46 protein-coding genes, 1 pseudogene and 1 riboswitch (2 of these 48 only partly in view) are annotated in these 57,671 nt (G+C 54.8%); of the genes and pseudogenes, 13 read left to right on the top strand and 34 right to left on the bottom strand.

Features of this window, described 5'->3' with window-relative positions; all coding sequences use genetic code 11:
* The 8 genes from KTE_RS05285 to KTE_RS05250 form a co-directional block, all read right to left on the bottom strand.
* Positions 1 to 583, bottom strand: the beginning of a protein-coding gene (locus KTE_RS05285) for a S9 family peptidase (RefSeq protein ID WP_201379274.1). Its footprint begins 1,469 nt before the window's first position; 583 of the gene's 2,052 nt are visible here — the first part of the coding sequence; its start codon is at positions 581 to 583; its stop codon lies beyond the left edge, outside the window.
* Positions 584 to 849: 266 nt separating this feature from the next.
* Positions 850 to 1,680: a hypothetical protein gene (locus KTE_RS05280; RefSeq protein ID WP_201379271.1), complete on the bottom strand. Its 831-nt coding sequence runs from the start codon at positions 1,678 to 1,680 to the stop codon at positions 850 to 852.
* 461 nt (positions 1,681 to 2,141) lie between these two features.
* Positions 2,142 to 7,241: a hypothetical protein gene (locus KTE_RS05275; protein ID WP_201379269.1), complete on the bottom strand. Its 5,100-nt coding sequence runs from the start codon at positions 7,239 to 7,241 to the stop codon at positions 2,142 to 2,144.
* Positions 7,242 to 7,359: 118 nt separating this feature from the next.
* Entirely contained in the window at positions 7,360 to 8,541 is a 1,182-nt protein-coding gene (locus tag KTE_RS05270; protein WP_374226799.1) for a hypothetical protein, read from the bottom strand.
* 252 nt (positions 8,542 to 8,793) lie between these two features.
* Positions 8,794 to 9,339, bottom strand: coding sequence for an acyl-CoA thioesterase (locus KTE_RS05265; protein ID WP_201379265.1), 546 nt, complete (start codon positions 9,337 to 9,339; stop codon positions 8,794 to 8,796).
* Between the two features lie 166 nt (positions 9,340 to 9,505).
* Positions 9,506 to 11,353, bottom strand: a complete 1,848-nt coding sequence (gene typA, locus KTE_RS05260; RefSeq protein WP_201386981.1) for a translational GTPase TypA — start codon at positions 11,351 to 11,353, stop codon at positions 9,506 to 9,508.
* A gap of 274 nt (positions 11,354 to 11,627) precedes the next feature.
* Entirely contained in the window at positions 11,628 to 13,514 is a 1,887-nt protein-coding gene (locus tag KTE_RS05255; protein WP_201379263.1) for a glycoside hydrolase family 15 protein, read from the bottom strand.
* Positions 13,515 to 13,688: 174 nt separating this feature from the next.
* Positions 13,689 to 14,114 (bottom strand): hypothetical protein, encoded by a 426-nt coding sequence (locus tag KTE_RS05250; protein ID WP_201379261.1) that lies wholly within the window; start codon positions 14,112 to 14,114, stop codon positions 13,689 to 13,691.
* 423 nt (positions 14,115 to 14,537) lie between these two features.
* Between KTE_RS05250 and KTE_RS05245 the strand changes: the two genes are divergently transcribed.
* Positions 14,538 to 15,710, top strand: a complete 1,173-nt coding sequence (locus KTE_RS05245; RefSeq protein ID WP_201379259.1) for a DUF1786 domain-containing protein — start codon at positions 14,538 to 14,540, stop codon at positions 15,708 to 15,710.
* Between the two features lie 160 nt (positions 15,711 to 15,870).
* On the opposite strand, the gene KTE_RS05240 is transcribed toward KTE_RS05245, so the two are convergent.
* A complete protein-coding gene (locus KTE_RS05240; RefSeq protein WP_007905702.1) occupies positions 15,871 to 16,347 on the bottom strand; it encodes a helix-turn-helix domain-containing protein in 477 nt (158 codons plus the stop codon).
* Positions 16,348 to 16,560: 213 nt separating this feature from the next.
* Positions 16,561 to 16,884, bottom strand: coding sequence for an SCP2 sterol-binding domain-containing protein (locus KTE_RS05235; protein WP_201379257.1), 324 nt, complete (start codon positions 16,882 to 16,884; stop codon positions 16,561 to 16,563).
* Between the two features lie 224 nt (positions 16,885 to 17,108).
* On the opposite strand from KTE_RS05235, the gene KTE_RS05230 reads away from it, so the two are divergent.
* On the top strand, positions 17,109 to 17,609 hold the full coding sequence (locus tag KTE_RS05230) for a 6-pyruvoyl tetrahydropterin synthase family protein (RefSeq protein WP_201379255.1): 501 nt from the start codon (positions 17,109 to 17,111) through the stop codon (positions 17,607 to 17,609).
* 62 nt (positions 17,610 to 17,671) lie between these two features.
* Here KTE_RS05230 and KTE_RS05225 read toward each other — a convergent pair whose 3' ends face one another.
* From KTE_RS05225 to KTE_RS05170, 12 genes are all read right to left on the bottom strand, one after another.
* Positions 17,672 to 18,841 carry an alanine--glyoxylate aminotransferase family protein gene (locus tag KTE_RS05225; protein ID WP_201379253.1) on the bottom strand — a complete coding sequence of 390 codons (1,170 nt, stop codon included), beginning with the start codon at positions 18,839 to 18,841 and terminating at the stop codon, positions 17,672 to 17,674.
* Positions 18,842 to 18,889: 48 nt separating this feature from the next.
* Positions 18,890 to 18,983, bottom strand: a riboswitch (ZMP/ZTP riboswitch).
* A 120-nt stretch (positions 18,984 to 19,103) separates the two neighbouring features.
* The gene (aroF, locus tag KTE_RS05220) at positions 19,104 to 20,183 is read right to left on the bottom strand and encodes a 3-deoxy-7-phosphoheptulonate synthase (protein ID WP_201379251.1); all 1,080 of its coding nucleotides are present in this window, start codon (positions 20,181 to 20,183) and stop codon (positions 19,104 to 19,106) included.
* A 273-nt stretch (positions 20,184 to 20,456) separates the two neighbouring features.
* Positions 20,457 to 20,828, bottom strand: a complete 372-nt coding sequence (aroH, locus tag KTE_RS05215) for a chorismate mutase (protein ID WP_201379249.1) — start codon at positions 20,826 to 20,828, stop codon at positions 20,457 to 20,459.
* A gap of 254 nt (positions 20,829 to 21,082) precedes the next feature.
* Entirely contained in the window at positions 21,083 to 21,934 is an 852-nt protein-coding gene (gene trpA, locus KTE_RS05210; RefSeq protein WP_201379247.1) for a tryptophan synthase subunit alpha, read from the bottom strand.
* Positions 21,935 to 21,937: 3 nt separating this feature from the next.
* On the bottom strand, positions 21,938 to 22,669 hold the full coding sequence (locus KTE_RS05205) for a B3/4 domain-containing protein (RefSeq protein ID WP_201379245.1): 732 nt from the start codon (positions 22,667 to 22,669) through the stop codon (positions 21,938 to 21,940).
* Between the two features lie 22 nt (positions 22,670 to 22,691).
* The gene (gene trpB, locus KTE_RS05200; RefSeq protein WP_201379243.1) at positions 22,692 to 23,930 is read right to left on the bottom strand and encodes a tryptophan synthase subunit beta; all 1,239 of its coding nucleotides are present in this window, start codon (positions 23,928 to 23,930) and stop codon (positions 22,692 to 22,694) included.
* 132 nt (positions 23,931 to 24,062) lie between these two features.
* On the bottom strand, positions 24,063 to 25,496 hold the full coding sequence (gene trpCF, locus KTE_RS05195; RefSeq protein ID WP_201379242.1) for a bifunctional indole-3-glycerol-phosphate synthase TrpC/phosphoribosylanthranilate isomerase TrpF: 1,434 nt from the start codon (positions 25,494 to 25,496) through the stop codon (positions 24,063 to 24,065).
* A 4-nt stretch (positions 25,497 to 25,500) separates the two neighbouring features.
* Complete coding sequence (gene trpD / locus KTE_RS05190; protein ID WP_201379241.1) at positions 25,501 to 26,544, bottom strand: anthranilate phosphoribosyltransferase; 1,044 nt, start codon at positions 26,542 to 26,544, stop codon at positions 25,501 to 25,503.
* Positions 26,545 to 26,595: 51 nt separating this feature from the next.
* Positions 26,596 to 27,159: an aminodeoxychorismate/anthranilate synthase component II gene (locus tag KTE_RS05185; protein WP_201371701.1), complete on the bottom strand. Its 564-nt coding sequence runs from the start codon at positions 27,157 to 27,159 to the stop codon at positions 26,596 to 26,598.
* 1 nt (position 27,160) lies between these two features.
* Positions 27,161 to 28,771 (bottom strand): anthranilate synthase component I, encoded by a 1,611-nt coding sequence (gene trpE / locus KTE_RS05180; protein WP_201379240.1) that lies wholly within the window; start codon positions 28,769 to 28,771, stop codon positions 27,161 to 27,163.
* A gap of 71 nt (positions 28,772 to 28,842) precedes the next feature.
* Positions 28,843 to 29,880: a tryptophan--tRNA ligase gene (gene trpS / locus KTE_RS05175; RefSeq protein ID WP_201386979.1), complete on the bottom strand. Its 1,038-nt coding sequence runs from the start codon at positions 29,878 to 29,880 to the stop codon at positions 28,843 to 28,845.
* Between the two features lie 575 nt (positions 29,881 to 30,455).
* A complete protein-coding gene (locus KTE_RS05170; RefSeq protein ID WP_201379239.1) occupies positions 30,456 to 31,199 on the bottom strand; it encodes a LysM peptidoglycan-binding domain-containing protein in 744 nt (247 codons plus the stop codon).
* 289 nt (positions 31,200 to 31,488) lie between these two features.
* On the opposite strand from KTE_RS05170, the gene KTE_RS05165 reads away from it, so the two are divergent.
* The 3 genes from KTE_RS05165 to KTE_RS05155 all read left to right on the top strand — a co-directional run bounded on the left by KTE_RS05165 (position 31,489) and on the right by KTE_RS05155 (position 34,724).
* Positions 31,489 to 32,208, top strand: a complete 720-nt coding sequence (locus KTE_RS05165; protein ID WP_201371704.1) for a metal-dependent transcriptional regulator — start codon at positions 31,489 to 31,491, stop codon at positions 32,206 to 32,208.
* 432 nt (positions 32,209 to 32,640) lie between these two features.
* Complete coding sequence (locus KTE_RS05160) at positions 32,641 to 34,200, top strand: O-antigen ligase (RefSeq protein WP_201379232.1); 1,560 nt, start codon at positions 32,641 to 32,643, stop codon at positions 34,198 to 34,200.
* A 209-nt stretch (positions 34,201 to 34,409) separates the two neighbouring features.
* Positions 34,410 to 34,724, top strand: a complete 315-nt coding sequence (locus KTE_RS05155; protein WP_201379231.1) for a DUF3307 domain-containing protein — start codon at positions 34,410 to 34,412, stop codon at positions 34,722 to 34,724.
* Positions 34,725 to 34,826: 102 nt separating this feature from the next.
* On the opposite strand, the gene KTE_RS49230 is transcribed toward KTE_RS05155, so the two are convergent.
* Entirely contained in the window at positions 34,827 to 35,651 is an 825-nt protein-coding gene (locus KTE_RS49230) for a PadR family transcriptional regulator (protein ID WP_201379230.1), read from the bottom strand.
* Between the two features lie 562 nt (positions 35,652 to 36,213).
* Here KTE_RS49230 and KTE_RS05145 point away from each other — a divergent pair.
* On the top strand, positions 36,214 to 36,753 hold the full coding sequence (locus KTE_RS05145) for a DinB family protein (protein WP_201379229.1): 540 nt from the start codon (positions 36,214 to 36,216) through the stop codon (positions 36,751 to 36,753).
* Positions 36,754 to 37,390: 637 nt separating this feature from the next.
* On the opposite strand, the gene KTE_RS05140 is transcribed toward KTE_RS05145, so the two are convergent.
* Positions 37,391 to 37,738, bottom strand: coding sequence for a hypothetical protein (locus KTE_RS05140; RefSeq protein ID WP_201379228.1), 348 nt, complete (start codon positions 37,736 to 37,738; stop codon positions 37,391 to 37,393).
* A 93-nt stretch (positions 37,739 to 37,831) separates the two neighbouring features.
* On the opposite strand from KTE_RS05140, the gene KTE_RS05135 reads away from it, so the two are divergent.
* Entirely contained in the window at positions 37,832 to 38,317 is a 486-nt protein-coding gene (locus KTE_RS05135; RefSeq protein WP_201379226.1) for a MerR family transcriptional regulator, read from the top strand.
* A gap of 346 nt (positions 38,318 to 38,663) precedes the next feature.
* Here KTE_RS05135 and KTE_RS05130 read toward each other — a convergent pair whose 3' ends face one another.
* Positions 38,664 to 40,004 carry an ISKra4 family transposase gene (locus KTE_RS05130; protein WP_201378069.1) on the bottom strand — a complete coding sequence of 447 codons (1,341 nt, stop codon included), beginning with the start codon at positions 40,002 to 40,004 and terminating at the stop codon, positions 38,664 to 38,666.
* 240 nt (positions 40,005 to 40,244) lie between these two features.
* Here KTE_RS05130 and KTE_RS05125 point away from each other — a divergent pair, with 240 nt between their 5' ends.
* Positions 40,245 to 40,661 (top strand): cupin domain-containing protein, encoded by a 417-nt coding sequence (locus tag KTE_RS05125; protein ID WP_201379225.1) that lies wholly within the window; start codon positions 40,245 to 40,247, stop codon positions 40,659 to 40,661.
* A gap of 183 nt (positions 40,662 to 40,844) precedes the next feature.
* Here the strand turns inward: KTE_RS05125 and KTE_RS05120 are convergent, their stop codons facing one another.
* Positions 40,845 to 41,558 carry a TetR/AcrR family transcriptional regulator gene (locus KTE_RS05120; RefSeq protein ID WP_201379224.1) on the bottom strand — a complete coding sequence of 238 codons (714 nt, stop codon included), beginning with the start codon at positions 41,556 to 41,558 and terminating at the stop codon, positions 40,845 to 40,847.
* A 270-nt stretch (positions 41,559 to 41,828) separates the two neighbouring features.
* On the opposite strand from KTE_RS05120, the gene KTE_RS05115 reads away from it, so the two are divergent.
* Positions 41,829 to 42,815 carry an alpha/beta hydrolase gene (locus KTE_RS05115; protein ID WP_201386977.1) on the top strand — a complete coding sequence of 329 codons (987 nt, stop codon included), beginning with the start codon at positions 41,829 to 41,831 and terminating at the stop codon, positions 42,813 to 42,815.
* A 232-nt stretch (positions 42,816 to 43,047) separates the two neighbouring features.
* Positions 43,048 to 44,319 carry a serine/threonine-protein kinase gene (locus tag KTE_RS05110; protein WP_201379223.1) on the top strand — a complete coding sequence of 424 codons (1,272 nt, stop codon included), beginning with the start codon at positions 43,048 to 43,050 and terminating at the stop codon, positions 44,317 to 44,319.
* A 359-nt stretch (positions 44,320 to 44,678) separates the two neighbouring features.
* Here KTE_RS05110 and KTE_RS05105 read toward each other — a convergent pair whose 3' ends face one another.
* The 4 genes and pseudogenes from KTE_RS05105 to KTE_RS05090 form a co-directional block, all read right to left on the bottom strand.
* Positions 44,679 to 45,092, bottom strand: coding sequence for a gluconate 2-dehydrogenase subunit 3 family protein (locus KTE_RS05105; RefSeq protein ID WP_201379222.1), 414 nt, complete (start codon positions 45,090 to 45,092; stop codon positions 44,679 to 44,681).
* A gap of 213 nt (positions 45,093 to 45,305) precedes the next feature.
* Positions 45,306 to 46,781 carry a serine hydrolase gene (locus KTE_RS05100; protein WP_201379221.1) on the bottom strand — a complete coding sequence of 492 codons (1,476 nt, stop codon included), beginning with the start codon at positions 46,779 to 46,781 and terminating at the stop codon, positions 45,306 to 45,308.
* 78 nt (positions 46,782 to 46,859) lie between these two features.
* Positions 46,860 to 47,723, bottom strand: a complete 864-nt coding sequence (gene purU / locus KTE_RS05095) for a formyltetrahydrofolate deformylase (RefSeq protein WP_201379219.1) — start codon at positions 47,721 to 47,723, stop codon at positions 46,860 to 46,862.
* Between the two features lie 332 nt (positions 47,724 to 48,055).
* Positions 48,056 to 49,323, bottom strand: a pseudogene (locus KTE_RS05090) (RNA-guided endonuclease InsQ/TnpB family protein).
* 176 nt (positions 49,324 to 49,499) lie between these two features.
* Here KTE_RS05090 and KTE_RS05085 point away from each other — a divergent pair.
* Together KTE_RS05085 and KTE_RS05080 are read left to right on the top strand one after the other, a co-directional pair.
* Positions 49,500 to 49,898, top strand: a complete 399-nt coding sequence (locus KTE_RS05085; RefSeq protein ID WP_236600288.1) for a helix-turn-helix transcriptional regulator — start codon at positions 49,500 to 49,502, stop codon at positions 49,896 to 49,898.
* A 316-nt stretch (positions 49,899 to 50,214) separates the two neighbouring features.
* Positions 50,215 to 51,294: an L-threonylcarbamoyladenylate synthase gene (locus KTE_RS05080; protein WP_201379215.1), complete on the top strand. Its 1,080-nt coding sequence runs from the start codon at positions 50,215 to 50,217 to the stop codon at positions 51,292 to 51,294.
* 20 nt (positions 51,295 to 51,314) lie between these two features.
* Here KTE_RS05080 and KTE_RS05075 read toward each other — a convergent pair whose 3' ends face one another.
* The 4 genes from KTE_RS05075 to KTE_RS05060 form a co-directional block, all read right to left on the bottom strand.
* Positions 51,315 to 52,928, bottom strand: coding sequence for a helix-turn-helix domain-containing protein (locus KTE_RS05075; RefSeq protein WP_201379213.1), 1,614 nt, complete (start codon positions 52,926 to 52,928; stop codon positions 51,315 to 51,317).
* A gap of 92 nt (positions 52,929 to 53,020) precedes the next feature.
* Complete coding sequence (locus tag KTE_RS05070; protein ID WP_201379211.1) at positions 53,021 to 53,839, bottom strand: tetratricopeptide repeat protein; 819 nt, start codon at positions 53,837 to 53,839, stop codon at positions 53,021 to 53,023.
* 43 nt (positions 53,840 to 53,882) lie between these two features.
* Positions 53,883 to 55,391 (bottom strand): MiaB/RimO family radical SAM methylthiotransferase, encoded by a 1,509-nt coding sequence (locus KTE_RS05065; RefSeq protein WP_201379210.1) that lies wholly within the window; start codon positions 55,389 to 55,391, stop codon positions 53,883 to 53,885.
* A gap of 228 nt (positions 55,392 to 55,619) precedes the next feature.
* Entirely contained in the window at positions 55,620 to 56,981 is a 1,362-nt protein-coding gene (locus tag KTE_RS05060) for a phenylacetate--CoA ligase family protein (protein WP_201379208.1), read from the bottom strand.
* A gap of 368 nt (positions 56,982 to 57,349) precedes the next feature.
* Between KTE_RS05060 and KTE_RS05055 the strand changes: the two genes are divergently transcribed.
* Positions 57,350 to 57,671, top strand: the start of a protein-coding gene (locus tag KTE_RS05055; RefSeq protein ID WP_201379206.1) for an HAD family phosphatase. 335 nt of this gene lie beyond the right edge of the window; the window shows 322 of its 657 coding nt (coding positions 1-322); the start codon lies at positions 57,350 to 57,352; the stop codon falls past the right edge of the window.

Raw genomic sequence — 57,671 nt, 5'->3', positions numbered from 1 at the left:
CTCCGCCCTCGCGTGGGATCAGGAAGAGATGCGCGCGGCGCTCATAAATAAAGCCAACGCCATCCAGGCGATACCAGAGCTGGTCTATCACATGCACTTTGGGCAGAGCCTTGCCGTCTTCCGTCTCCTCCTCATCAGCAGGCCCGACCTGTGCGCTGAAGAGCAAGTGCTGGCCATCGGGTGACCAGGCGGGGGATGAGGCGCCATGCTCCATGAAGGTAAGCTGGCGTGCCTCGCCGCCATCGGTGGGCATGATCCAGATCTGGGGCTTATCCTTACCAAGCTTCTTCTGCTCTTTCTTCTCCGTCGTGGGAGGCTGATCGCTGCTCTCACGCTTGGCGACAAAGGCCAGCCAGCGCCCATCGGGCGACCAGGTTGGTGCACTGGTCAACTCGGTCTCCTGGGTAAAGCGGCGCGCCTCTCCACCCTCGGTGGGACTGATCCAGATGCTGGAACGATAGGCATGCTTCTTGTCGTCGATGCGCGTCACGACATAGGCGACCTGTTTGCCATCTGGGGAGATGCGCGGCCTATCGATAAACTGCATACGATAGAGGTCTTCAATGGTGATGTTCCGTGCCATAGCTTCTGCCTTTCCGGTAGCAATACATTAACCATTTTCAAGGGTAATGGTGCGCAGTAGTACTCCCACGCGTTGTGACTGGACTGTTAGTTCTAGTGTAGCATGTGCCGGTCCCTTGATAGTTCATTTCAGTGCACAGCCTAAAAAGCCTCTGTAGATATATTGATGTATGAGAATGTTTTTTTGATAGTGGATAGGGGTGATGCGTCCAGGGGACGCACCTGCTGTACGTTTTGAGGTGTGTACAGCAGGTGCGTGAAACTACCTCAAGCCTTGGGGCGGCGGCGGCCTCGGCGCTCACGCTCCATAGCGAAATCGAGCGTTTCGTGTAGGCGTTCAAAATCGTCTACATCGAGCTGAAGCTCTACCGCGGGCAGATCGTCAGGGCGTGCGCGCCCCTCTTCAAAGAGCTGAAGCACCATTACCAGTTCAACCTCGATGTCGATGACACCGCTGCTGGTATCGATTTCAAGCTCTTCCTCATCGTCATCATCGTCATCATCACTGTCTTCGCTGGTGTGAGGGCGAGGAATGAACTCAATGTTGGTGCGTGCACACTTGAAGCGTCCCGTTAACTTGAGCGCGTCAGTAGAAATCTCTTCGGCCAGTTCGCGTACAACTTCCATCATCTGGCTAAAGGCGTCTTGCAGTTGTTCTAACGCGTCATCATCATCCCCGAGAGCATCTATCTCTTGCGAGAGATCTCCGCTGGTCTGGTTGCCGGGGATGCCTGCTTCTGGTAAGCGCTGGCGTGCAAGCTCATTGAGTTGTTTGAGTGCCTGGGCGAAGGCGGGGGAGAATGTAGAACCATCTTTTTCGCTGGTCTTTGTTTCTCCTTCGTGAGCCACACCCACCTCCTGGCCCTCGCCTTCCTCATGCTCCGTCTCCTCCTCACTTTCCAGGCCTACGGCTGCCTCGACCATGAGAATTTGTTGGTGCAGTTGTTCGGCCACCTCGCGAGGAAAGTAGGCTAAGATTCTTGCCTGTCTTGACGCTGCGAGTAACTCAAATTGGGGCCAGTCCCGGTAACGTTCGCGGCCCCGCAAGTATCTCACTTCCACTAATCCCAAGGTGTCCAACCGCAACGATAGATCCATGTCTTCCTCCTCGATAGCAGAATGAACCCGGCTGCATCTTCCATATGTTCCGCCGTTCCTGGCTCTTTGCACGTATTGCTTCTGCTCGTGTATTTTTTAGGCAAGAGAGTACATACCCCTGTTCTCTGGGGTATATGTATTGGTAAGAAATAGGTTTGTAAATAGCCGTCCTCGCCAACTCACCCTGGCGCTATTTCCCTTACTTGGCACCAACAAACTCTCCAGGTTGTGATTCTTCTATCCTGTCCCATCATATCACAACAGGCGCGAAATAATACAACTAGCAGTACATATTTTGCCTTTTTTTAGTACTGAATCGGATTATTCACAAATTCTAAAGCTATTTTCGCTTTTGAAAAATTTATAACTTACCCAGGCGATAATTATTGGCGCAGACATGGTATGTGGTGGGGAGAAATGCGCCGCATTTCTCCCCACCACATACCATGTCTATCTTTTGTTTACTGCCACTGCGTCCAGGCGGAGCGCAAGCGGTGGCGGGTCAGGCTTAAGGCCGTTGCCAGGATTAACAAGCTGAGTCCCATAATGGCCAGGGCGAGCGAGGATGGCAGGCCGAGTGAGGGCAGGAAGAGCGCGTGCATAGCCGCGATTACTACCAGGCCCGCTCCACTGAGCACAAACACGCGGATATGGGTTCCGATACCCACCAGCAGTAGCACCAGAGCCTCTCCTCCCAGGAGCAGCGTGGGCGCCAGCTCCGACCCTTGGAAGCTGAGCCAGAGCGTGGGGAGGAGCAGGAGGGCCGTGCCAGCCAGCGCACACAACTGCGCGCCCGCTCGCTGTTGTGGCAGACCTTCATCCCGTTGCAAGAATGCTGCGATCAGAATAAGAGCTGTCGCTGGTGGTAGGGTGAGCACATCAAACTGCGTTTGCTGAAGCGCCAGCAATTCCCACGATAGAGCCAGGCTACCAAGTAGACAAGAGCTGTAGTAAGCCCAGCGTTGCCAGTTTGTCCTCCTTTGCGTATAGCCACAGGTCGCGATGAGTATAGACAGGACCAGGAGCGTGAAGGCGCCGGTGTGGGCCAGAACTGGTATGCTGCTGCTTAACCCTCCCTGCATAATCACGCTGCCAACCACCAGGACTTGCCCCATGAGACTGACGATTGTGGCAAGCCCAGATGTGGGGAGCCAATGCGTGCGTGGGCGTAGCCTGTGCCAGAGCCATTGTGAGGCAAAGATGAGCATATTGAGAGCGCTATACGCTAGCGCAGCCTGCCAATTTGTGAAGGGTAGAGTGGAGATGGTCCATAGGGACAGGGCGCTGGAGAGAAGCACAAGTTCTGGCATGCGTTCCACCAGCATCACAACGAGGCTCAAGGCGAGCAGTGTCACCAGCATGCCTGAGGGAAGACCCACATAGTGATGTTGCGTAATCTGCATCTGCCAGCCAAACATAAGCAGCACCCCAAGTAGGCTGGCGAGGTACCAGGAGGCATTCCAGGGCAAGACCAGAAACTGGGTCTCCCTCTCTTGCTTCTTGCCTCCTCTGGCAAAGAACGCTACCAGGCGTCCCACGAGCAATCCCACACATCCCAGGCCCAGGGTAAGAACGAATAGGTATGTGCTTTGCTGCTGCACCTGCTGTGCCGAGCATGCCTGGGCGACGGGATCGCATGTGAGTACCCTGGTTGCCAGGAGCAGGCCCCAGGCCGCAAAAGCAAACACCAGTGCCTGCCAGCGTGTCGGCGCCTTGCGCTCATTAAGCAGGACACCATAGGTGACGAGCGCGTACACGATGAGGATATCTGGCACGGCGGCATAGAAAGGAAAGTTGACGTTTGAGAGCGAGCCATAGATTCCTGTCAACAGGGCTGAAGCCAGGGCAGTGGCATAGAGTGGCAAGCTATAGTTGTGCCACCAGTCACGCTTCTCGTCTCTTTCCCCACCGCGAAAGAAGGCTATATACTTGCTGACGCTTCCTAGCAGGGCAAAGGTTAGCGCGATCAGCACAGGACGATAGAGATCACCCAGCGCGCCCGCGTAATATACCGACCAGGTCGTGTACACAGGTGCCAGCCATGTAAAGAATGGATCTTCGCTTACCAGTCCACCGACGTAGAAGAGTTGCGCGCAGAGCAAGAGAACCCAGCTCGCGCTTGCCATTTCACCATAGATGGCGCCCTGCACGCCCAGCGCGATAGTAGCAACATTCGCGCAAACTGTGAGCGCCAGCGCCTGGCGTGGCCCACGCCACAAGCGGATACCGAGCGCGAGGAGAATACTGGTGGGCGCAAGCGAGGTGAGAATGGCAAAGGTATTGATGGGGAGACAGAAGGCCCAGATTGTGCATATGCCAGCGAGCCAGGTAACCTCATGCTCCTTGCTGAGCAGACCCGCGATATAGTAGAGTGCGGCACAGAGCAGGAGCAGCCAGAAGGTTGCGAGCAGAGTAGTAGAATTCCCACTCATTGTTCCCATCAGCCCTATATCGAACGTTGCCAGGACAGCTATCACGAACATTGGCAGGGCCTGCGCTCTTCCCATGAGAAGATGTATTCCCAGTGCCAGTAGTATGCCGAGTGGCGCGATCCAGACGATCATGTTAAAGGTATTGGCGGGAAGGAAGAGGCTCCACGCCGCGAAAAGCACCGCGAGCCAGGTAACCTCATGCTCCTTGCTGAGCAGACCTGCGCTATAGAAGAAGGTCGCGCAGAGCAGGAGTAGCCAGAAGGTCGCGTGTAATGTCGCCTGGTTGCCGCTGCAGGTTCCCAGTACTCCTAGCGTGATGGTCGCTATCAGCGCGGTTATGCCCAGGGCAATACTATAGGTGCGCCCAAGCCAGAGGTGCGCGCCCAGCATAAGCAGAATGCTGATCGGCGCTATCCATGTCAGCAAGGAGAAGTTTGCAAACGAGCACGCGATAAGCAGGACTAAGGTAGCTGGTGTGAGGCCAGTCACGGCTGGCTCCTGGCTGATAAGGCCTGCTACATAGTAGAGTGAGGCACACAGGAGCAGAACCCAGGTGGCGAGCGTCACTTCATGATGAACACTTCCACTAATGCCAACCATCAGTGTCGCCAGAAGGGCGCTTATTGCCAGTGGCGTACTCCAAACTCTCCCAAAGCGCATGCGAGCACCGAGCGCGACGAGAATGCTCGTTGGAGCAAGCCACGCCAGGAACAAGAAACTATTACTGGGCAGGCAGATGGCTAAGCCCGCAAAGAGCGCGGAAACAATCAGCCATAAGGGCCTGCGTGCCAGGATCGCACCGATATACCAGGCCGCGGCCAGGAGTGCCAGTTCCAGGAGAATAGGTACCGCGATAGGCTGCAGGTTCTCGGCGAGCACGCCCGTTGTTGCCCCAGAGAGCGTCTGTAAACCTTCCATGCTCGCATAGAGGAGGCCATACAGCAACCCCTGGAAGAGGGCAGGCCATTCCCAGGTGATGCGCTGGTATCTTGTCTCGACTCTACGAGGCCAGCGTTGCGCAAACTGGCGCGAGATCCCCGCTGCGAGCACAGGTAGGACCAGGCAGAGGCTAAAGAAGAACGGAATGTAGTCAAAGAGCGGTCCTATTGCCAGGATGCCCAATACCATTGACAGTGCCAGAAGGCCAGGACGCCGCTGCGCGATAGCAAGCCCATAGCTGATCACTTCGAATCCCAGTAGCAGGCTGAGCTGAATGGCTGTCGTTTGCGAGAGGGCGAAAAACAACGTCAGGCCCATGCCAGTGAGGGCGACAAGCTCAATGGGGTTGCTCCATGCCTGGCTATATTTCGCGCGTGCCTGAAAGCCCAGGGCGGTAAGCAGCAGCGTGACGCTCAGGAATAGCCAGGTGGGATGAAGCGAGCTGAGCAGCAGAGTCTCTCCGCAGAGCCAGTAGAGTAAGAACCCGCAGAGAAGGAGAAGCCAGCACCAGCGTGCCTGAGCAGGAGCCAGTTGACGCTGCAACTTGGTATGCAATTGGACGCTACTGAGCGTGAGGAGTAAACCAAGGATGCAAACCACCAGGGTCGCGAAGCTATCTATCATAGCCGTGGGAGTGTGAAGAGGCAACCAGTCGTTATGAGTAAAGGTCTTAAGGAACACACGTAGGGGCATGCTTGCTTCACCGACCAGGGGAGAAAGCGCTATCAGTGTCAAGCCTATGCCTTCCAGTTGTTTCTCCAGACCCTGCGTTCTGAACTGGCGCATGAGCGAAGGCGCGAAGCGCAGCAGTATGTGATAGTAGGCGGCCACGCTAATAAGTACGACAGCGTAGCCAGCCGGGCGTAGTGAGCAGGCAAAGGCGATGGTGAGCGCCAGGACGATAAACAGGTAGCACGTTCCCGTGACCCAATATGTTTTGCGTGTTCGCCAGGCCATACCCGCGCACCAACCTAAAAGCAACGCGATCTGTCCACAGAGCGCAATCTTCTCCTTCAGGTTGGAGACGCCGGGCAGAATGGTGTATTCAGATGAGAGCGCTATCGCTATAGTCAAAAGGGCTCCCAGCGCGCAGATGCCTACCCAGAGGTACATGCAGACGCGTAGTGGGTCGTGCAAGACCGCCAGCCTTCCATCAAAGATGCTTGCGCTATTCTTATCGGGGGGAAGACAGAGCATCGCTCCAAGTGCTAACAGCATTGGCCCACAAAAGAGCCAGGGCAAGGCCAGGTGAAAGGCGTTGAGGGTCGCGACATCAGCTATGCTCAGCGCCGCCAGCGAGAGGTAGCTAAAGATGCTAAAGCGCTGATAGACCGCGAGCGATCCGTACGCTATTGCCGCATATGCCGTAACTATGGCTACCAGTGCCGCGGGTGAAAATGTCACCAGGCTTCCAGACGCCAGGCGGTACGCAGAGAAGCTGACCAGGGGAATAAGCAAGGCAAAGATGGCGGTGTAGATAATCGAGACGACCCGAAAACTATCGAACCTGCGTGTTACAATCCCGGTGGCGCCAAAGACCATATGCACCAGGAGCATTACAATAAATGATTTCAACAGATCCGGAGTTGTAGCGATAAAGTTGAGCGACCCCGTGAGTAGAAGAAACGCACCCAGCGAAGCCACAATATTGATAGTCTGGTCCTCAAAGAAGGTCCGCAACGAGAACATCTGGCGTGGAGATCGTGCCACGACCTGAGGCTCTGGGTTGGCCTCCTCCGGCTGACTTGTTTTTGCTGTCACAGACACGACTGGACCTATTGGGCTTTGTGCTGGCCCAGGCTGGACGACTCGTGTTGGCTCTACTGATGGCATACCATTGTGTATATGATCTACAGGTGCGCTGATAGGACGTGTAGGCACCTGCTTTTCACTCACGACAGATGCGCTCATAGCTGGCGCGGGCGGAGTCAACGGCATTGGTGCTGGTATCTCCAGGCGTATCTGCTGAAGCGTATTAAGTCGAGCCTGGTGTTGCACGATCAGTTGCCCTACGGTGATGTTCCTATGCTGGTAGGTGGCAACCCGCACCAGGTCCTGAATCGATCTTCTAAGAAAGCTCTTCTCTTTCTCTAGCTCGACTGGATACTGGCAACGAGGGCATTCCTCTCCCGGAGGGCTGCCATAGATGGGTAGCTTGCAGCCAGCACACCACTGTGCAATAGTAGGCATATCTCCCTCTCTTTTGCTATGTCTCCCTCTTTACAAGAAAAACCATAGCCTTGATATCGAAAAAACAAGATCAATGAGTACATGATTACATTAAGAAGCATTGTACGTTCAGTAAACGCTACTGCTGAGTGTCATTTGTCCCATTTTCCGTACCTGGGGCTGGATAGTATGCCTGAAGTCTGGATAGTGCCTCTTCAAAGCGCGTCTGCACATCTTTTTCCCGATGCGTAATCTTCTCAGCTTCATACAATGTGCGCCCAAAGCGAAAGAAGCCTTCTTGCTCAACATGAGCCACACGCGGTAGCGTGCTAGGAGCTGGGAAATGCTTCTGGCCTAGTGGATAGGGCATATGGAAAGAGAAGACGAGATCTGGAATAGCCTCGGTCTGAATCTCTAGCAAGTAGAGCGAGTAGTAATCCTTCTCTTCGGCGTAGAGACAACGCGGGCAAGCTTTGACCTCCTGTGTGTTCAAGCTCAAGTACTCCCAGATGCTCTCGTAATATCCCTCTCTTTTCTCTTCATAATGAGTTTCGCAGAGGTGCAGCGAGATTTTATGAGGTTCTGGTGGGCGATAAAAAGAGAGGCGCGCATATGGTGTTTGAGCAAGCAGGCGCATAGCCTTATTTTTGTGTTGGTACCAGGTATTTTTCTGTTCCAGGTAGCGTGTTGCATATTTGGTGGCACGTCTGCTTTTGAGCTGGTTCTCCTTGGCCCAGCGGGAACTCCAGACGGTCCAGTATGCCAGCTCCAGAGTCGCAACAAGCCCGGATGATCCATGGCTCTGCCATTGCATTATTAAAGCCTGCCAGGCATCTTGCTGTTCTTTCCGCAGGCGTTGATGTTCCTTGCGGCTCTCGGCGCTCTTTTGTGATCCCGCATGCCGATTTTGCTTTGTGCGAGTAGTATGCTCGCCTCGCCATTTTGCTACATCCTCCTGGGTGATTGCCAGAATCATGCGGCGGTCATGCACCGGGTAGTCAAGTGTACGTCCGGCTTTTCTAAATTGGCGATGGGTGAGCACTGGTAGTTTGCCTTCCTCAATCCAACGGCGGCGCTCAAGAAGCGTGCATTGAAGCAGTGTTTGCGCCTCTACCGGCTCAACCGCCAGTTCCTCCGGATACATTTCTAGCAAATGTTGCCATGCTGTAGCATCCTCATCGATCAGCTTCATAAGACGCTCCATTACCTGTTCCTTAGATTCTTTGAGCTTATGATCCAGTCCCAGAAACGCCAGGATCTGCGCCTTGGTAAGCGTTCTATTGAGTTGCTGTGCCTCCATCTTCTCCTCCCATACCATCATCAAAATTGTGCTCTATCTTTTCTATACACTGCTCATTGCCAAAAGCGGAAAGCAAATAACGTCATTTCTGGTTGATGGTGTGATGGTCCCCCGGGCTGCCATAGGCAGCCCGGGGGACATCACACCATCAACCCTGGCGAGCGCCGCAGGCACGAGAGGTCATGCATATAGTGTGCAATAGAAAAGGGAGCGAGCGGGCTGGGAAAGTCAATTTCCCAGCCCGCTCGCTCCCTTTTCTATTAGAGCTACTTGTTAGGAAGGATTCTCTTTGAGAAGCTGCTCTAGTTTCTGGGTATGCAGGCGGCGTATACTTGCGCGCTCAATAATGGCGCGCTCCTCGTCGTCCGCTGGCTCTAGGGGCGGAATGGGGGTTGGCTTGCGGTTTTCATCAAGGGCAACGTAGATGACGTTGCTGCTGGCGATCTTACGTACCTCGCGTGTAATGAGGTCCTCCGCTGTGACCTCGACGCCGACATCCATGCTGGTGCGGCCCGCATAATGTAGCTCGCAATGTACGGTGACCACATCGCCAATGAAGGCGGGGGCCAGGAAGTCGAAGCGCTCAACTCTGGCCGTCACGACGTAGGGACGATGGCAGTGCTTGATGGCGACGACGGCCGCGGCTTCGTCTACCATTCTCATGATCACACCGCCGTGGACGTTGCCCTGGCTGTTGGCGTCGATCAGTTCCATGTTGCGGCGTGTGGTGCTGCGTGAATAGGCGATGCTATGCCCCTGGGTCAGGTCAACCTCAGGTAGGTTCTTATATCTATTAGCAATTCTCTCGAATGGATTCATTGGCTGTGACTCTCTCCAGCAAACGATATTTGTGTAACAATATACTTCATTATCTCATCACCAACAAGGCTGTGCATATGTAGCTGGCTGCATATTTCTATCCAGGGCAACAAAAAACTTCCCACAGGATCGCGGGAAGTTTTTTGTTGTCTGACTTACTTCTGAGCTAGTCTTCGCGGGCGCGTGAGCGCTCGTTCTGTGTCAGGTAGCGTTTGCGCAGGCGAATGTTCTTCGGCGTAACTTCAACCAGTTCGTCGTTGTTGATGAAGTCCAGCGACTGCTCCAGACTCATCAGAATTGGCGGTGTCAGGCGTACCGAGATGTCAGATGTGGAGGAGCGGATATTGGTCTTCTGCTTCTCTTTACACACGTTGACTACCATGTCCATGGGGCGTGTGTTCAGGCCAATGATCATTCCCTCGTACACCTGGGTTCCCGGCTCGATGAAGGTATCACCGCGCTGCTGGGCGTTGTTCAAACCATAGGTGACGGCGGTTCCTAGCTCGGAGGCCATTAAGACACCCATGCGTGTGGTACCCATCTTACCCAGCCAGGGTTCGAAGCCGATCAACAGACTGCTCATAGCGCCGTTACCCTTGGTCAGGGTCAGGAAGCTATTGCGGAAGCCGATCAAGCCACGGGTTGGAATCTTGTACTCGATGCGTACATTGCCGTAGCCGTCGCTGGCCATATTCGATAGCTGGGCTTTACGTGTGGCCAGGACCTCGGTCAGGGCGCCGATATACTCGTCCTTTGTATCAATGACCAGGTGCTCAAAAGGCTCAAATGTATGCCCATGCTCATCCTGGCGCGTGATGACCTCGGGACGCGAGACCTGAAACTCGTAGCCCTCACGGCGCATGGACTCGATCAAGACGGAGAGGTGCAGCTCGCCACGACCCGAGACGATGAACTCATCGGGAGAGTTACCGTCCTCGACGCGCAGGCTGACGTTGACCTCCAACTCGCGATAGAGGCGCGCACGCAACTGGCGCGATGTGGGGTACTTACCCTCGCGTCCAGCAAAGGGGCTGGTATTCACGCCAAAGGTCATCTTCAGGGTTGGCTCTGAGATGGCGATGGTCGGCAGGGCCTCTGGCTGCTCTGGATCGGCAAGCGTCTCACCAATATTGGCATCCGAGATACCCGTAACAGCAATGATATCGCCCGCCTGGGCCTCGTTGATCTCGATGCGCTGTAGGCCACGGTTGGTAAAGACCAGGTTCACCTTCTGGCGGCTCACATCGCCATCGCGTGTAATACGGGCCACACTACTGTTGGGAGTGATACGCCCACGTGTGATACGTCCAATGGCGTACTTGCCCTTGTAATCATCATAGTCCAGGGCCGTGACTAGCATCTGGAAGGGCGAATCCATGTCGACCTTCGGTGCTGGAATGGTATTGATGATGGTCTCGAAGAGTGGCTCAAGACTGACGCGCTCATCATCGGGATTGCGCATGGCGACGCCTTCGCGTCCAATCGCATAGAGCACGGGGAAGTCGAGCTGCTCATCGGACTTGGCTAGTTCCAGGAAGAGGTCCTGCGTCCATTCCAGGACCTGGTCGATACGCGCGTCTTTGCGGTCGATTTTATTGATAACTACGATTGGTTTCAAGTTAAGCTCAAGCGCTCTTTGCAGCACGAAGCGTGTCTGGGGCATGGGGCCCTCAGCAGCGTCAACGAGTAGGATACAACCGTCGGCCATATTCAGTACGCGCTCAACCTCACCACCGAAGTCGGCGTGTCCAGGTGTATCGATAATATTGATCTTGGTATCGTGATAGTTTACAGCGGTATTCTTTGCCAGGATGGTAATGCCACGCTCGCGTTCCTGGTCGTTTGAGTCCATAATCAGTTCGCCGACCTGCTGATTCTCGCGGAAAATGCGGCTCTGCTTGAGCAATCCATCGACAAGCGTTGTTTTACCGTGGTCGACGTGAGCGATGATCGCTACATTGCGGATGTCGGTTCGTTCTTTTAGCTGATTTGGGGTCTTTTCAGGGGTTGCCATAGTTGTCTCGGTATCAGTAGCGTCAGAAATTTGCATGGTAATAGCGTAAACTCCTCAGGGGGCATAAGAAAACCGGACGTCCACGGCGCCCGGTGGATAAAGCAAGCAAGTAAATGGACCGACAATTCCAAGCTACATTGTAACGACTCCGCTCACCTTCGTCAAGGCAAGCATGAATTAATGGGTAGTGTATATGGAGGTGGTTCCAGGTACCGCCCGGAACCACCTCCATATACACTACTTCACTTCTTGAGCGCCGCAGGAGTGAATAGGCCTAGAAAAACGTGCGCGACTGCGCGGGATGCGTTCTATTTAATGCCTGGTCAACGCTGTAGCAAGCCGTGATCAGTGAAAGATGCGTAAAGGCTTGGGGGAAGTTTCCCAACGCCTCACCCGTAGGACCAATTTCTTCTGCGTAGAGTCCCACATGGTTCGCGTAGCTCAACATCTTCTCCAGCATCAGGCGCGCTTCCTGGACGCGACCTGCCCGTGCCAGTGCCTCCGCCATCCAGAAGCTACATGGGCTAAACGTTCCCTCGGTGCTGCCCAGGCCATCGGGTGCGGCCTTCTTTGGATGATAGCGGTGAACCAGGGAGTCGCTACTCAAATCACGCTGGATGCGTTGAATCGTGCTCAAGATGCGCGGATCGGTCGGACCCGCGAACTTTGTCAAGACCATAAGTAGCGAGCTTGCGTCTACTGCATCACTCCCATAGTATTGAACAAAGCTACCAATTTTTTCATTCCATCCCTTGCTCATGATCTCTTGATAGATCTGGGCGCTTGTGCGTGTCCAGGTATCGACGGGCGCGGGTAAACCCCGGTGGCGAGCCAGGCGTAGACCACGATCAAAGGCGACCCAGCTCATCAGACGTGAATGCACAAAGGGCTTGGGACCACCACGTACCTCCCATATTCCTTCATCGGGCTTTTGCCAGTTATCCTTTAGCCAATTGAGCAAACGGCACAAATTTTCCCATAGATCGTAGGAGATTGAGGCGTACTGATTATAAATGTAGATGGCATCCATCAGTTCGCCATAGATGTCGAGCTGTACCTGTGAGTAGGCCCCATTCCCAATGCGTACCGGGCTGCTTTTCTTGTAGCCTTCGAGATGGTCCAGGGTAAGCTCGCTCAGGTCGTGTTTGCCATCGATGGTATACATTGGTTGCAGCATCATCTCGTTATTTTTGAGTTCATGACAGCGTGTGTCGAGCCAGCCCATGAAGGCCTCGGCCTCCTGGGTGAAACCCAGTGTGAGCAGGCTATAGAGGCTGAAGGCGGCATCACGTAGCCAGGTATAGCGATAGTCCCAGTTGCGTGCGCCTCCCAGCGTCTCGGGAAGGCTGGTGGTTGGGGCTGCGACAATAGCCCCGGTCGGAGCATAGGTGAGCAACTTCAGGACGAGGGCCGAGCGTTGCACCATCTCGCGCCAGCGCCCTTGATACTGGCACTGGGCGAGCCAGCTCTGCCAGTAGGCCATGGTTTCGTTGAACTCGGCGCGATAGTGCGCCTCCGAATGATCCTGGGGCGCGATCTCATCGCAATTGGTGCTTTCGAGGATGAAGCGTGCGGATTGCCCCTGGTGCAATACAAAGTGAGCTTCTACGCCACCCTCATCGTTTGCCTGCAAGGGAACGGAGGATACGAGCGCCAGGCACATGCTCTGACTATGAAAAATGACGCCTTCCCTATCATCGGCGAAGGTCAATGTATGGGCGTCGCGAGCATAATTGAAGGCTGGCTGACAGACCATGTCAAATGAAAGCGAGCCGCGCACCACGGAGACCGAACGCACGATATGATGCTGGCGATGCGAGCGTTTGCCGCGTTTAATGGGCATAAAATCCGTAATCTCAGCAACGCCATCAATGGTCAGAAAGCGTGTAATCAAGATGTTGGTCTCGGGCAGGTAGATCTGCTTATGCCCCATGTTAGGCGTCTCGATGGGGGCGATGCGGAAGCGCCCGCCTTTCTGGGTATCAAGCAGCGCGCCAAATACGCTGGGCGAGTCGAAGCGAGGAAGGCAACACCAGTCAACCGAACCATTCTTGCCGACCAGGGCTACGGTGTGCAGGTCGCCAATGACGGCATAGTCTTCAATGGGTAGGTAACCATTTGCCGAGCGGTTGAGGGTCGTGGGCTGCGAATCTATAGCCATAGGAATCCTTTCGTCGTAATCTCTTCTACCTCTTATTAGAGATATACGATTAGTGATCGCCAAATAGACATATTGATATAGCTATATTGATCTCTAATAGGAGAAAAGGGTGTGGTGGTGGTTGCGATCTGCAACCACCACCACACCCTTTTCTCATTCGTAACTTATATATAACTACTTAATCTTCGCGAGGATTTGCTGTACCATATTTTTGAGGTCCAGGTGTGAGCGGGCATCCTGGCTGCCCAGGCAGGTGAGGTCGCTGCTCGTCTTGCCCTGGTAGGTAATCGTAGTTGAGGTACCAAAGGAGGCAGATTTCAGGCAACCGCGTTGGGGAATCTTGCTCACGTCGCCTACTGCCTGCAATGCGGTATGAAGTCGCTGGATGGCGAAGGTGCCAGCAGGAAAGGCCTTATCCTGGTAGGTGCCAAAGTGTGTTTTGCCTTTCTGCGTATAACTCAGGCTGCCACTGCCATCGCTATGAATCACCAGCGTATAGCCGGGGGTATTGGTCGAGCCAGAATTGGTAATGGTGGCCAGGGAGCCACCAGTCGCTGCGCCAGAGCCGTGTCCCTTGGAGGTAGTATCAAACGCCGACATCGCTGTTATTCTCCCTATACTCATGGATGCAACGATAATAACTAGAAGGAGCGCTATGGTTGTGCCTCCTATCCATAATACGCGCCTCCCTGGTAAAAAGGAACGATGTCCAGGGGTATTGATGTGATGAACTGACATAAATTGCACCTCTCCAGGATCAGGTTATCGCAGGTAGACAAGCTTGGTTAAGTCGTTATTGCTATCTATGAACTCTTTGCGTTCGTCGTAATGACGTTATCGGCGGGAGAAAAGTTCCCATGGATTGCTGCTATGCCGTTGGACGAATGTAACTCTCTTCCCATAAACAAATTGTAGGGTCCAGGCTTGCTTGGCTTCCTCTCGCCGCTAGAGAGAAAAGCCCTCGTCCTGGTGATATACTCCAAATTGATGCACCATTAAGTTTACGCAAGGAGAATATACCCTATGCAGCCATCCACACGTATCCTGGCCGTTGATGTTGGGACCGGAACCCAGGATATCCTTTTGTTTGAGAGTGGCAAAGAGATGGAGAACTGCTTCAAGCTGGTTATGCCCTCGCCCACTGTCATTATCGCTGAACGCATCAAGCAGGCAACAAAAGTGGGAAAACGTCTGCTCTTAACAGGTGTTACGATGGGTGGTGGTCCCTGTCACTGGGCCGCCCGCGATCACGCGCTGGCAGGCTACGCCGTAGCTGTCACGCCTGACGCTGCTCGCACCTTTGATGATGACCTGGCGGGCGTCGAGCGCATGGGTTTTGAGATCATTGATGATCAAGAGGCCGAGCATCGCGCCGCGCAAAATGATACCGTCCATATCGAGATGCAGGACTTCAATGCCCAGGCTATTCTGACGGCTTTTACGGCCTTTGATGTCGATCTCACCGTCGATGCCATTGCCCTGGCGGCCTTTGATCACGGGGCCGCGCCTCCTGGATATAGCGACCGGCGTTTCCGTTTTGACTTTATTACAGAGACGGTTCGGCGCCGCCCCTCACCCAGCGCCTTTGCCTACCTGGCCCAGGATATTCCGCCCTCACTCACGCGCCTCCATGCGGTGGCGCAGAGCGCCCGGCGCTATTTAAGTCTGAGCGGATCACGCCCGGATGCGCCTCTGCTCTTGATGGATACCGGCTCGGCGGCGGCGCTGGGTTCGCTCGAGGATGCCAGGGTACGCGAGCAGCGTGAGTCTATTCTCTGCAATATCGGCAATTTTCATACCCTGGCCTTTCACCTGCGTGATGGCGAAATCATGGGCATTTTTGAGCATCACACGGGGGAGATTGATCGCGCACGCCTGGAAGAACTGCTCCGTAAACTGGCCCAGGGCACATTGACTAATGAAGAGGTCTTTGCAGATAGCGGCCATGGAGCCTTGATTATCAAACGCTCGCATGAGACAAGCACTCAGCCGGGTGGGAAATTACCCTTTCTCTCGGTGACGGGACCGCGCAGGGCGCTGCTGGATGGCTCTGAACTCAAACCCTATGCCTGTACGCCTCACGGGGACATGATGATTACTGGCTGCTTTGGCCTCTTACGCGCGCTCGCGGACAACAATCCCGTGCTCGCTCCAGCCATTGAGCCAGCGCTACTACCTGCCTTCAAGCTGTCCTGAATACTATCCAGTTTGAGACGCTCCCCGGCCCTGCCAACCTGGGATTGTGCGCCTCTCTCGCTTGCCCTGGTCTATGTTGTTGAGCCTTTGTCCTGGACAAGCGTGTGCAGGTGCTGTGTTTTCTATGTGTATATGGAAGAAGCGTTTGGGCGTGCTTAATTCATAGGCTTGCCGTGAGGGGTGAGGAATGGGATCGGTTACGAGTTCTGCGTTGGGGCTTGAGAGGAACATCGGCAGCGGTTTGGACACGGGTGACTTTTTCGCGGATTAACGATATCTGTGAATGGACGGCCTGGCGGGACTGCTGGAGTTTTCGCGCTATCTCAGAGGGGCGTTCATTAGCAACGATGTACTGGCATATTATTGCTTGCTTCTCAGTCAGACCTATGGCCGGGTGATCAAGAGCCAGGCGCGCCATATCTTCCAATTGACCATAACGACTACGTCGATAATCATTCAGGTCGTCCGGAGAGAAGAGCCATCGGTCGACGACACGTACTCCTGGTATGCGTCCTGCCTCAACCAGGTGCATAAAGTGCCAATAGCTCAGATCGAGGTGTTTTGCCGCCTCGTGAGTTGTCATCATGCCATTGAGATGCTGTAGGTTACGATGTAGATCGCTACTCCTAAGGACCATTGTCGGACGCCTTTCTACGGGTACAGCCGTGAGTTAAAAAGTGCCTGGCAAAAGACATTCTTAGTTACACTGAGTATAACATAGGAGCTTATCGTAGTTCAAGCTTGGAAATTCCGCAAATAGTCAAAAATAGGGAACGCTAGAGAATGCGGAGAACTTAGCCTTTGGGATAGTATTTCGCTCATCTCCGCATCCCAGTAGAGAAGATAATACCTAGCGACCCAGGTCAAATAGGCCCTGAAGGCGCGTTGCCAGCATCATGTCGCCAGTCAGCTTGATTTTGCCTGACATAAAGGCGTTCATTGGATCCAGTTTTCCTGCCGTGATGTCCAGCCAATCGGTATCCTTAACAGTGAAAACCACGTCTGGCTTCTCGACGCCGCCCTCAATCAACTGGCAGGTCTGGTTCTCAATTTTCGCCGCGTACGATCCAGCCTGCTCGCCAGTGATATTAAACTGAAAGGTCTTGTTGAGTCCCGCTGACCCTTCCGGCTTGAAGCGCGATTGTAAGGCCTGGAATGTTTCTGCTACTGTCATTTCTTTTCTCCTTTGAATACGAGCAGGTAATTCCCTGCTGGCTATAGTATAGTCATAGAAACGCCAATGCCTTCAAGAACGCTCGCCTCGGCAGATGGCAATGAAGAATCCTCCAGGATAGAGCCCGGCTCTTGTATACAAAGTCCTCTAATGATATGCTGAAGGCAACAAGACGTCATTGACGTGAACACAAGATGTCGTAGAAAGAAGTAGGGGGTCCTATCATGTCTGGTGAGCGGATTGCGCGCAAGGTAAAGATCGAGGGCGGCTATCTCAATTTCAGCTCGGCCCACTTTATCACCTATGGTGGCAAGTGTGAGCGCTTGCATGGCCATAATTATGGTGTCCTGGTCGAGGTTGAGGGGACGTTGGGCGAGGATATGCTGGTCTTTGATTTTACTGTACTTAAACGCTTGACTAAGGAGATCTGCAAGCGCCTTGATCACCGCTTCTTGCTGCCCCTCCACAATCCGCACCTGCAATTGGCCTCCACCGAAGATGAGTGGGAGGTGCATTTCGCTGGCAAGCGCTATATCTTCCCACGCGCCGATGTGGCGGAGCTACCCATCGATAATTCGACCGCCGAGCGCCTGGCCGAGTATATTTGCAACGAACTCTGCCGTGAACTTCAGGCTTTTAACACCTCTAATCTCTCCTCTATTATGGTCGGCGTCGAAGAGGCCCCCACACAGATGGCTTACTATAAGCTCTCGCTTAACGAGTAGTCGTAAGGAGAAAAATAGCAGGTTCGCTTGAAAGCGAACCTGCTATTTTTCTCCTACTTTTCTTATCCCTGGCGTACGGCTTTGAGCCATACGGCCTGGGCGGCGGCAACTGCCTTGCCCGGCTGAATGTTATATCCCAAATACGCCAGGCTGTTCTCAACAGCGCTTAGCGCGACCAGGACGTCATTGGGAGTCATATAGCCCATGTGCCCGATACGGAAAATGCGCTCTTTCAGGGTTTTGCCCTGGCCCGCGGCATAGATGACGCCGAAGGTGTCGCGCGCAACCTTGAGGAAGGCCGCGGCCTCAACGCCCTCTGGAACCATGACGGCGGTCAGGGTATCGGAGGCAAATTGCTCTTCTGTGCACAACAGGTCGAGTCCAGCGGCCTTGATGCCTGCGCGGCACATCTCACCCATGAGGTGATGGCGCTCCTGCACCTGCTCCCAGCCCTCTTCCGCCAGCATGTTCAGCGCGGCTTGCAGGCCATAGTAGAGCGAGATGGGGGGCGTTTGTGGGGTCTGACCCTTGTCGTAGCTCTTGCGGTATTCCTTCAGGCTGAAGTAGAACTTGGGTGTATGCGCCTCTTCCGCCTGGGCCCATGCTCGCTTGCTTGCGGCGATGATCATCATACCGGGAGGGCACATCAGGGTTTTCTGTGAGCCGGTGAAGGCGACGTCTACGCCCCACTCATCCATGTGCAGTGGCAGTGCGCCCACGCTGGAGACGCCGTCGACGAGGACGAGCGCGCCATGTTTTGCGGCCTCGGCGGCGATCTCTTTCACGGGATTAAAGACGCCGGTGCTGGTCTCATTATGTTGCAGGCAGACGGCTTTGATGCTGCCCTGGTGCTTGCTGAGCACCTCGGCAACCTCGGCTGGCTTGGCGGCGGTTCCCGGCTCGTAGTCCAGGTGCTCGACGGCATAGCCCAACTCCGCGTTGGCCTTGGACCAGCGCTCACCAAAATCGCCAATCACGACGTTGAGCACCTTGGCGCCTGCGGGCACAAAGTTGACCATCGCGGTCTCCCAGCCACTACTACCCGAGCTTGCCAGGACGTAGACCTGCTCCTGCGTGCGGAAAAGCGCCTGGAGCTTACTGGCAACGTCTTTTGCCAGCACGCTAAACTTCTCGCTGCGGTGATTGATCATGGGCATGGTCATGGCGGCGGCAACCTGCGGGGGAACAGGCGTGGGGCCTGCTAGATGTAGGGCAACTTTCTCTTTGAGCATGTGTATCTCTCCCTCGTTTCAGCAAACAAAAAAGGCACCATCAATCTGGTGCCCAGCCCAGGCGAGCGGCTGATACATAAATTAAACTGTTCTCCAGGCTTCCCCGTGGTAATCCACGTACGCGCCAGTTACCGAGAGAACACGGAATGTGTCTACTTTCTTCTTCCAGTATACCAGATATTCTGCATTTTTCCAGGGGCTGTGTGAGTCAGGTCCTCAAGATGAGAACCCGTCTCTTGCAGCCCTGGAGCTTTTGTCGCGCCTAGCGTGTAATGAAGTCGCGGCCGATGGCGTGCGCCACTGCCTGCGCCTGTGGCATCAGTTCGTTGAACTGCTGAATGGTCAACGACTGTGCGCCATCCTTCAGCGCCTCGTCGGGATTGGGGTGTACCTCGATTAGGAGGGCGTCGGTTCCCGCGGCGATAGAGGCCAGCGTCATCGGTCCCACCAGGTGACGGTGACCTGTGCCCTGGCTGGGATCTGAGATGATCGGCAGGTGCGAGAGCGTCTTCGCGACGGGGATGGCGCTGATGTCCATCGTGTTGCGGGTCGCCTTCTCGAAGGTACGGATGCCGCGCTCACAGAGGATAACGTTTTTATTGCCCTGTGAGAGCACGTATTCAGCCGCCAGCAGCCACTCTTCGATGGTCGCCGACATGCCACGCTTCAGTACGACGGGCTTATTGGTGCGCCCAATCTCGTCCAGGAGCATGTAGTTCTGCATGTTACGCGTGCCGATCTGGAGAATGTCGGCGTACTCGCAGACCATGGCTACATCGGATGGGGTCATGACCTCGGTAATCACGGCCATGCCAAACTCGTGGCGCGCCTTCGCCAGCAACTGAAGGCCCTTCTCACCCAGGCCACGGAAGCCGTAGGGGGAGGTTGAGGGCTTGAAGGCACCACCACGCAGGATGACGGCTCCGGCCTTGCGCACGGCCTCGGCGGCGGTCATCAATTGTGTCTCCGTCTCAACGGTGCAGGGGCCCGCCATCATGACGACGTCTTTGCCGCCAATTGTAACGCTGCCACCGGCGACACAGGCCGCGGGTACCTCGACCGTGGTATTCTCAGGGTGAAACTCGCGACTGGCAAGCTTGTATGGCTTGGAGACGCGTAGGACATTGTCTACGCCGGGCAGACCCTCGAGAGAGTCCTCCAGGCCCGGAGTGATGCCGCCGATGCCACTGGGCAGGCCCGCGTTACTGGTTTGCCCCAGCACACCAATAACGGTGCGCTCGACGCCCTGTGAGAGGTGTCCCGAAAGTCCATGGTTCTGCAAAAATTTCAATACGTGCTGTATTTCTTCGTTATTACTATGCGCTTTCATAACGACAATCATGAGTCCTTCTCCTTCTTCTCGCAAACAATTGAGTACGAGCAAACAGCGCTCGCGCTCCGGCCACCGTGACCACCTTGTCATAATTGCCGGGTCGATACAACTTACTTCTTCTCCGAAAACCCTGAGCGTGCTTGCCCCCGAATGGGGGAAGCGCTAGACCCGCCAGTGACGTTGGGTTTCGAAATAAGATCTTTGTCACCAACCTGCTTTTCTCTGTCGGTGATGAATAACAATAACTTGAGCCTGCCTGGACCTCTATCTGGCCTACACGCCCTATTTGTGTAGACCGTAGCTTGGGCGCAGGCGGATAGCTTCGTGCAAATACACGTGACGCATCTCGGCGTTGCTGCGCGTGCTGTTGACATGCAGCAGGACGCGGATGCACATTCCCAGGCTCTCAGGCACGGGAATCTCGCGTGCGCACATCAGCGGTACCTCGGTCCAACCGATCTCGCGTGCCGCTTTCGCGGGGAAGCAGGCATCAAGATCCTCGGTCAGCGTGAAGAGCGCGCTGGCGATATCTTCAAGCTGAAGCTCATTCTCGCTGACGAGATGCTCCAACAGCTCTCTGGTTGCCCTACAGATCTCTTCCTCGGTGTTGTTCTTGACCGTTGTTGCGCCACGTATTCCTCGACAGTAGACCACTATGCTTTCACCCCTTTACCGGTTAAATACTCGCCCTTCTTGACCAGAAGCACTGGTAAGCAAGAACGAAAGTGTCTCCATTGTAAGGGATGAAGGCAAGGTTCTTCCAGTCCGCGATGCTACTGTTGTAGGCGTGGTATCTGCAAGTAGCCGCGTACGCCAGTAGCGGGCCAGCATATACCACGTCTACAACCACATTCCCTCCTTTTTTCTCTTTCCTATTTTGCCCAGTTCCTCTAGACAAATATCCCTTATTAAATATTCCTGGTTCCCTGGTGCAGACTCTGGATATAGCTTTTGACTGCCCCAGGTTGCTCCTCTTCGCTAGTGCGGTCGATCAGGTTGACCAACGCGCTACCAACGACCGCTCCATCGGCTATGCGACTGATCTGCGCGATATGCTCAGGAGTCGAGAGGCCAAAGCCGACCGCGATAGGTACCTGCTTTGCTTCGGTATAGCGCCGGATGCGCGCGATAAAGCTCTGCAGATGCGCTGGTAGCTCGGTGCGTGCGCCGGTGACGCCACTCAAAGAGACGCAGTAGACAAATCCGCCCGGTCCCTGCGCGACCAGTTCGACGACCCGCTCCATACGCTCATCCTTGATGGTTGGCGGGATGAGGAAGATAAGGGCGAGACCATGGCGCGTGGCTGCCTCGCGCAACGGTTCTGCTTCGTCTGGGGGGAGGTCTGGCACGATGATACCACAAACCCCATGCTGGCGCGCCTCGGCGCAGAAGCGCTCCAGCCCATAGGCCAGAATCGGGTTGTAGTAGCCCATAAAGACAAGCGGCGTCTCGCTTTGAGCGGAGATGCGTTCCGCGACGCGCATGCAGCCGCGAATCGACATCCCGCGTTCGAGGGCGACGTGTCCTGCGTGCTGGATGGTCGCGCCATCGGCCAGGGGGTCGCTGAAGGGCAATCCTAGCTCAATGATGTCTGCACCTCCCTCTATGGCCGCCTGGATAACGCGCACGCTCTGCTCTTCGTTGGGATAACCACACATAAAGTAGGGGATTAGTACGCCCCGCCCCTCCTCTTTGGCGCGCTCAAAGACGTGCGTGATGCGCGCCGCTGGCGACGCGATGGTTTCCTGTCGTCTCTCCATAAATCACTCCTCGTTTGCTTCGTCCGTTATCCTGGGATGGCTGGCGTCCAGGATGGTTGCGGTGAGCCGTGTTTCGTCTCCTGCCGCGTAAGTGCTTAGTAGCTCCTGAAGCTCTGCCAGGGCCTGCTCAATGTCTGCTCGCCCCTCGGCATGATGCGCCTCAATAGTAATGATGGCGCTGGTCGTGCTCTCCTGGGCTGCGCTTGGCTCGCTCTGGCGCCAGCACCAGCGTCTCGCGATGACCAGGCCCTGCTCATCCGAGAATACGACCTCGCCTACCTCCGGATGCTCGACTTCGTCTGCGCCCAGCAGGATGTAGCGCTCGCTGCCATCCGCGAAGTGGACCGTGACCTTGCCGGTGATGGACTGAATATCAAAGACCGCGACCGGCAGGCCATAGCGGATGCTGACCAGGTTGCCGATATCCACCATCGTATTGATGCAGGGAATATCTCCCTTCTTGGTCAGGCGGCGCAGCAGGGCCTCGGCGGCGCTGCGGTACTGCGTAGGCTCGACGCCAAAGCCACGAAAAGCCGTGCGCCAGGCCGCCAGAGATGGCAACTGGCTGAGCGGAGTCTTGCCAATGCGTTGGATGACTGCCTGCTGCTCGTTGAGATAGGCATCACGCAGCTTTTCAGGTGTGGGGCCGTTGTGCAACCCGCGTGCCAGGATCACGCCCCCAACTACCTGGGGATAGCGCGCCAGTAGATCCGCGCTGTAGCCAAATGACATCATGTCTCCCTTTTCTCTTCTGTTTCTACAGGCTTACGTTCAGTGCCTTCGCGACGGTGATCATATCCTTATCGCCGCGCCCGGAGAGGTTGACGAGGATCAGTGAGCCTGGGGCGATCTCGCCGCGCTCTCCCATCTCTATCAAGTAGCCAAGCGCGTGCGATGACTCCAGTGCCGGGATGATACCCTCGGTTCGGCTCAGTTCTTGCAGGCCGCGCAGGGCGGTGGCGTCGCTGGCGGCTCCATAAGTGGCACGTCCGCTGTCTTTCATATAGCTATGCTCTGGGCCGACGCCGGGATAGTCCAGGCCTGCCGAGATGCTGTGTGTGTCAAAGACCTGTCCATCCTCATTCTGGAGTAGGTAGCTCATGGCTCCATGTAGCACACCCGGCGTTCCCGCGACGAGCGTGGCCGCGTGTTCTCCCTGCTCCATGCTGCGTCCCCCAGCCTCCACGCCGATTAACTTGACCTCGCTGGCATCGGCGAAGGGGTAGAAGATGCCTATGGCGTTGCTGCCGCCTCCCACACAGGCCAGGATCATGTCGGGAAGCCGTCCCTCAAAATCTTGAATCTGCTCGCGCGCCTCGGTACCGATGACAGATTGGAAGTCGCGCACGATGAGAGGATAGGGATGGGGGCCTGCGGCGGTCCCAAAGAGGTAGAAGGTGCTCTCGGCATTGGCGACCCAATCGCGGAAAGCTTCATTAATGGCATCTTTCAGTGTGCGCGAGCCAGTATCGACTGAGCGTACCTCGGCCCCCAGGAGCTTCATGCGAAAGACATTGAGCGATTGGCGCTCGATATCGACGGACCCCATGTAGATGATGCACTCTAGCCCCAGCATGGCGCAGACCGTGGCCGTGGCGACGCCATGCTGGCCCGCGCCCGTCTCCGCGATAATACGCTGCTTGCCCATGCGCTTCGCCAGGAGCGCCTGCCCCAGGGCGTTGTTGATCTTATGTGCGCCCGTATGCGCCAGGTCCTCGCGCTTGAGATAGACCTTGACATCTGGTGCGACGAGCTTTGAGAAGCGAGGGACGTAGTAGAGTGGTGTGGGACGACCCACATAGTGCCGCAGGTACGCTTCTAGCTCGGCCTGGAAGGCTGGATCTTTGCGTGCCTCCTCATAGGCTGCTTCCAGCTCGGCAAAGGCCGTGGAGAGGCTCTCAGGGATAAACTGGCCGCCATATGCGCCAAAGCGTCCCCGCTGATCGGGATAGCGCTGGTGCTGATACTGTGGCGTCTTTTCCTCTTGTGCTTGCATGCGTATTATCTCTTTCTAGTCGTTCTCAACGCGCTTGTAGGGTCCATGCTGGCATGGACTCGCCCGGCCCGCAGGCCGATATCCAGTTGCTGGGGGCAGTCGCTACGCTCGGAGGCCGAGCAAGCTCTGCCCCTACAGGCTGGTGCGTACCTGGCTCAGGAAGCGCTGAATTTTCTCGGGATCTTTCTGTTTCTCGCTTTCGACACCGCTGCTGACATCGACGCCCCAGGGCTGAACCTGTTTAAGGGCCTCGCTGACGTTCTCAGGTGTCAAACCGCCCGCCAGGAAGATGCGTTGCTCCTGTGCTGCCTGGCGTGCCAGTTGCCAGTCAGAGACCTCGCCTGTTCCGCCCCACTGTGGTGTTGGCGTGTCTAGCAGGAGCCGCCACGCAACCTCGCGATAATCCCGCAACCTCGCCAGGTCGTCCTTCGTACGCAGGCTCAAGGCTTTGATGACGGGTCGCTTGATACGCTGGCAGAACTCGGGTCTCTCATCCCCATGAAGCTGTACATATTGCAAGCCAGCCTCCTCCGCAACGTCGTTGATAAAGCTGGCCTCCTTATTGACGAAGACCCCAACGAGGTCAGGCACGCGTTGCCCCTTCTCCAGGCGCTGAGCGTAGCTGCTGCTCGCTACGATCTCGCGGACGTGGGCAGGCTCAATATAGCGGTGGCTTGGCTCATGAAAGATGAAGCCGAGCAGGTCCGCGTCTGCCTCAATGGCCGTGGTAATATGCTCCGCCTGGCGTAGGCCACAGATCTTGACTTGCGTGCTCGCGTTTGCCCCTCGCAGAAGACTCTGGATTTGCCCTGATATATTTTTTGAGACGACCAGGGATTCGCCAACGAGCATGCCCTGGACATCGTAGCGCGCCATGCGCCGGGCGTCCCCCTCGTTATGAATGCCGCTCTCGGCGATAACAATGCGGTCGGCCGGAATCTGCTGGCGCATATCGCGAATGAGATCCGGGTGCATTTTAAAGGTCACCAGGTCGCGGCTATTGACGCCAATGACCAGCGCCCCGGCCTCGACGGCGCGCCGCACCTCTTCCTCGCTGTGCGCCTCGACCAGGCACTCCATGTGCAGGGAGCGCGCCAGCCCTAGCAGGTGGCGTAGCTGAGTATCATTTAGCAGCGCGCAGATAAGCAGGATGGCGTCCGCCCCCCAGGCGCGTGCCTCGTACACCTGGTAGTCATCGACGATAAAATCTTTGCGCAACACCGGGATCTTCACGGCCTGTTTGATGGCTTGCAAATACGCGGGCGAACCCAGGAAGAAATGCGGCTCGGTAAGGACTGAGATGACTGCTGCCCCATTGGCTTCATAGGTTCGAGCCAGCTCTACGGGAGTGGCATCCGTAAAATCATGGATGAGCATGCCCTTCGAGGGCGAGGCGCGTTTCACCTCCGCGATCAGGTGCATCTCTGAGCGTGGCTCGAAAGCCCTCGCGAAGTCGCGTGGCGGCTCCTGTGCCCTGGCCTGCCGTTGTAGCTCCTCTAGTGGTACCTCTTGTTTACGCGCTTCGAGGTCGAGACGCGTTTGTGTGACGATGCGATCAAGAAACATATTTTTACCTGGCAATCGATTGTGTATACTCTATAACATCGGCGAGGGTGCGCCTGGCTTTACCTTCGCGTAGTGCGGACTGGGCAAGTTTGATGCCTTCATGGATCGAAGGCACAAGGTCATTGGCATAGAGCGCCGCCCCCGCGTTCAGGCAGAGCATATGCGTCTTCGGGTTGTCGCTATAGTCGCTGAGGAGCGTACGTAGCATCTCGGCGCTCTCGGGCGCGTTTGCTCCCTTAAAGGCGGCGCGGTCGCTGATCAGGGGTAGGCCAAAGTCCTCCGGCGTGATGCTGTATTCGCGCGTTTCCGCGCCCTGGCGCACCTCGCAGACATAGGTTGGCGCGCTCAGCGAGCATTCGTCCAGGCCATCGGCTCCATGCACAATGAGAGCATGCTGGCAGCCCAGGCGCAACAGAACCTCGCCCATCTTGCGCATCACGCTACGGTCGGGAACGCCCAGAACCTGGTAGCTGGTGTGCGCCGGGTTGGTGAGCGGGCCAAGGATGTTGAAGATGGTGCGAATGCCGACCTCGCGCCGGGTGGGACCAATATATTTCATGGCCGGGTGATAGGCTGGTGAGAACATAAAGCCGAATCCGACCTCGTCGACGCAGCGCGCGATCTCCCGCGGCCCCAGATCAATCTTCATGCCCATGGCCTCCAGCACGTCCGCGCTCCCACAATGGCTGGTGGCCGAACGGTTACCGTGCTTGGCGACCTTTGCTCCCGCCGCGGCGGCGATAAGACCCGTGCCCGTGGAGACATTAAAGGTTCCTGCCAGGTCGCCACCCGTGCCACAGGTGTCGAGTGCTCGGGCCTGGCTCTGCTCATCGAGATGGACCTGGACGGCCTTATCGCGCATGACGCGCGCCATGCCCGCGATCTCTTCAATGGTCTCGCCACCGGGGCGTATACGCAATACTGCCAGGAACGCGCCCATCTGGGAGGGCGTGGCGACTCCCGTCATCAGTTCTTCCATGACTTCGGCGGCTTCATCCTCGTTCAGGGTACCGCCGCTGGCGATATGCCCGATTGCCTCTCGTATCATTGCTCGCTCTCTCCTCGTTTTCTGCCTGTCGGCCTCGTGCCCCAGGCGTCCTTACCGGGTTAAAAAATTGCGTAACAACTCTTTGCCTGCTGTTGTGATGATAGATTCGGGGTGAAACTGGACGCCCTCCACGGGATACTCGCGATGGCGCAATCCCATAATCAGGCCGTCCTCCGTCTGGGCCGTGATCTCCAGTGCCTCTGGCAGGGTTTCACGCTCGACGATGAGGCTATGGTAGCGCGTGGCCTCAAAGGGTTTTGGCAGTTCTTGAAAGACGCCCTGGTTATCATGATAGATGAGGGCCGTCTTCCCATGCACCGGCTCTGGCGCGCGAATAACGCGTCCGCCATACACCTGTCCAATGGCCTGGTGTCCCAGGCAGACGCCCAGCAGCGGCGTGCGCGCGCCAAAGCGTTCAATCACCTGGCACGAGATGCCCGCTTCATTTGGCGTGCAGGGCCCCGGCGAGATGACGATGCGCTCGGGATGGAGCTCCTCAATCTCGTCAAGCGTGATCTGGTCATTGCGCTTGACGAGGACCTCCGCGCCTAGCTCTGCCAGGTACTGGTAGAGGTTGTAGGTAAAGCTGTCGTAGTTATCGATGAGCAGCAACATCTTATTGGTCCTTCCCGCTGGGTAGCGCGACCGTGGCGGCATGCGCCTGGAGATATTCGCGCGTAATGTTCTCGGCCTCGTCTACGGCGCGCATCTGGGCGCGGGCCTTGTTGACACTCTCCTGGTATTCCTTGGTTGGGTCCGAGTCGGCGACGACACCACCACCAGCCTGCACATAGGCCACACTATCTTTGATTACCATGGTGCGCAGGGCAATGGCCGTCTCCTGGTTCCCGTTATGGCTAAAGTAGCCAACCGCGCCCGCATAGAGTCCGCGCTGGTCGCCCTCCAGCTCGCTGATGATCTCCATGGCGCGAATCTTGGGCGCGCCCGACACCGTTCCCGCCGGGAAGCCCGCGCGCAAGGCCTCAAATGGCGAGACATTCTCTCTCAGCTTGCCTGTGACGTTCGAGACCAGGTGCATGACATGTGAGTAGCGCTCAATGGTCAGGAATTCATCGACCTTGACGCTGCCAGGCTCGCTCACGCGTCCTACATCGTTGCGCCCCAGATCTACCAGCATGACGTGCTCCGCCTGCTCCTTGGGATCCTGGCGCAACTCGTCGGCCAGTTGCTGATCACTGAGGTAGTCTCCGCCTCGCGGCCGTGTGCCCGCGATAGGTCGAATCGTGACCTCCTCGTCTTCATAGCGCACCAGTAGCTCTGGCGATGCCCCCACCACATAGAAGTCTTGCAGGTCGAGGTAGAACATATAGGGTGAGGGATTGATGGCTCGCAGCGCCCGGTAGACCGTAAAGGGGTCAGCCGTGATGCGGCGGCTGAAGCGTTGCGAGGGTACAATCTGGAAGGCGTCGCCCGCTTTGATATATTCAATCGAGCGGCGTACCATCTCCTCGTACTCTTCCTGTGTGCGATTGGAGGCCCAGGGCTCGGATTTCTGCTCCAACTGCTCCGGCTCTGGCAGGGGAACGCGTACCGGCTGGCGCAGGCGCTGCTGCACATCCTCAAGGATGGCACTGGCCCGCTGGTATTCGGCTTGCAGGTCTGGCGCGCCCAGGTGCAGGTGCGTGATCACGCGCACGCGCTGCTTGACATGGTCAAAGACCAGCACTGTCTCAGTAAAAATAATCACCGATAGGGGCAGATCAAGTGTGTTTTTGGCGGGTACGGGCACGCGCTCAAAGCGCGAGACCGCCTCATAGGAGAGGTAGCCGACGCTGCCACCGAAGAACTTGGGCAGTTCGTTGGGCGCCATATCGGGTGGCAAGACCAGTCGGTACTGGCCTAACTCCTGCTCAATCAGGGTCAGGGGATCGTGGCAGGGAACCTCTTCTCGGCGTGTGTTGATCTCACCCCGCTCATTCTTGCTCATCTTGAGCAGGGTCGCGGTCTCTTCGCGGTGCACCATGACCATGTAGGGGTCAATGCCGATGAATGAATAGCGTGCGACTTGCTCTCCCCCGGTGACGCTTTCGAGTAGAAAGCTATAGGGATTCTGGGCCGTTTTGCAATACGCGGAAACAGGGGTCTCCATGTCGGCCAGGATATCACAATAGAGGGGCAGTATGGGTCTGCTCTTGCTGACATCCTGACTACCCGTCTCTATGTCGTGCAGCCTTTGAATTTCGGCGAGCGATGGCGAGTATAGCATGCTCAAAATCCTTCTCTCTGTTCTGGCGGAGCTTCTGAAGTGATTCACTTCAGAAGCCCTTTCACTTTGTGTTAACCCAGACCTACAACTGTTTTGACGTTGCGAACTGTCTCCTGCGCGATGGGGCGAACCGCGTCCGCTCCTTGCTTAAGGATGTTCTCCAGTTCACCCATATCATTGATATATTCGTAGTAGCGCTTCTGAATGGGTTCCAGCGTGGCGACGAGCTGTTCGATGAGCGTGGCCTTGAAGTCTCCATAGCCCTTGCCCTCGAATTCGGCCTCGATCACCGCCTGCTCTTTGCCCGTGATCGCCTGGTAGATGCCTAGCAGACTGGTGATGCCGGGGCGCTGGGGATCAAACTTCACCAGGCGCTCAGAATCTGTCTGCGCGCGCCCGATCTTCTTCTTAATGACCTTGGGATCATCCAGCAGGTTGATGCGCGACTGCGGATCGGGATCGCTCTTGCTCATCTTCTTGGTTGGCTCGCTCAGCGACATAATGCGCGCCGCGACGTCGCGGATCTGTGCCTGTGGCAGCGTAAAGACCGGCTGCTTGTAAAGGCTATTGAAGCGCTGGGCGATATCACGTGTCAGCTCGACGTGCTGACGCTGGTCATCACCAACGGGGACATAGTGCGCGTGGTAGAGCAGGATATCGCTGGCCATCAGGACCGGGTAGCTATACAGGCCGTTGCTCACGCTATCCGGATCATCCGCCGCCTTGGTTTTGAACTGCGTCATGCGATTCAACCAGCCCATAGGAGTGAAGCAATTGAGAATCCAGCTCAGCTCGGCGTGTTCCTGGACGTGCGACTGGACAAACAGTTTGCAGTGTTCCAGGTCCAGTCCCACTGCCAGGTAGAGCGCGGCCAGCTTGCGTGTATTCTCGTGCAGCTCTCTGGCGTCGATGGGCAGGGTAATCGCGTGCAGGTCAACGATACAAAAGATGTTTTCGTACTGTGCCTGTCCCTCGACCCAGTTGCGGATGGCTCCCAGGTAGTTGCCCAGGTGAATATTTCCGGTCGGTTGCACACCCGAAAAGGTGCGTTTCTTCACGGGAGGCTTGCCAGTTCCCGCCGCTAGCTGCTCAGTGGCTTTCACATTCATCTCAATCGTCATTGCTCCATCTCCATAAACTTCCTCTCGAAAACCTGAGCGCGAAGCGCTAGCCACGGCAGTGGCGTTGGTTTTCGTATACGAAGAAAATTGCCTATTTAGAGAAAACAAAAAACGCCTCTCATCCCCCACAGGGACGAGAAGCGTGTCGCTTTCGTGGTACCACCCTTGTTCAGATTATCCGCCAGTATCGTGTTGTTTTGCTGCCTATCTTGCTTTTCTGGGTTGCGAATAATCCCTCTTTGCCGGATACGGCCTCGTCAGAGCGCTCAATCTTTTTCTCTACTTCTGGCTCTGCCCTGGTGACATATCCTGTCCTCGATAACGGGGGACGTTCCGAAAGAGTACTACTAATTCTATCGGCGTAGAACGTTCGCTCTTTAGCTTGCAGGCCCATTCCATAGCTGTGCTGATATCGGTTTCCACCATCCCCGACTCTCTGGCATCGTCGACAGGCTATGTACTTTTCCTGTTCATCGCGTTCGGTATTTCTTTGTGCGTATGAAAAAAGTATAGTAACAAATTTGTGTTCTGTCAAGTGCTATATGCGCGCATTTTCGCTTTCTTCATTCATATTTTGCCATCAGGGCCTTTACACTTTTGACATATGTATGATTGAAGATGCCGTAGTGATCCAGGTTCCAGGAGCCTTCGTTATAGGCGCTGACCACCTTGTCCAGGTCGCCATCATAGCGCTTCCACAATTTGTAGAGGTAATACGTTCCCAGGCGGATGTTGTCCTCAAGCTTATAGGGGTCGCGCCTCGTACTAATGGTACTGTTGAGTGCCTTCGCCGTATAGGGCATAAGTTGCATGACACCAATGCCGCCATCCTTGGCGATGACGTGCTGCTTCCAGCCGCTTTCCTGCCAGGCAATTGCCAGAACAAGGTCCGCTGGAAGACCATAGTCGTTCGCGTACTGGCGCAGCATATCTTCCACCTGTGTCTTTGAGGAGCTTTCCAGTGCCGTGTAGGCATACCAGCGTACACTTCCATCTTCTAATATTCCAGCTTCTTGTATCGTTTGGGGCAGACAGAGCTGCTGGCCATAGAGAATCAGGTTCATATTCAGCAGGTAATTAGCCTGGGCGATATCCGCTAATGAGACCCCAGATTGTTGCGCGATATGATTGAGGTTATCTCCCACCTGGACGGTATACCATTTGCACTCCTTGCCCGCCCCTGGATCGGCTGCGAAGGTCTGGAAGTGGAGAAAACTCATCGTAAACAGGAAGAGGAGCAAGACACCCAACAACGGCGATGGCAGCATCCCTCTGCCCCGTCTCTTCTGCAAAAAGTATTTTCTCATCTTGCACTACCCCCTCCCCTTACAACTTTCTGCCTGCAACACATCTTTAATATAAACATCTCTTGTATAAGCACATACCAATTCTTAATGTCTTCTCGCGCCTGCGGCGCTGGCTTGGGTAGGGAGTGTGACGCATGGTGGCAGCCTGCGGCTGCCACCATGCGTCACACTCCCTACCCTTCTGCTGTGCTGAAATAACGCTCTTGACGGCTTTTTTCCTGCATGTTACAGTGAGGGAAAATGTCTACGCATATGACTGGCTAGCAAGTTTGGAGAAACGGGGCCAAGAATGATGAAAGCAGGCGAAGCGCTGAGCGCGACGGTCGAAGAATATCTGGAAAGTATCTATAACATGAGCGTTGAAGGCGAACTCGTGATTGGCGCGCGTCTGGCCGAAAAATTTGGGGTCTCCGCGCCTACCGTGACGGAGATGCTAAAACGCCTGGTGAAATCTGGATACATTGAGATGGACAGCAAACGCCATATCACCCTTACTGAGGCTGGTTATGAGGCGGCGGAGGCCGTGCTACGCCGTCACCGCCTGACCGAACGTTTCCTGGTGGATATGCTGGGAATGCAGTGGCACCAGGTGCATGAAGAGGCCTGCCGCCTCGAGCACTTTATCTCTGGCGCGGTCGAGTCGCGTGTGATTGCTAGCCTCGATCTGCCTCAGACCTGCCCCCATGGCAACCCTATCCCCGGCATCGTTCCCAATGCTCGCACCTATCTCAAGGACAATCATGCCCTGCGCCTCTCCAGTGTTTCCGAGGGGCAGCAAGTCACTGTGCTCTGTATCTCTGAAGTCGTTGAGGATGAAGAGGCGTTGATCCTCTACCTGCATCAGAAAGGCATTACCCCTCGTATGCATGTGACCGTGCTTTCGCAGGAGCATGTGGAGCCTGACGTCGATCCCACTGCTCGTGGCGAGCAGTTCTTGCTACAAGTGGATGGACGCCAGGTCGCGATTAGCAAGGCTTCTGCCGCTAAAATCTGGGTCGTTGCTAACTAATGTCCATTCCCTCTTGCTAACGTGCCTTCTCATCTTACACTTCTTGTCAGGACCAGCCTGCTCACATGTAAGCGCGTGCTTTAGCAGTGCGGGCAACATCAGGCTGGTCTTTTCGTCTCATTCTTGGACGAGATCGACGCATATTTGCTATACTGCCTAAAAATAAGGATGTTGGCCTCGTTCTCTTCTTTACGGCGAGAACAAATATATCTGTGCGTCTAAATACTTACTACTTATTCGAAAACCTGAGCGCGCTTGTCCCCGAATGGGGGAAGCGCTAGGCACGCGAGTGATGTTGGGTTTCGGAATAAGATCTTAGCGAGATTGTGTGAAAATGTTATGAATGATGAGCATGAATCTTCTCAGTTGAGACCTTCCCTGGATGCAGAGTGGCAGAAGGCACCAGCACAAAAAAGACGTGCAGGCGTGATCTTGTCTGAAGAGTTAGTCAATGCACAGACCGAAAATTCGCGTCGAGACTGGCTCATTGGGATAGGCATGGTGCTCTCCTTTATGCTCTACTATCTGCTAGGAAATACCAATCTCCCCTTTGGGATCTTGAACGATCCCCATGTTGTGCCAGCCTCGCTCCTGCCCTTCCTGGGCCTGCCTTTTCTCCTTATATTTCTGGTCCTGGCCTGGATGCGCCTCCCTCTGGCCCTGGCACTCTTTCCATTGACGCTGCCCTATTTTCAGGATCATTACCCAAAGACCGTCTACAAAACTCTGCATTTTAGCCTGGCCGAGATCGCCATCTTTGCCCTCTTTGCGCTGGCGCTGGGACAGCTTGTCTTGAAGAAGGAGGTGCGCGCCTCTTTCTCCTGGCGGGCGCTGCGTGAGCGTCTCGGCCCCTTCCTGCTCCCGGCTGCGATCTTTCTGCTCGCGGCCTGTGTATCAGTCGTCATTGCCTATTCACGTAGCAATGCCCAGGTGGCCCTGCGCAAAGAAGTGCTGCTGCCGCTGCTCTATGTGGTGCTGGTCCTGGGCTATATTCGCACACCACGCCAGGTAACAAATCTGCTCAAGGGGCTTATTGGCGCGGGTCTGATGATTGGCCTCTTTGGTGTGATTCAGTATTTCTTCATGAAGAATACCCTGGCTCAAGAGGCTGATGGCGTGCGCATTCATACCGTCTACGGCAATGCGAATAATATCGGTCTCTTTATCGATTATGGGCTTCCTATTGCCCTGGCCTGGCTGGTAGCGCTCAAGCTCTCCTGGCGCCAGCGCCTCCTGATACTTGTGCTCTGTCTCCCCATGCTGATCTCGATCTTCCTGACGCAATCGCTCGGGGCCTGGCTGGCCCTGGGAGCCGCGCTCCTCTTCATCGGTGCGCTCTCCCTGCCCAATCGCAAAGTCTTGCTGATCGCGACGGTTGTCTTGCTGGTCGTCGCAGGTGTCGTCTTTGCGCTCTACCATGACCGTATCCTTGGCTTTGTCGTGGGACGTCACTCCAGCCACGGCGTGGGTACGGCTGAGAAGCGCATCTATCTCTGGCAATCCGCCTGGCATATGATCCAGGATTATCCCTGGTTTGGTGTTGGGCTTGATAATTGGCTCTGCCACTATAGCCTCAACAGCGTGTGCCACACATCGATGTACCACTACTGGATTGTCAAAGATCCTATAACTGGTGCTTCGACGGGGATGAGTGATGAGCCAACGCTCTCACATCCGCATAACATCTTCTTGCATGTCTGGGTAAGCATTGGGATCTTTGGCCTGCTGGCCTTTATAGCGCTGCTGGTACTCTTCTTCTGGACCTTCTCTCGCATCCTGTTGCGCTTGCGCACGGCTCCCCTGGCTGAGCGTGCCGTCTATCGCTGGCTGGTGGTAGGTGTTGGTGCCTCCATGGTGGCAGCCCTGGTGCAGGGTCAGATCGATAGCGCCTTCCTGGAACAGGATCTCGCCTACTGTTTCTGGTTGCTGTGTGCCGCGTTGCTCATTCTGCGCCAGCTCACACAGACCGCCTGGTGGCGCGAAAAAGCCTAGAAAAGGAAAAGTAGGGAGTGCAGAGGGGCATCAGCCCCTCTGCGTCATTTCCCTCCCGCCGCAGGCGGGATGAAGCCCTTTCAGACGAAATTGTACAGAGTAGACTAGTCTTTTGTGAGCGGCCTCACAGTAGGAATGCGAGGCCGCTCATAGCTATCTTCTCCCGATCCCTGTTACACTACAAAAAGAGTTTTTTCGGGAGAAGATATATGCTATTAGACATCCCCGTGATGACATTGCTCGTCTGGTGCGCCTGTCACTTTGTGGGTGACTTTGCCTTTCAAAGCACCTGGATGAGTCTGGAAAAAGGTAAGAGTTGGGAAGTCAATTTTTATCACTGTGCGACCTATACCGCTGTCTTTGTGCTCTTTGCCCATCCCTCCTGGCTGGCAACACTGCTTCTTTTTGCGACCCATTTTATTGTTGACCCACTGAAGGCGCGCTATAAACTCATCGGTCCCATCTGGCTTGATCAACTCCTCCACATCTTAACCATCGTCCTTATTCTCGCGTTCAAATTCTAGCTATGGCGTTTGTGGCCGGCGCGATGCTGCTGACGCTTTTACAATGTATAAGAAAGAGGGCGTTGCAAACCTTGCAACGCCCTCTTTCATGTGTATTATGCACTAGCTTTGTTCAACCTGGGGACCGTTCTCGCCCTCTGGACCACTTGGCTTCTCACCCTTGCCATAGATGAACGTAGAGAGATCACTGCGTGTCTCCTCCAGGATTTTGTGGAGCTGCGTCAGACGCTGAGCATCTCCACCTGTGCTGCGCGCCGCGATAACGAAGAGGCGTGCGACTTCGGCAGCCTCGGTACGTAGTGCCTGTACCTCTGGTGCATCCCAACGCTCAACGCGCCCCGCGAAGCGCTCCCACCAGGGGTTATGTCCAGGTGCGCCCCCTGCGGGATTTGTCTCCTCCGCCTTGCGCTCGCCCAGGAAGGCACGCCCGGCGTCGGTGATGTGATAGATCTTCTTGCCCTCTTCTACGGTCACGGTGACCAGGCCGCGATCTTCAAGCATTTGTAATGTTGGATAAATCGAACCCGCGCTAGGGGCATACAGGCCGTTCGATTTCTGCTCCAGGGCCTTCATCATCTCATAGCCATGCATAGGGCGCTCTTGTAGAAGCTCTAGCAGGGCATACTTCATATCACCGCGCCCAAAGAAGCGCTTCTTAAAGCCTTCAGGACCAAAGGGACCCTCAGGGCCAAAGGGACCCTCGGCTCCAAATGGGCCATGCTGACCAAAGGGGCCGTGAGGACCAAAGGGACCTCCAGGGCCAAACCCGCCGCGACGACGCATCCACATCCCGAAGCCTCTTGGACCATGATGTTCATGATGACCATGATGTCCATGGCGCCTCTCAGACTCCCAGGGGGGCGTCCACCCCTCCCAGTCTCCGCCGGCGCCCTCAAATGCAAAATCTTTTCCAAATCTGCGTGGCATTGCTGTCCACTCCTTTCAAGATGGTGTTGTACTTGCTGTTCTCATTGTCATTTGCTCAATACGATATATCGTTATTGATAATATAAACGATATATCGTATTGTTGTCAAGACCCAAATGTAGCAATATCTCGCCTGGCGGTAATTCACCTGAATTTGTGTCCACTTTTTATCCGAATCTTTGCTCATTCACCCGAGTTTGTGCTGCGCTAACGATATACTCATGTGCGTTTGTTAGATAGTAGCTTCTCTTTTTGTACGATTGAGTGGAGTGGTGGTTCGATGGACACGTAATCTACCAGATCTTCGACACGTCACGGTACCCCAGGATTAGATGTTTTCAAAATTGCGGGGCGATCAATTTCGGGTTTTCTGCCCGGCTTCAAGGTAGAAGGTCATCAATCCAGTCGTTTACAGAAGACGTGACAATGAGTCGTTGCGTTGTATGTTCTCCACCAAATTGGTGGTCTGATCCTGATTTTCTTGCTAGAAAATGCTCTACATTGCCATAATATACTTCAAGAGGTCGAATGTTCAAAAAGCAAACCGAAAAGGAGTTTCTTGATGATAACAGACACATCCCCATTGATGAGTGTGTACGAAGGCTGGGATGGCCATCAGCGTAGCTTGATACGAACCATTGCTCCACTCTCCCCCCAACAGTTAGCCTATCGACCTGCACCCCATCTGCGCTCTGTAGGAGAAATCGCTAGCCACCTGAGCCTGGGACGGGTTGGTTGGTTCCAACGGATGCAAGCACCTGGCAGCAAGGAGGTCGTTCATCAGGTCAATGGATGGGAAGAGGAGCATCGTATTGTCGAAAATGCGGCGGAACTCGTCAGGCGCCTGGAAGTGACCTGGCAAATGATCGAGACCACACTCAACTCCTGGACGATCAGTGACCTGGCCCAGACGTATCAGCATACGTACTGGGGAAAAACCTACGCGATCTCGCGCCAGTGGACGATCTGGCGCATCATGTCCCACGATCTTCATCACGGTGGGGAACTCGTCATCCTCCTCGGCATTCAGGGTATCAACGCTCCCGAGCTTGGTGATCTGGGCGGACATATTACCGAACCTCCTCTAGCTGAGCCATCCTGATCGTACCGAGGACGTGTTACGCTCTTTGCTGGAAGGCGAGAAGCAATCCATCGATATGTCAGCTCCTCGTGCATGTCATTCAGACTGCCGATGGTTCTCTACTGTACCACCAACACTCTCCGACTCTCTTGCTTTCCGTAAAGGATATTGTAGCTGCATACTTGCCTTCCAGGAGAAACAGGCAAAACACGAATGGCCTTCTCCCAACCTGCACTTACATTGAAGAGCAACTGGAAGTAATGCAGGGTGTTATCACTTTTCTCAAGCTGGTTGACTGATGAAAAGCTTCCCTACTCGACTCAAACTCTCTCTGTGAAGGATTTTTCGTTGTTCCGATTCTGAAGTATATTAGGGTTCCTTTTTGCCACAATATGCTACAAATCTCAAACGTGGAGATATGAGCACGGCATTTGCGAATGCCCGCCACATATTCGCGCCTCTTGGGACACCCTGCTGGATAGCGCAGTATTCCATTGTCCTCCTTAAATCCAGTAAAACGCGTGCTCCTTCCTATGGATGGAAAGCTCCCATGGAAGAAAAAGAGACAGGCGAAACGCAAAATAGGAAGCCGCTCTTTGGATAAGGGCGGCTTCCTGTTCTCAGGAACGACTCAACAGAGTTGGTCTTACTCGCTCTCTCAATGTGGAGGGAGAGGGGCGGGTGGCGCAAATCCCTCACTCCGTAAAAATTCTTTCACATCAGTGATTCCCGTAATATGGAGCCAGACTGGTCCTTGGTCTGGCTCCATCTCCAGTTTGAAGTGAAAGAAAGGGCAACAGAGGCGTTCGTAGCGAAGAAACGCCACCACCGTTTGCAAAAGGTCTATCTCATCGGCGAGCCGCAAGGCATAGCCGGTTTCGAGTTCTCGTACTTCTTGAGCGGAGGTAAAGATGCGTTTGGTGTTGGCTTGATGCAGAGGTCGAACCTCTTTCGGAATGGCGGCGCTATTGCATGCCAGGACCGGGTCAGATGGCTGAAATGACATTGCTGAAATCTCCTCTTATCTTGCATATTTCTTGCCCCAAGCATACAATTTCAAGTGAACTTGAAGTCAAGAGGGAAAGGAAAAAGCAGAGAGATGGAAGAACTGACCATTGGGGAAGTGGCGCGCCGGGCAGGGATGAGAACATCCGCCTTGCGTTACTACGAAAGTATGGGCTTACTCCCAACCCCTCGTCGAGCCTCTGGAGGGCATCGTCGCTATAATGCTAGCGTTCTTGAGTTGTTGGCCATCCTGCGGATGGCTCAACAGGCGGGGTTTACTATTGCTGAGATGCATCTGCTAGTCGCAGGATTTGACGCTTCGACGCCAGCATCAGAGCGGTGGCAGTCGCTTGCTCAAATCAAACTCAAAGAGGTTGAGGCCATCATCGCTCATGCCCAGCAGACCAAACGGATTTTGGAGCGTTTGTTACAATGTGGCTGTCTTCATCTGGGGGAATGCCTTCAAGAATACCAGAGCAAGGGGCTTTCACCCATTCTTGCATCATCAAACGAAAGCGAACAAGGCGCTCTGTTCTCTCGAAACAAATCAGAATGTGATGGGAATCAATCTCACTTCTGAGGCTGATTCACGCAAGATGGCTTTCTTGTAGCAACCTCGTTGCGCATTCCGTGGGTACTGACGAGAACCTCTTACTTCGTCGGCACAACAATTTGTTGTTTCTCCACGCATGCCGTTAGTCTTTTCCCACTTACGAAGAAATTGCAGCCAATCTTCTCGCCCATTGGTTCTAGGGAGATATACGTAGCGTGAAATTCATGTGGACTTGAGATTGGCGTTTTGGGGACGTAGGTTTGGCGCAAGAAGAGCTCTTTGCTAGCGTGATGTTACCGCAAGGAGGGCAAGGGAAATCAGCATTTTCCTTCTTCTCTTTCTAGTGGTTGTGCCCAAAACTGGGGGCTGTTGGCTACACAAATGCTCGATGAGATGGATGGCGCTGCCAATCGGCATTGAGAAAGTCGGTTCGCAACGCCACCAGTGCTGTGGCATTGTCTCGTTTCCAGCGCATCCCTCGTCGTTTCATACGCCGATTGATGACCAGAGACACCGCTCGCTCAATAATCCCACTGCCCACCGGATAGCCTGCCTGTCTCCATGCTTCATACGAGCCGATCCACTCCCGTTGCTCCTGCAGATAGGTCACAGCGGCTTTCAAGGCCTTGCCTTCCCCTTTCTCTTGCCAACTCTGTAACCGCTTGACAGCTTGATCGACCTCGCCATGCCACAACCAGCTTTTGATCTCAGTGATCTGCTCGGTGAGCCAGGTCTCAGGATATTGCTGGTCGCGTTGGGTCTCTCGAATGGCTTTGCGCACCACGCGCCAGAGATGAAACCAATCCAGGATATGTGTCGCCTTGGCAAAGTGCTGCTTGGCTTCTTGCTTGATCCACTGCGCCCCATCAGCTACCACCACGCTCTTGGCTTGATCCAGTCCCACCTCACGGGCCGCTGCCTCAGCCAATATCCCCAAGGCTTTGGAAGGGGCAAAGGTGGCCACGTAGCAGCGTTTCATCCAGCGAGCTCGCTGGTGAACTGGACCCAGTCGCTTTCCTTTCGCACTGCGCTTCGCCAGCTCATACCAGGTCAATTGCGAGGGATCAGGTTGCGCTTTGGGCTCTTGCACCTGCTTGTTGCAGGCAACCACAGCCACCTTGCCTTCCATGCCTCCCGCTTGCTCGCAACTGTGCGTCCAGCCCCCATCCATGCCCACCACGCCAGCTTCGCCCTTCCCTTCGTTGGGAGCTGCGTTCAGCACCTGCTCAGCATGCTGCTGCTGGACACAAGCTTGTTGCTCTCCTTGCTGCATCGTGAGCTGACGAAGTTCCTCGGCACTGATCTGAGCCCCACTCAAGCGTTCCAAGAGCTGAGTAGCATGCCGGTAAGGCCAGGAGCTTCCTGCAAGCACGGCTGCCTCTCGCAGGCCAGGGCTCACCTGCTGCCCACGCAGATCACGCAAGAGATGACGGGCTGGACACCAGCGATGCAAACAGTGCTGACAGCGGTAGCGTCGCAAGGCCAAGCGCACTCGGCCAAAGACCAGCAGCACCCTTCGACCAACGGTGCCTTCCACGCGCACATCGTCATTTTTACATCGAGGACAGCGCCGCTGGCGCTGTTCCCACTGCCTGATAGCCTGTTGCAAGGCCCTACACATGCTTTGACGGCCCTGTGTCACAATGGCCTCTTCCAAATCAGCCAAACCTGTAGTTGCAGAAACTTCGAGCGTGAGCGATACTTGCACTTGCATGAGGGCATTCTCCTTTGGATCTTCAGATGTTGCGTTTCTGTTTCCAATACGGAGAAGTCCTCTTGTTTTCTTCAACCCCCTCTTTTGGGCACAACCCTTTCTAGTATACTGGAATAATGCCTAAAAAACATCGTCCAAAGGGCTGGTGTGTGTTTTCGTTCTCTCCTGTATGATATGGGTCGTCGTACGCTCAAATCATCAGCAGGGCTCTATGCTCTGTTGCTTCAAGGAGACAAACTCATGCAGATTCGACGTTTCAGCTCTGAGCTCAAAATCAAAATCCCTGGCAATCATCCTGGTCTGTACGGTGTACCTATCCAGCTCCAACGTGGACAGGTCCCTCCTGAAAAACTGGAAGCGCTTGCCAGGCGTGTCAATGGCATGCCTCTGCTGCTGGATGCTGAACTGCAGGTGGAGGCGATGTACTTTGATCCGCATGCCCACATAGAAGAACACTCAGCAGATCATCCGATCCTCTTCCTGGTCATTCACGGTCAGGGAACAGTGCGTATCGGTGGCTCCACGGGGGAAACGCGTGAGATCCAGGCTGGTGACGCCGTTCTTTGGCCTGCTCATGCCGACCACACCGTCTGGACAGGGGACGAGGAACTCCATGCGATTGTGATCAACGCATTTCAAGACAAGGCTGCTCACTGACATTCTTGGCAACGTTCTTGCCTTCCGTCTCGATGGCGGTTCTCCATTTATGTGGCCACCGAACATGCTAGGCAGATCTTGGTGAAATTTGTGCAAAGGTTCGCGTAAAAAAAGCGCTGAATGTTCGATGCGATGGTCCTCAGCCCAGTATTTTCGCTCGAACATTCAGCACAATTACCACCTTCAAGCCGGAGGAGGCTCAGGCTGATCGTCGCGAGCCTGGTTGCCGAGAGAGCGAACAGACACGCCCTTGATATAGATACGTCGTATCCCTTCTAAGATCTGTTCTGGCGTGTATCCTCGCCTCTGCCGTTGAAAGAGATAGAGGGCAGGATCGGAGGTTGCGATGAGCGCATCGGCGGTGTAGATGGTGTCCAGCGGCGCAAGTTCCTCCTGGGTAATGGCTTCCTCAAGCAAATGCACAATGAGGCTATGGGAGGCCCGATAGTACTGCGTGCCAAACTTCATCTCTCGTCTCTCAGCAGACGACGTATCCATGATGGCCACCAGGAATGGTCCTTCCTCCTCGATGAAGGTGATACATCTCTGGAGGACGCTGTCTAATCGCTGTAATGCTGACCATATTTCCCCATCCTGGGCATAGGCCTGGATCTCCTCTAAGAATCGCTGGGCGCTCTCATTAAGCAGATCCAGGATCAATTCGCCCTTGTGGGCGTAGCGGCGATAGAGCGTCCCCTGACCAACGCCTGCTTCCTGGGCAATCTGGTGCATACTGACATCCTCAACGCCTCGCTCGGCAAACAACTGCCGAGCCACCCGCAAGATTCGCTGGTCAAAATCGGCTGCCTGACGCCGTTCTGGCCTCCTGCGCATCCCCGCTTCCCTTCCACTGCGCTTTGCTATAACACCCCGTTCCTGCTGTTTCCCTGCTTCCATAGCACCTCTCTTTGTGTGATCTCCTCTTGACAGGGGGACAGTTGTCCTTTACAATCTCCCTATTGAGGACAGTTGTCCTTATATGGAGTATAAGGCCTCCCGTAACCCTCGTCAAGCACAGATGAAGCTTGAAGCACGATGCAAAACAGAGCACGTGTTTGTCTTGAAGGTCCGGGATGGCATAGCTAGCTCGTGCTCATGCCGCAGACGGCTGCCACATGACCTGTTTTCCGTCATTGAGCAAGAGGAATACGAATGAAGGAAGGTATGATGACGACCAGGCACCTTGTTGATCCTGAGCTTGTTGCTCTCCTTGACCAGATTCCTGCCACCGTATTAACTGATGAAACCCTGAGGCAGATACGCGCCATGAGTTCCCAGGCATCTGCGGACTTGCCCCAGTTTTCTGCTCTTTCCGTGAGCGAGCGCTTCATCCCTGGCCTAGAAGGGGCGCCCGATGTACGAGTGCTGGTTTACCTGCCAACCTCAGTACAGGGAGTGGTCCCAGCCCTGCTCTGGCTTCACGGGGGCGGGTATATTATGGGTTCGGCTGACGCGGAAGATCTCACGGTCAAAAGCATCGTGTCAGCTCTCGGGTGTGCTGCCATTTCGGTGGACTACCGTCTGGCCCCTGAGACGCCCCATCCTGGTTCGGTCGAGGATTGTTACGCGGCCTTGAAATGGCTCTCTACTCATGCCGGCGAGTTGGGTATCGATTCGAATCGGATCGCGGTTGGCGGCAGCAGCGCAGGAGGAGGGCTGGCCGCTGCATTAGCGCTCTTGGCACGTGACCGTGGGGAAGTCCCCCTGGCGTTCCAATTTCTGCTCGCTCCGATGCTCGATGATCGCACGTGTACACTAGCAAACCCGCATCCGTACACGGGGGAATTCATCTGGACGCCGGAGGCCAACCGCTTTGGCTGGAGTTCTTTGTTGGGCCAGGAACCTGGGGGGCCCGATGTTTCGCCCTATGCTGCGGCGGCACGTGCTGAGCATCTGGAGGGCTTACCCGCCACCTTTCTCTACGTGGGTGCTCTCGATCTGTTTCTGGAGGAAGATCTGGAGTATGCTCGCCGCCTGATGCGAGCAGGCGTGCCAACGGAGTTGCACGTCTATCCTGGCGCCTACCACGGCTTCCGTATGGTCGCCGACGCCCAGGTGACACAGGCTGCCGCGCGAGATCTGTTAGCTGCCTTAAAACGCGCGTTTGATCTATCTCGCCGCTCAGACAAGCACCTCCCGGCCTACCACTCCTGAAATCGAGAGAGGGGGACATTTCTCGAAAGCCTCCTTCCCTTGGGGCAAACAATCTCATGGAAAGCCAGGGCGTCTCCTCACGAATTATTTGCGTCCACCTAAAATATCTTCGAAAAGCGCTCCAATTCGCGTTTAGTTCGGTAAAGTCAGTTCTTAGCAATATCCTCTATGCAAAGATACGTGCCAAACGGCTCGAAGGTTTGCTGTAAGAGGGCGCGGAAAGGAAGAGGTAATGAAGAATGTGACAGGAACGACGCTCAATGGTTATTACCTCTTCAGGCGGCTGGCTGTGGGGCAGGTGGCCGATGTCTACTGTGCGCGGTCGGCCCACCTGGAGGAGGGAGAGGTCGCGGTAAAGGTCTTTCGGCCTGGATACGCCTTGCACTCGCTTGCACGCCGCTATTTTCTCTCTGAGTCGCGCAAGATCATGCGTTTTCAGCAGGAGTATATCCTACCGTTGCTGGCGTATGGCGAGGAGCATGGCTTGCTCTATATGGTGACCCCTTTTATTGTGACGGGGACATTAGACGATTTGCTAGGTAAGGTTGGGGGGCGCTTTTCAACGATCCAGGCTCTATCTATCATACAGCAAGTATGTTGCGCCGTGCAGTACGCGCATGAGCATGAGGTGCTTCATGGAAATTTGAAGCCTTCGAATATCTTTGTTTCTGCGGATGGGCGGATGCTGCTAGCAGATTTTGGCATTGCCTGTGGCTATGATGAGCGCCAGCAGTCGCTGACATGTGTAGGCTGGGGATCGGCTGCCTATGCCGCCCCTGAACAATCGCTCGGCGTTTTGCGCCGCTCAAGCGATATCTATGCGCTTGGCGTCTTGCTTTTTCGCCTGTTGACGGGCCACCTGCCGTTTGTGGGCGAGACCCCATCCGACGTATTACTCAAACATGTACGGGAGGCGCCACCTGCCCTGCGCAGTTTCGATCTCACGCTCTCTTCATCGGTAGAGCAGGTGGTTTTGCGCGCGTTACGGAAGCGAGCGGAGGAGCGTTTCGCCTCGGCACATGAACTCAGCCAGGCTTTTCAGCAGGCCGTGATGTCTGAACGTATTGTCCTGCCGCTTTCTCCGCTTCTGGAGCCTGCGCCGTCCCAGCCGCAGGAGCATTGCGGGCATAGGCCATTCATGGCACCCGCTACGCTTTCGCAGCCTGTGACCGGCTTCCAGTGCGAAGAGCAGTCAGTCGAACCTGCCCCCATATTACGTAAGCACGAGGTAATTGGCCTGTTGACCATGGCTAAACCTGTACAGGAATCTACTTCCCCTGTCGCATCCCCTCTAGGCATTCTGACAGCGGCCCCTACGGAAAACCAGGTTCTCGCCAGCGCCCAGGCCTTGCCAGAGCCGCAGCCTCCAGACCCTGCCGAAGACATGCAGGCTTGCTTCCTGGGCCTCCTCTGGAGCCAGTGGCTGGCGTTGCTGGTCGTCGTCCTGCTTTTACTCGGCCTGGTAGGCGCCCTGCTCTCATCTTTCTATTTTCCGAATGGCTAATGAGAGCAGTCGCCAAATTATAGGGTCCATGCTTGCATGGCCTAATACGCATCAACTTAAGGGTTCCCGCTCATGCGAAGAGACCCTGCTGCGTCGTCCAGCAGGCCCGCTACCCATGCAGGAGGGGCCTGGGAGTGCTTCTAACCCCCCATTCGGGGGCACAGGGGCCAACCACCAGGCCCCTCCTGCTGGGCGGCTGCACTTGCCTCGTGCGCCCCACGCCCAGCCGGAAGAAAAAGTAGGTGCGCCCTTTAGAAGCACTACTTTTTTCTTCCGGCTGGGCGTGGAGATCGAGCAGTCATTCCTTAACTTGATGCATATTGGTCCATGCGGCCACAGCCTCTAGGTCCAAAATAGTTTTAGGTCAAAATAGTTTCGCGTTTGTCTGACCTGGCCAGGCGCGTGTAATAACTATGCGTTGCCAGCGTCCAGAGTTCCTGGAAAAAGGCTGGATCGCGTCTCTCAAGCTGCTGAAGCAAATAATTTTGTTGCTCAAGACTCACACTACAAAAATTTCCTCCCGCGGCCTGGTTGAGGTCCTGCAGTACCACGCGTAGGCGTTTAATGTTGACCATACGTGGAACTTTGTTGCTGGAGCTGGGGAGGACATAAAAGAGGAACTCATCAATAAGTTGAAGGCTCGATGGCGAGGGAAAATCGTCATCTGATGGAATAAGTAAATCTATGATCGAATTTAACTGTGTCCGTTCCTCGTAGGTGAGGGCTAGCGCACACATCTGCGAGGTCGGCGTCTGCCTGAGCATCTCTCTCATTGGGGGAGTCCTTTTATAGTTGAGCTTATCAACCGTTACTACCTTACCTAATAGTATCATATCCATGAGGTTTTTATCAACCAAAGTTCAGCTTGTATGTTTCGCGCTGTTGTGGCTGTTGTAGTTGAATAATAGTCAAAGACACACTATCTTACTGCTCTACGTATAACGCATATCGAATTGCTGATACAAAGTAGTGACGCTGCTCCTTTTTTACCGGGTAGGAGCTTGCTCCGCCTGTCTCCGCACAAACGAAAAAGCCGGTAGACTTTCTTCAAGTGGTAGGAGGCAGCTTGAGATCTCTCCCCGTGCATCGGTGACAAAGGAGCAGATGAGATCTACATTTGGATCGTAGTTGGCGCTACGTAGCTCGAAGCTATCGTAGTGATAGTGCTGGAGCTCAAAGTCCAGTTCGTTGTAGCGCAGGCGCAACCTCGCGTCTTCCTGCGTGATGGAGATGCATCCATATCCTGGATGCTCAAATACCCCGGTGTATGCCTCTAACTCATGAGAGGGGTGGGTCTCTGCAATATGTGCCGCTTTGTGCGCTGTGCGACGCTGCTCTTTCTCGGTCGCGCTCAGGCGATATTCTTGCTCAAAACGTGTGTGCCAGTCTACTGTTTCCAGTTCTAGCAGGCAATCCAGAACATAATAGGCGACGAGACTCTGGACGGGCCCGCTATTATGGTTGGTCAGAACTACGAGGCCAAGCTGTTTCTCTGGCATGAACGCGCTCAGCGAGCTGAAGCCATCGATATTGCCTCCATGCCGCACCAGGGTCTCTCCCCGGTATGTATTTACCGACCAGCCAAGGGCGTAGCTATCATAAAAAAGCTCTTTGTATTTGCGCTCTTCGGGTTTGAAAACCTGTGGGCTGTGTATCTCCTGCATTTGTTTCTGTGAGATCAAGCGCTGTCCATCATAGACTCCTTGCTGCAGGTGAAAAAGAACCCATTTGCTCATATCGATGATGTTGGTATGGATACTGCCGGCTGGCCCAAGTGTCTGCCAGTTGCTATACCATTGCATCTCCTCCAGACCTTCACCTATCTGGCGATAGGGAGACGCGTAGTTCCCTGTTGCGCGCGCCGATTCGGCATCAAAAACGCTATCCGTCATTCCCAGTGGGGCGAAGAGGCGTTGTTGTACAAAGCTCTCCCAGCTCTGGCCCGCTACTACCTCTACCAGGTGCCCCGCCGCGACATACATCAGGTTCTGGTATTGCCATCCCTGGCGAAAACTTTTATTGGGCGGCAGGTATTGCAGACGCTTGACGAGCTCTTCTCGTGAGAGCGCCGAGGTATACCAGAGCAGTTCGTGACGTGGTAAGCCGGTACGATGCGTGACCAGGTCGCGGGGCGTGACGTGTTCGCTGGCATAGGAATCATGGAGCTTGAAATAGGGCAGGTACTCCTTTACTGGCCGATCCCAGTCCAGTTTCCCTTCATCCACGAGGAGCGCCATCGCGCCGGTGGTAAAGGCCTTGGTGCAGGACCCAATTGCAAAGCGCGTTTCAGGCGTCACATCAAGGTTGTGTTCCAGGTTTCGTTTGCCGAAGCCCTGCGTATAGAGCACCTCGCCCTCTTTTATGATGGCGATTGCCAGCCCTGGCGTGTGCCAGCGCTCCATATGTGCTGTGATAAAGTTTTCGAGCGCGTTCAGAGTCTCTCTCTTACCGAATTGAGCCATGTATTTCTTTTCTTTACTGTCCTGGCTAAGCGGATGATGGATGTCTGTCAGTGGATCGTGGCTACTATATATGATTGTCTAGTCAAAGGTCAATGTCTTGTTCTCGTAAATGAGTACGCGGTTCTCGGTATGTAATCTCACCGCCTCCGCTAAAACCCTGCGCTCCACATCGCTTCCCTTGCGGACGAGGTCTTCGGTATTATCACGGTGATCACAGTGGATGACATCCTGGGCGATAATGGGTCCTTCGTCGAGATTGTCAGTCACATAATGGGCGGTGGCCCCGATGAGCTTGACGCCACGCTCAAATGCTCGCTGATAGGGATTGGCCCCTACGAAAGCCGGGAGGAAGCTATGGTGGATGTTAATAATCCGGTGGGGATAGGCGGCAACGAAAAAGGGTTCGAGGATCTGCATATAGCGGGCTAGAATCAAAAAGTCTACCTTGCCATCAAGGAACTCCAGGATGCGCTTTTCGTCGACGGTACGTGTCTCTTTGGCGACGGGAAAATGGTAGAAGGGAATAGCATACATCTTTGCCAGTGGCTCTAGCACATGATGGTTGCTGATAATAAAGGGGATATCCATCTGCAACTCGCCGTGCTTCCAGCGCCAGAGCAGGTCTATCAGGCAGTGATCTAGCTTGCTGACGAAAATGCCCACGCGTTTGCGCTGCTCCGAATAGGCGACGCTCCACTGCATCTGGAATTTTTCCGCCAGTGGCGCGAAGGCCTCCCGTAGTTCTGTGGGCGAGAGCTTGAAGCCCTCCGCGGCAAAGCTCACACGCATAAAAAAGCGGCATTCCTGCTGGTTGCTTGAATGCTGTGCCGACTCGACGATATTTCCCTGGTGCTCAAAGATGAAGTTTGAGACTGTGGCAACGATGCCAGGACGATCTGGACATGAGATCAACAGAGTAATCGTTGGCTTCGCGATAGACATCAAATGCCCTCCCACCATACGCAATGAAGTATATTGAGCGTATTTCGTTCCCCGCCTCTAAATAGGGCAGTATGCCTCGTTGCAGTCTCTATCATAGACATCTTTTCTAGCTTTGTCAATGCATGCCATCCTATTTTGGCTACTCTTTTACCGCTTATTCATTCTTAGTTGAGCTTTCAGTTTGCTTTATCGTAGCCCTATGCTTCCCGGCTTCTCAAGACTTCATATGGGTGGAGCAGAGTCTTCTGAGAAAGGGATACTTGCTTCTGTTCAGCCAGAGTCAGAACATGCTATAATCTGTGAACGTACTCCCGGTTTCTAACCGGGAGCTTCTACGCCGTTGCTGACGTTGGCCGCGTCCCGACCGAGAGTTGCTTGTATCCTAAGTTCAGGATGAGCTTGGCTGAGTTCGTGTCCCTATCCAGTTCGGTACCACATTCGCAGGAATGCCACCGCTCCGACAAGTCTTTTTTGACGACCGCACCACATCCTGAGCAAAGTTGTGATGTCATGTAGAGATTCACAAAGAGGACGCGGCGCCCGGCCCACGCTGCCTTGGTGCTCACCATCTCTGTGAAGGTTGCCCATCCTGCATCAAGAATCGATTTGTTTAATCCTGCCTTTGCGCTTGCCCCATTGGGAAGATATTGGCCCGTTTCCTCATCTTTTTTGGGCTTTGGCCTTTTTGTGAGGCTCTTAGTTTGCAAATCTTCAAACACGATGACTTGATACTGATTGACCAGCTTGCATGATGTTTTATGCTGGAAGTCTCGGCGCTGGTTGCGCACCTTACGGTGACACTTGGCGACTCGTTGCACTGCTTTCTTACGTCGATGACTCCCCTTTTCTTCCTTGCAAGAGCTTGTTGTGCCTTTGCCAGCTTTTTCTCTGCCTTGCGAAAATAGCGGGGGTGGTCAATGAACTCGCCAGTGGAGAGAGAGGCAAAGTGAGTCACGCCCAGGTCAATGCCAACGTCTTCATAGCTCGTCGGCAAAGGCTCAGGCTTGCCAATCTCGCAGGTGAACACGGCATAGAAGTCCTCTCCCTCGCGCTTGATGGTCAAGGTTTTGATGCAGCCTTCGATATTTCGATGCAAGTGCAGCTTGACTGTGCCGATCTTCGAGAGATGCAGATTGACCTTGACCATCTCTTTTTTGTTGGGTGGATGTTGCCGTTCGTCGAGTTTCCAGCCAGCTCTATCGGGATAGGTAAAGGACGTGTACCGGTTGTGTCCCTGGAAGCGGGGGTAGCCCGGCTTTTGGCCGTTTTTGACTCGTTCAAAGAAGCGGTCAAAGGCCCGCTTGAGGCGCAAAATCACATCTTGGAGCACATGAGAAGCAATCTCCTGGTAATCTGGCCGGAGCTCTTTGATGTCAACCAGTTCGCGTTTTTGCTCGTAGTAGCCAATCGCATGTGTACGGGTAAGATGCTTGCGAGACTCCTCATCGTAGTAGTTGGGATGGCGCTTCACCATCATCTCGTAGGCGTCGCGGCGCTCTTGGAGGCCAGCATTGTAGAGTTCTCGGCAACGATGAAGCACCTCGTCCAGCTTAGCTGTCGTGGCTTTGTTAGCATAAAGACGGTATTTAAATGCTTTCATACTCATCGTCTTGTCTCCCTTCGCCCGTTTCAGGCACACGGGAAAAATAGTTTGTTGCTGATCTTAGTATATTAAAATCCAAGATATTTGTCAAGATAAAATCCAAGATATTTGTCAAGATAAAATCCAAGATATTTGCAAATGAATACATCTTGACGCATATCTTAGTAAGAAGTATGCTTGAAGCAATCTTAGAGAAGGGAGGAATTATGTCAATGCCTACTTTGAGGGAAATCCGAGAATCAAATTACATCAGCCGAAAAGAGCTATCAGACTTGGCTAATGTATCCGAATCTACTATTGTTCGGATTGAAGATCCGACACACCGTACCACTCAAGAAGTTGCAGCGAAAGTACTAGAAGCTCTCAGCAAGAGAGTAGGAAAACAGTTTTCGATAGACGATGTTGATGGTCTCAATATCTACAACGTCATGCGGGATCGTAAACAACGCACAAAGGACTATCAAAGGAAATATAATGAACTAGACGAGGCTGCATATCCCCTGGTGTGGAGTGTTGAGACTGAGCACCTCACAATACCACTCCATACCACTTGGCTAGCAGCTTTATTATAGCTAAGTGGCCGCCTACCTACTATATAGGTCAGGTATTGGCTTCGCAGATGCAGTGTATTTCTTGTTCGACAAACGTGGCAATCTTGCTGACAAGAATCCATTTACGGTATTTTGGACACCATACAAATGGTAGCCAAGTTTGTATGTGATTTGTTTGGTGTACTGTTTATCCATACATGTCACGCACAGCAGATGTTCTAACTCTATGGAGCGTTGTTAGGGCCGTCGCATCCCCCTGTCTTTCTAAGCAGGGTAAGGCGGCCCGTTTCCTCAAATATATTAACCAAAACCTATGTCGGGAGAGAGTTTCATGGCCATGCCTACTATACAAACTGAAATACTACCTATCAATTCCAGGCAACCAGAAGAGCGTATTCTGGCACACGCGGCCACCCTCCTGCGCGCGGGCGAGCTTGTCGTGTTCCCTACGGAGACCGTGTATGGCCTGGGGGCTGCGGCTCTGCAACCAGCCGCTGTTGAGAAGATATTCGCGGCCAAAGAGCGCCCCTATAGTGATCCCTTGATTGTACATATTGCCTCCGAGGCCGATATAGAGCAGCTCGTGCGCGATATCTCCGAACAGGCCCGGCAGGTGATGCGCCACTTCTGGCCCGGCCCTCTTACCCTCGTTCTGCCAGCCCATCCACGTGTGCCTCGTCTCGTAACCTCGGGGCTGGATACCGTCGCTATCCGTATGCCCTCTCACCCGGTCGCCCTTGGCCTCATTCGTGCCCTTGATGCGCCTGTTGCCGCGCCCAGCGCCAATCGCTTTATGCATGTAAGCCCTACGACCGCACAGCATGTCGAGGCCGATCTCAAGGGACGCATCCCTTTGATTCTCGATGGTGGAGCCAGTACTGTCGGGGTCGAGTCTACGATTCTCGATATGAGTTCAGAGCTGCCAACGATCCTTCGACCAGGCGGTGTGAGCCTGGAGGCATTGCGCGCCCTTCTTCCCCAGGTGCAGCCGCCACGCGTTCGCTCGCTCGCCACTCCTGATCTCGCGCATGAGGCCGAGGCGCAGAAGTCGCCTGGGCAGATGTTGATTCACTATGCGCCTCGTGTGCCCGCCTTCCTCTTTGAAGGCGCATCAATGTCCATGCGCCACGCCATGCTGCTGGAGCTTCAGCGTCGCCAGCGCCAGGGCGAGACCGTGGGCGTCTTGATCGCCGATGAAGATGTGGCGTATTTTCAATCCAGTGGCGCCTCGATGTATGTTCTTGGGAGTGAAGATGATTCCACAAAGGTTGCTTCGCGCCTCTTCGCTGGCCTGCGCACTCTCGAAGACGCCGGAGTCGATGTGATCCTCTGTCGCGCCTTCCCTGAAACGGGCCTTGGCCTCGCCATTCGCGACCGCCTGCTCAAAGCCACCGGCGGCAAACTCATTCCTTGCTAACCTCGCCGCCCCCTGGCAGGCTACTTACGCAAGTGGTGAATCTTGAGGGCGATCTGGAGCGAGAGGCGCAGTTCCGCGTCTTCCAAAGAGTGCCCGAGTAGTTCCTCGATACGCCCGAGGCGATAGAGCAGTGAGTTGCGGTGCAGGTGCATGGTGCGTGCGGTCTCGCTCAGATTGCCATTGCAGCGGAAGAAGCATTCTAGCGTTTCGAGCAGCGTCCCATCGTTGCGGCTATCTGAGTTGAGCAGGGGACCGAGCGTCTCCTGGTAGAAGGTATTGAGTTCGTTATGCCCATCCAGGTGGAAGAGCAGGCGGTAGACACCTAGCCGTGAGAAGGAGTGTAGCTTGCCTTCACCGAAGAGGCGGCTGCCAATCTCCAGAGCTTGTTGCGCCTCGCGGTACGACTGTGGAATGCCCTGAAGCTGCTGCGAGATCCGGCCAATACCACAGGAGCATTGTGTGTGTCCCTCAATGCGCAGACGTGTCTCCACGCGCTGGAGACGCTCATAGATCTCACCTTCGCCTGTGCCGCTACTCTTCTCTCCTGGTGTGCTCAGGGGCAGCAACGCCACCAGGCGCCGCGTCTCTGTAAGAATCCAGCAGCCAGGCCAGACGCGTTGTAGCTCATCCCGTACCCGCCTGCCCCACTGGGGGAGGGTCGGGCTATGTGTGGAGGGTGCCGCCTCTGTGGAAGCAATCTCAAAAACGGCGACCACCTGGGGAACGGCCAGGTCATAGCCTAAAATACGAGCCCTTGCTAGCACCTCTTCCGGCTGCTGATAACGCCCCTGTAAAATATTGGTAAACGCCTCGACATGGTAGCGATTCTCTACCTCATTGCGCTCCCGCTCACGGGCGACCTCCATGGCGAGAATAGGGGCTACCTGGCGTAGGATGATGCGTTCCAGGTAGTCAAAGTTATTCTCTTCCCCAATCAGGGAGATATAGCCAACCGCCTCATGGCGAATCATAATCGGCTCGACCACGCGCGTCAGTCCCTGTTGCCTGAGCACCTGGTCATTGAGGTGTATCGTCAGAGGTAATGACTGGCGTTCGGGAGGAACGCCCTGATTACGGATCTCATGTTCGGCGTCTTCTACGACAACCCATTTCTGCCGGTGCAGAGCCAGGTAGTCACAGATGCCCTGAGCACCTACTCCCTGGACGCTCAATTGCATCAAGTGATGGGCGATCTCGGTCGCCTGGCGCTCGATCTCGCCACGAAAGCTGACCACAAAGTAGATAATCTCGCGGGCAATCTCTTCTATCTGCGCATTGGCCGGGAGGAGAATGAGCGGCAGGTTATGCCGATCGGCAAAGGCGAGCGACTCCTCGCCCAGGGCCTCGCTGGAGGCTGCGCCTACCGCTACAGCGGATACGCCCGCCTGGTGGAGGCTATTTAGGAGATGGGGAAGGGTTTCGTTCAAGCGGCGGAGCTGTGAGAGGGTCAGGAGGGCAATTTCGCCACCTTGCACACTCTCAAATGCAGGGAGACGCACGCGCATAGGACTCGCCCAGGTGACACGACGCTCCTGCCCTCCTGCTCCCGCTACTAAATGAGCATCCCGTGAGGAGAGCAGGGTCAGAATATTTCGGACTGAGGCCGATGACGCTGATGGTAAGAGACTGCTCATGTTACTCACGGGATTTCATTCTCTCAGTAGGGACGTGCCTACATGCTTCTAGACTACGAAAAACTCTACGCATCTCTGATGCGCAGTCGTATTTACTCTTCAGAGTCGAGATTGCCGTCGAACTCCACGTCTTCGGCCTCTTCGCTCTCATCACCGCTGTCGTAGTACTCGTCCTCGTTCGAGAAATCTTCATCGTCATCACGGTCGAGGCGCAGCATCGAGTCCTTAATGTACGCGCGGATCGTGTCACCACCACCCTGCGAGGGGAAGCTCACCTTACCAAACATGTTGGGATGCTGGTACACCTCGCGGGTAATAATGCGTACACGCCCGTTTTCCACTGCCTGGATGCCAGCGACATAGCGGTTGCCACCCTGTGTGAACTCAATAATGCGGTTGGCCAGGCGTGGCTCGACCTGTCCAATAATCTCCTCCTCCGAGTTGCGCACCTGAAGGGTATGCCCATTGATGTGCAGTTGCGCGACATCACCAACTCCAACTTTCGCTAGAATGGCGCTTGTGGCAATATTGACCAGCTCGGTCACAGCGGTCTTGCCCTTCTCCTCCACAAAGAGGCGCGGATCAATGCGCTCTCTCCCACGGGCAGAGACCGGCCCTTCCTGCTCAATCAGCAGAGCCAGGCGGTCAATATTCTTCCTGGCAATGGTATTAGCCGGGCTATACTTTAAGGTCTGCGAGTAGGCATCATGTGCGTTCTGGTACTGCCCCAACTCGCTGTAAGCCTTACCCAGACGATTATAGGCGTCAGGCTCTGTGGGAAAAATATTCAAAACGTTTTTATTGGTCTGAACAGCTTCGTCCCACGAGCCTTCCTGGGCCTGTTTTATCGCCTGATCAGTCCACTGTTTTTTGAGTCGGATCTTCTCTTCCGATGATAGTGTTTGCGTCATCGAACGACACCTCCACCTGTGAATTTGCTATTTAAATTGCTAATTATACCTCAACAGCGCAACCTTGAAGGGACCAGGGTGTGGTCCGTTCAATACGCACATTGACGAGATCGCCAATCTGGATGGGCTGCTGCCCCTCCTCAGGTTGTGGGAAGAAGACGAGCTTGTTGGCCCGGTTGCGTCCCTTCCACTGCTGGCGTCCATGAGTCTCATTGCTTTCTTCGACCAGTACCTCTTCGATCCTGTCCAGGTACTGTTGATTGATCGCCAGGGCGATTTTGCTCTGGACCTCTTCCACCGCGTGCAAGCGGCGCTTCTTCTCCACCAGGGGAATATCATCCTCCCAGCGTGCCGCGACTGTTCCCGGGCGTACTGAGTAGGCGGCGACGTGTACAACATCAAAGCGTACGCGCTCAATCATGTCCAGGGTCGTCTGAAACTCTTCATCGGTCTCGCCGCAGAAGCCAACAATGACATCTGTCGAGAGCGATATATTCGGCCAGAGCTCACGGACACGGTCGATCTTCTCGTAGTATTCCTCGATGCTATAGCCGCGTTTCATGCGCTTCAGCGTATCGTTATGGCCCGCCTGGACTGGAATATTGAGGTGTTCGCAGACCTTGGGCAGGCTGGCCATACGCTCGATCATGCTATCCGTCATATAGCGCGGATAGGAGGTCATAAAGCGAATGCGGTCCAGGCCATCGATCTCGCTCAAGCTCGTCATCAGGTCCGCCAGGTTTGGCTGATTTGCCAGGTCCAGGCCATAGGATTCAATGGTCTGTCCCAGTAGCGTGACCTCTTTTGCCCCCTTCTCCACCAGCAGGCGAGCCTCTATCATCAACTCATCTATGGGACGGCTGCGCTCGCGTCCACGGCGGTACGGTACTATACAGTAGGTACACACCTTGTTACAGCCCAGCACGATAGGCAACCATGCGGTCGGACTGGCCTTCTTTGGCTCAATCTTCGTAGGATAATGTGCGATGCGCTCGCCGGGCTTGGGCGTAATCGCCATCGGCAGCACAGTACGTTTCCCCGAACGCGAAAAAGAGGTGGCGAAGGTCGGAGTCTGTGGCTCATTCGGCAGTATGGTGAGGCGCTGCGCCTGCTCAGAGAGCGCCTCTTCATTTGGCATGAACTCAATATCGAGGCAGCCAGCGCCAGAGATAGGGGTCCAACGCTCCTCCAGGAAGCGTGGCAGAATGTCAGCCTGCTCAACCTTCATGAAAAGGTCAATATGCGGATAGCGCTTGCTCAGTTCATCAATGGTCTTCTGATTGCCAATCATGCAGCCCATGAGTGCTACCAGCAAATCGTCGCGCTTCTCCTTGGCGTATTTGAGCAGCGCGAGCTGGTTGTGAGCCTTCTCCTCGGGAGCCTTACGTACGCTACAAGTATTGAGGACCACGAGATTCGCCTGATCCATATTTGCCTCTTCCCAGCCCATCCCCTCCAGCATCGTCTGAATACGCTGCGAGTCGGCCTGATTCATCTGACAGCCAACCGTCCAAATGTGATATTTCCCGCGTGGGATAGTTGTCGTGGTCATCTAACATGCCTCTCTTCGAGCGTGATTGCTAGTCATTGATCATATTGATCACAAAAATACTCTTGCACACCCTTCTCTAGAGACGGTATTATACAGCGTTGCTGAAGCTTTGTCTAGCAAGCTTGTTTGTCCCCATAGACGAAAGGATCATTTCATTCTCACAGAAAGCATATAAAGGGGGCGGACCCGCTGATTAGCGGGTCCGCCCCCTTCTCTTTACTCTTCGCCTTACTTCTGTTCGACCGCTTGCAGATTGCGTCGATCCTCGACGCGCGCGCTGGCGGTCTTGGACTCGCCACCCGTGGCGCGTGGCAGGCTATCGGCTGGCACCAGGTGAACATGCGGCGTATTGCCCGTGACAGACTTGACTGCCTCGGCCATCTGCTTCTGGAGCTGCTTCACAAACTCTTCGCTCTCCAGCATAGCGTTCTCTTTGACCTCCACCTTCAGATCGAAGGTATCCAGGCCGTTACGCTTGTCGACGATGATGCGGAAGTTCGCGCCCGTCTCGGGGAAGCGCAGCAACGCCGCCTCGATCTGGCTGGGGAAGACGATCAGGCCGCGAATGGGCACGGCGTCATCCGTGCGTCCCTTAATGGCTGCGATCTTCGGATGTGTACGTCCACAGGCGCAGCGCTCCTCCCACCAGACGCGTGAGAGGTCGCGGCTACGATAGCGCAGCATCGCCGTACCATCGGCATTGAGCCAGGTCCAGACCAGCTCGCCCTCTTCGCCCTCGCCCACAGGCTCGCCCGTCTCGGGATTGATGCATTCCACCAGGAAGGCGTCCGCCCAGGCGTGCATACCATCGCGTGTCTCGCATTCACAGGTCATGCCCGGCCCCAGAAACTCAGTCATGCCAAACTCATCGTAGGCCGTAATACCAAAATACTCTTCCAACTTGAGGCGTGTCTCCCAGGGCCATGGCTCCGCGCCAAAGAGACCAACTTTCAACTTGCTCTTCTTGAAGTCGATCCCCATCTCGCGCGCCTTATTGCCGACGTAGAGTCCAACGGAGGGCGTCATACACATGCCAGCCACGCCAAAGTCAAAAATAAAATCGATAAAGCGCTCGTACTGGCGCGCATCCGAACCCATGGGAATGACCATCACGCCCATCTTCATCGCGCCATAATGGAAGCCAAAGCCGCCCGTGGGCAACCCATAGCCATAGCTATTCATAAAAACATCGCCTGGCCGCAGACCTGTCATCCATAGCTCGCGTGCGTTCAAGTCCGCCCAGTTTTCAATATCCTTCATCGTCGCGAAGACCGGCACACTCTTGCCCGTTGTGCCACTGGTTGCATGAACCTCTACCGCGCCATTCTCGCCGCCAATGGGAGCTAGCGCCATCCCATAGGGGTAGGCCCCGCGCACGCTCTTCTTCTCCAGGAATGGCAACTTGCGAATATCTTCCAATGACTGAATATCCGAAGGCTTGACCCCCGCTTCATCATAGAGCTTGCGGTAGAAAGAATTCTGGTGGTAGACGAGCTCTACCATCGCCTGCAAACGCTGTAGCTGTAGTGCTTTCAGCTTCTCTTTAGGAAGGGTCTCTATCTCTTCTTGAAAGAATCTACGAAAACTCATCAATAATTCCTCCGGGTCACATAGTTATCTATTTCAACGCGATAGCTTTCTTTATGGTAGAAATAGCTTAGCATACGAGCCCAAATGTTTCCCTTCTACCTCGCCCACACCGTTGAGATATTGAGATAGAAGCTGGAAAAATTTTTTTCCTTCTATAATATGCCATTTATTCTAGCATGACGCAGTGGGATACGTCTATTTCTAGGTACTCCCCGCTACTGGCGTACCCTGTTACTTCCCCCAGTAGCCGCGTACGCCAGTGCGCAGCCCTAGTAGCCGCGTACGCCAGTAGCGGACTTATATGATATGATGAAGAAAAGCTCATTTATTCTTCAGCTAAAACATCCATTACTGGAGCACACATTTCTATGACAGAAGCAATCGTCCGTGCCGTAATCTGGGATCTTGACGGCGTCATCATTGACAGTGCCGACTCCCATCGCAAAGCCTGGTATCGCCTGGCGCAGGACCTGAACATCCCCTATAGCGATGAGCAGTTCTGGTCCACCTTCGGCTGGCGCAATGACGCCATCATCCCTACCATGGTCGGCGAGGCCACCCCTGAGCGCATCAAAGAACTGGCCGACCGCAAAGAGGCCTACTTCCGCGACTATGCCCGCCGTACCATCGCCTTCCTTCCTGGCGCGGAAGAACTGCTTGCCGCTCTCCACAAGGCGGGCTATCCCCAGG

Source organism: Ktedonobacter sp. SOSP1-85 (assembly GCF_016587415.1).
Classification (GTDB): domain Bacteria; phylum Chloroflexota; class Ktedonobacteria; order Ktedonobacterales; family Ktedonobacteraceae; genus Ktedonobacter.
The sequence above is the reverse complement of the archived record's forward strand: the minus strand, read 5'-3'. Positions and strand labels throughout refer to the sequence as shown.

Bases quoted from the DNA above. Each gene is read 5' to 3' on its own strand.
- KTE_RS05280 (WP_201379271.1), bottom strand. From the start codon at position 1,680: ATGGATCTATCGTTGCGGTTGGACACCTTGGGATTAGTGGAAGTGAGA.
- KTE_RS05275 (WP_201379269.1), bottom strand. From the start codon at position 7,241: ATGCCTACTATTGCACAGTGGTGTGCTGGCTGCAAGCTACCCATCTAT.
- KTE_RS05270 (WP_374226799.1), bottom strand. From the start codon at position 8,541: ATGATGGTATGGGAGGAGAAGATGGAGGCACAGCAACTCAATAGAACG.
- KTE_RS05265 (WP_201379265.1), bottom strand. From the start codon at position 9,339: ATGAATCCATTCGAGAGAATTGCTAATAGATATAAGAACCTACCTGAG.
- typA (WP_201386981.1), bottom strand. From the start codon at position 11,353: ATGGCAACCCCTGAAAAGACCCCAAATCAGCTAAAAGAACGAACCGAC.
- KTE_RS05255 (WP_201379263.1), bottom strand. From the start codon at position 13,514: ATGGCTATAGATTCGCAGCCCACGACCCTCAACCGCTCGGCAAATGGT.
- KTE_RS05250 (WP_201379261.1), bottom strand. From the start codon at position 14,114: ATGTCGGCGTTTGATACTACCTCCAAGGGACACGGCTCTGGCGCAGCG.
- KTE_RS05245 (WP_201379259.1), top strand. From the start codon at position 14,538: ATGCAGCCATCCACACGTATCCTGGCCGTTGATGTTGGGACCGGAACC.
- KTE_RS05240 (WP_007905702.1), bottom strand. From the start codon at position 16,347: ATGGTCCTTAGGAGTAGCGATCTACATCGTAACCTACAGCATCTCAAT.
- KTE_RS05235 (WP_201379257.1), bottom strand. From the start codon at position 16,884: ATGACAGTAGCAGAAACATTCCAGGCCTTACAATCGCGCTTCAAGCCG.
- KTE_RS05230 (WP_201379255.1), top strand. From the start codon at position 17,109: ATGTCTGGTGAGCGGATTGCGCGCAAGGTAAAGATCGAGGGCGGCTAT.
- KTE_RS05225 (WP_201379253.1), bottom strand. From the start codon at position 18,841: ATGCTCAAAGAGAAAGTTGCCCTACATCTAGCAGGCCCCACGCCTGTT.
- aroF (WP_201379251.1), bottom strand. From the start codon at position 20,183: ATGATTGTCGTTATGAAAGCGCATAGTAATAACGAAGAAATACAGCAC.
- trpA (WP_201379247.1), bottom strand. From the start codon at position 21,934: ATGGAGAGACGACAGGAAACCATCGCGTCGCCAGCGGCGCGCATCACG.
- KTE_RS05205 (WP_201379245.1), bottom strand. From the start codon at position 22,669: ATGATGTCATTTGGCTACAGCGCGGATCTACTGGCGCGCTATCCCCAG.
- trpB (WP_201379243.1), bottom strand. From the start codon at position 23,930: ATGCAAGCACAAGAGGAAAAGACGCCACAGTATCAGCACCAGCGCTAT.
- trpCF (WP_201379242.1), bottom strand. From the start codon at position 25,496: ATGTTTCTTGATCGCATCGTCACACAAACGCGTCTCGACCTCGAAGCG.
- trpD (WP_201379241.1), bottom strand. From the start codon at position 26,544: ATGATACGAGAGGCAATCGGGCATATCGCCAGCGGCGGTACCCTGAAC.
- KTE_RS05185 (WP_201371701.1), bottom strand. From the start codon at position 27,159: ATGTTGCTGCTCATCGATAACTACGACAGCTTTACCTACAACCTCTAC.
- trpE (WP_201379240.1), bottom strand. From the start codon at position 28,771: ATGCTATACTCGCCATCGCTCGCCGAAATTCAAAGGCTGCACGACATA.
- trpS (WP_201386979.1), bottom strand. From the start codon at position 29,880: ATGAATGTGAAAGCCACTGAGCAGCTAGCGGCGGGAACTGGCAAGCCT.
- KTE_RS05170 (WP_201379239.1), bottom strand. From the start codon at position 31,199: ATGAGAAAATACTTTTTGCAGAAGAGACGGGGCAGAGGGATGCTGCCA.
- KTE_RS05165 (WP_201371704.1), top strand. From the start codon at position 31,489: ATGATGAAAGCAGGCGAAGCGCTGAGCGCGACGGTCGAAGAATATCTG.
- KTE_RS05155 (WP_201379231.1), top strand. From the start codon at position 34,410: ATGCTATTAGACATCCCCGTGATGACATTGCTCGTCTGGTGCGCCTGT.
- KTE_RS49230 (WP_201379230.1), bottom strand. From the start codon at position 35,651: ATGCCACGCAGATTTGGAAAAGATTTTGCATTTGAGGGCGCCGGCGGA.
- KTE_RS05145 (WP_201379229.1), top strand. From the start codon at position 36,214: ATGATAACAGACACATCCCCATTGATGAGTGTGTACGAAGGCTGGGAT.
- KTE_RS05140 (WP_201379228.1), bottom strand. From the start codon at position 37,738: ATGTCATTTCAGCCATCTGACCCGGTCCTGGCATGCAATAGCGCCGCC.
- KTE_RS05135 (WP_201379226.1), top strand. From the start codon at position 37,832: ATGGAAGAACTGACCATTGGGGAAGTGGCGCGCCGGGCAGGGATGAGA.
- KTE_RS05130 (WP_201378069.1), bottom strand. From the start codon at position 40,004: ATGCAAGTGCAAGTATCGCTCACGCTCGAAGTTTCTGCAACTACAGGT.
- KTE_RS05125 (WP_201379225.1), top strand. From the start codon at position 40,245: ATGCAGATTCGACGTTTCAGCTCTGAGCTCAAAATCAAAATCCCTGGC.
- KTE_RS05120 (WP_201379224.1), bottom strand. From the start codon at position 41,558: ATGGAAGCAGGGAAACAGCAGGAACGGGGTGTTATAGCAAAGCGCAGT.
- KTE_RS05115 (WP_201386977.1), top strand. From the start codon at position 41,829: ATGACGACCAGGCACCTTGTTGATCCTGAGCTTGTTGCTCTCCTTGAC.
- KTE_RS05110 (WP_201379223.1), top strand. From the start codon at position 43,048: ATGAAGAATGTGACAGGAACGACGCTCAATGGTTATTACCTCTTCAGG.
- KTE_RS05105 (WP_201379222.1), bottom strand. From the start codon at position 45,092: ATGAGAGAGATGCTCAGGCAGACGCCGACCTCGCAGATGTGTGCGCTA.
- KTE_RS05100 (WP_201379221.1), bottom strand. From the start codon at position 46,781: ATGGCTCAATTCGGTAAGAGAGAGACTCTGAACGCGCTCGAAAACTTT.
- purU (WP_201379219.1), bottom strand. From the start codon at position 47,723: ATGTCTATCGCGAAGCCAACGATTACTCTGTTGATCTCATGTCCAGAT.
- KTE_RS05085 (WP_236600288.1), top strand. From the start codon at position 49,500: ATGCTTGAAGCAATCTTAGAGAAGGGAGGAATTATGTCAATGCCTACT.
- KTE_RS05080 (WP_201379215.1), top strand. From the start codon at position 50,215: ATGCCTACTATACAAACTGAAATACTACCTATCAATTCCAGGCAACCA.
- KTE_RS05075 (WP_201379213.1), bottom strand. From the start codon at position 52,928: ATGAGCAGTCTCTTACCATCAGCGTCATCGGCCTCAGTCCGAAATATT.
- KTE_RS05070 (WP_201379211.1), bottom strand. From the start codon at position 53,839: ATGACGCAAACACTATCATCGGAAGAGAAGATCCGACTCAAAAAACAG.
- KTE_RS05065 (WP_201379210.1), bottom strand. From the start codon at position 55,391: ATGACCACGACAACTATCCCACGCGGGAAATATCACATTTGGACGGTT.
- KTE_RS05060 (WP_201379208.1), bottom strand. From the start codon at position 56,981: ATGAGTTTTCGTAGATTCTTTCAAGAAGAGATAGAGACCCTTCCTAAA.